The 57671-nt window shown below is 62.6% G+C and carries 40 protein-coding genes and 4 tRNA genes (1 of these 44 running past the window's edge); 6 read left to right on the top strand and 38 right to left on the bottom strand.

Features of this window, described 5'->3' with window-relative positions; translation table 11 throughout:
- Positions 1-1468, bottom strand: partial view of an aminotransferase-like domain-containing protein gene (locus OU26_RS01305; protein ID WP_026646554.1) — the 5' portion only. Its footprint begins 53 nt before the window's first position; 1468 of the gene's 1521 nt are visible here — the first part of the coding sequence; it begins with the start codon at positions 1466-1468; its stop codon lies off the left edge, out of view.
- A gap of 216 nt (positions 1469-1684) precedes the next feature.
- Between OU26_RS01305 and OU26_RS01300 the strand changes: the two genes are divergently transcribed.
- A complete protein-coding gene (locus OU26_RS01300; RefSeq protein WP_026646555.1) occupies positions 1685-2362 on the top strand; it encodes a LysE/ArgO family amino acid transporter in 678 nt (225 codons plus the stop codon).
- Positions 2363-2391: 29 nt separating this feature from the next.
- On the opposite strand, the gene OU26_RS01295 is transcribed toward OU26_RS01300, so the two are convergent.
- The 13 genes from OU26_RS01295 to OU26_RS01235 all read right to left on the bottom strand — a co-directional run bounded on the left by OU26_RS01295 (position 2392) and on the right by OU26_RS01235 (position 29016).
- Positions 2392-3255 (bottom strand): aldo/keto reductase, encoded by an 864-nt coding sequence (locus tag OU26_RS01295; RefSeq protein ID WP_026646556.1) that lies wholly within the window; start codon positions 3253-3255, stop codon positions 2392-2394.
- Positions 3256-3474: 219 nt separating this feature from the next.
- The gene (locus OU26_RS01290) at positions 3475-5673 is read right to left on the bottom strand and encodes a DUF2207 domain-containing protein (RefSeq protein WP_026646557.1); all 2199 of its coding nucleotides are present in this window, start codon (positions 5671-5673) and stop codon (positions 3475-3477) included.
- Positions 5674-5733: 60 nt separating this feature from the next.
- Positions 5734-7920, bottom strand: a complete 2187-nt coding sequence (locus tag OU26_RS01285; protein ID WP_051592929.1) for a DUF2207 domain-containing protein — start codon at positions 7918-7920, stop codon at positions 5734-5736.
- Positions 7917-10139 (bottom strand): DUF2207 domain-containing protein, encoded by a 2223-nt coding sequence (locus tag OU26_RS01280; RefSeq protein ID WP_026646559.1) that lies wholly within the window; start codon positions 10137-10139, stop codon positions 7917-7919. Before OU26_RS01280 ends, OU26_RS01285 begins: the two co-directional genes overlap by 4 nt.
- Before the next feature lie 138 nt (positions 10140-10277).
- Complete coding sequence (locus tag OU26_RS01275; RefSeq protein WP_011742776.1) at positions 10278-10838, bottom strand: LemA family protein; 561 nt, start codon at positions 10836-10838, stop codon at positions 10278-10280.
- A 200-nt stretch (positions 10839-11038) separates the two neighbouring features.
- Positions 11039-13729 carry a polyribonucleotide nucleotidyltransferase gene (locus OU26_RS01270; protein ID WP_033498804.1) on the bottom strand — a complete coding sequence of 897 codons (2691 nt, stop codon included), beginning with the start codon at positions 13727-13729 and terminating at the stop codon, positions 11039-11041.
- A 232-nt stretch (positions 13730-13961) separates the two neighbouring features.
- On the bottom strand, positions 13962-14231 hold the full coding sequence (rpsO, locus tag OU26_RS01265; RefSeq protein ID WP_003807806.1) for a 30S ribosomal protein S15: 270 nt from the start codon (positions 14229-14231) through the stop codon (positions 13962-13964).
- A gap of 168 nt (positions 14232-14399) precedes the next feature.
- Positions 14400-15077, bottom strand: coding sequence for a hypothetical protein (locus tag OU26_RS01260; protein WP_026647091.1), 678 nt, complete (start codon positions 15075-15077; stop codon positions 14400-14402).
- Between the two features lie 157 nt (positions 15078-15234).
- Positions 15235-15308 (bottom strand) — tRNA-Gly (locus tag OU26_RS01255).
- A 90-nt stretch (positions 15309-15398) separates the two neighbouring features.
- On the bottom strand, positions 15399-15857 hold the full coding sequence (locus OU26_RS01250) for a holo-ACP synthase (protein ID WP_026647090.1): 459 nt from the start codon (positions 15855-15857) through the stop codon (positions 15399-15401).
- Between the two features lie 188 nt (positions 15858-16045).
- Entirely contained in the window at positions 16046-25369 is a 9324-nt protein-coding gene (locus OU26_RS01245; protein ID WP_026647089.1) for a type I polyketide synthase, read from the bottom strand.
- 72 nt (positions 25370-25441) lie between these two features.
- Entirely contained in the window at positions 25442-27037 is a 1596-nt protein-coding gene (locus tag OU26_RS01240; protein WP_193345891.1) for an acyl-CoA carboxylase subunit beta, read from the bottom strand.
- 47 nt (positions 27038-27084) lie between these two features.
- Entirely contained in the window at positions 27085-29016 is a 1932-nt protein-coding gene (locus OU26_RS01235; RefSeq protein WP_026647087.1) for an ATP-binding protein, read from the bottom strand.
- 175 nt (positions 29017-29191) lie between these two features.
- Here OU26_RS01235 and OU26_RS01230 point away from each other — a divergent pair, with 175 nt between their 5' ends.
- Positions 29192-29785, top strand: a complete 594-nt coding sequence (locus tag OU26_RS01230) for a biotin transporter BioY (RefSeq protein ID WP_026647086.1) — start codon at positions 29192-29194, stop codon at positions 29783-29785.
- Positions 29786-29857: 72 nt separating this feature from the next.
- Here OU26_RS01230 and OU26_RS01225 read toward each other — a convergent pair whose 3' ends face one another.
- Positions 29858-30829 (bottom strand): biotin--[acetyl-CoA-carboxylase] ligase, encoded by a 972-nt coding sequence (locus OU26_RS01225; protein ID WP_026647085.1) that lies wholly within the window; start codon positions 30827-30829, stop codon positions 29858-29860.
- Positions 30830-30853: 24 nt separating this feature from the next.
- Entirely contained in the window at positions 30854-32923 is a 2070-nt protein-coding gene (locus OU26_RS01220) for a DUF6020 family protein (RefSeq protein WP_026647084.1), read from the bottom strand.
- Between the two features lie 94 nt (positions 32924-33017).
- Here OU26_RS01220 and OU26_RS01215 point away from each other — a divergent pair, with 94 nt between their 5' ends.
- Positions 33018-33797 (top strand): helix-turn-helix domain-containing protein, encoded by a 780-nt coding sequence (locus tag OU26_RS01215; RefSeq protein WP_026647083.1) that lies wholly within the window; start codon positions 33018-33020, stop codon positions 33795-33797.
- 107 nt (positions 33798-33904) lie between these two features.
- Here OU26_RS01215 and rplA read toward each other — a convergent pair whose 3' ends face one another.
- The 12 genes from rplA to dapE all read right to left on the bottom strand — a co-directional run bounded on the left by rplA (position 33905) and on the right by dapE (position 46237).
- A complete protein-coding gene (gene rplA, locus OU26_RS01210; protein WP_026647082.1) occupies positions 33905-34597 on the bottom strand; it encodes a 50S ribosomal protein L1 in 693 nt (230 codons plus the stop codon).
- A 14-nt stretch (positions 34598-34611) separates the two neighbouring features.
- Positions 34612-35043: a 50S ribosomal protein L11 gene (gene rplK, locus OU26_RS01205; protein ID WP_003807772.1), complete on the bottom strand. Its 432-nt coding sequence runs from the start codon at positions 35041-35043 to the stop codon at positions 34612-34614.
- A 394-nt stretch (positions 35044-35437) separates the two neighbouring features.
- Entirely contained in the window at positions 35438-36247 is an 810-nt protein-coding gene (gene nusG / locus OU26_RS01200; protein ID WP_026647081.1) for a transcription termination/antitermination protein NusG, read from the bottom strand.
- A gap of 24 nt (positions 36248-36271) precedes the next feature.
- Positions 36272-36499, bottom strand: coding sequence for a preprotein translocase subunit SecE (gene secE / locus OU26_RS01195; protein ID WP_026647080.1), 228 nt, complete (start codon positions 36497-36499; stop codon positions 36272-36274).
- A gap of 33 nt (positions 36500-36532) precedes the next feature.
- A tRNA-Trp gene (locus OU26_RS01190) sits at positions 36533-36608 on the bottom strand.
- A 243-nt stretch (positions 36609-36851) separates the two neighbouring features.
- Entirely contained in the window at positions 36852-38075 is a 1224-nt protein-coding gene (locus tag OU26_RS01185; RefSeq protein ID WP_033498801.1) for a pyridoxal phosphate-dependent aminotransferase, read from the bottom strand.
- Between the two features lie 112 nt (positions 38076-38187).
- Complete coding sequence (proB, locus tag OU26_RS01180) at positions 38188-39321, bottom strand: glutamate 5-kinase (RefSeq protein WP_026647078.1); 1134 nt, start codon at positions 39319-39321, stop codon at positions 38188-38190.
- Between the two features lie 82 nt (positions 39322-39403).
- A complete protein-coding gene (obgE, locus tag OU26_RS01175; protein ID WP_026647077.1) occupies positions 39404-41095 on the bottom strand; it encodes a GTPase ObgE in 1692 nt (563 codons plus the stop codon).
- Between the two features lie 78 nt (positions 41096-41173).
- Positions 41174-41425, bottom strand: coding sequence for a 50S ribosomal protein L27 (gene rpmA / locus OU26_RS01170; protein WP_003807757.1), 252 nt, complete (start codon positions 41423-41425; stop codon positions 41174-41176).
- 39 nt (positions 41426-41464) lie between these two features.
- Positions 41465-41773 carry a 50S ribosomal protein L21 gene (gene rplU / locus OU26_RS01165; protein WP_003807738.1) on the bottom strand — a complete coding sequence of 103 codons (309 nt, stop codon included), beginning with the start codon at positions 41771-41773 and terminating at the stop codon, positions 41465-41467.
- A 144-nt stretch (positions 41774-41917) separates the two neighbouring features.
- Positions 41918-44710: an Rne/Rng family ribonuclease gene (locus OU26_RS01160; RefSeq protein WP_026647076.1), complete on the bottom strand. Its 2793-nt coding sequence runs from the start codon at positions 44708-44710 to the stop codon at positions 41918-41920.
- Between the two features lie 330 nt (positions 44711-45040).
- Complete coding sequence (dapE, locus tag OU26_RS01155; protein ID WP_033498822.1) at positions 45041-46237, bottom strand: succinyl-diaminopimelate desuccinylase; 1197 nt, start codon at positions 46235-46237, stop codon at positions 45041-45043.
- Between the two features lie 139 nt (positions 46238-46376).
- On the opposite strand from dapE, the gene OU26_RS01150 reads away from it, so the two are divergent.
- On the top strand, positions 46377-47321 hold the full coding sequence (locus OU26_RS01150) for an AEC family transporter (protein WP_026647074.1): 945 nt from the start codon (positions 46377-46379) through the stop codon (positions 47319-47321).
- 47 nt (positions 47322-47368) lie between these two features.
- Here OU26_RS01150 and OU26_RS01145 read toward each other — a convergent pair whose 3' ends face one another.
- The 5 genes from OU26_RS01145 to rplS all read right to left on the bottom strand — a co-directional run bounded on the left by OU26_RS01145 (position 47369) and on the right by rplS (position 51589).
- Entirely contained in the window at positions 47369-48874 is a 1506-nt protein-coding gene (locus tag OU26_RS01145) for an ABC transporter permease family protein (protein ID WP_026647073.1), read from the bottom strand.
- Positions 48871-49632, bottom strand: a complete 762-nt coding sequence (locus tag OU26_RS01140) for an ABC transporter ATP-binding protein (RefSeq protein ID WP_051593002.1) — start codon at positions 49630-49632, stop codon at positions 48871-48873. Before OU26_RS01140 ends, OU26_RS01145 begins: the two co-directional genes overlap by 4 nt.
- Positions 49633-49741: 109 nt before the next feature.
- Positions 49742-50458: a ribonuclease HII gene (locus OU26_RS01135; RefSeq protein WP_026647072.1), complete on the bottom strand. Its 717-nt coding sequence runs from the start codon at positions 50456-50458 to the stop codon at positions 49742-49744.
- Complete coding sequence (lepB, locus tag OU26_RS01130; RefSeq protein ID WP_026647071.1) at positions 50458-51105, bottom strand: signal peptidase I; 648 nt, start codon at positions 51103-51105, stop codon at positions 50458-50460. The genes OU26_RS01135 and lepB overlap by 1 nt, the downstream gene beginning before the upstream one ends.
- Before the next feature lie 118 nt (positions 51106-51223).
- Positions 51224-51589 (bottom strand): 50S ribosomal protein L19, encoded by a 366-nt coding sequence (gene rplS / locus OU26_RS01125; RefSeq protein ID WP_026647070.1) that lies wholly within the window; start codon positions 51587-51589, stop codon positions 51224-51226.
- Positions 51590-52013: 424 nt separating this feature from the next.
- On the opposite strand from rplS, the gene OU26_RS01120 reads away from it, so the two are divergent.
- Both OU26_RS01120 and OU26_RS01115 read left to right on the top strand, forming a co-directional pair.
- Entirely contained in the window at positions 52014-52286 is a 273-nt protein-coding gene (locus OU26_RS01120; RefSeq protein ID WP_033498799.1) for an AbrB/MazE/SpoVT family DNA-binding domain-containing protein, read from the top strand.
- Between the two features lie 23 nt (positions 52287-52309).
- Positions 52310-52711, top strand: coding sequence for a putative toxin-antitoxin system toxin component, PIN family (locus OU26_RS01115; RefSeq protein ID WP_051593022.1), 402 nt, complete (start codon positions 52310-52312; stop codon positions 52709-52711).
- 179 nt (positions 52712-52890) lie between these two features.
- Here the strand turns inward: OU26_RS01115 and pgi are convergent, their stop codons facing one another.
- From pgi to OU26_RS01090, 5 genes are all read right to left on the bottom strand, one after another.
- Positions 52891-54588, bottom strand: a complete 1698-nt coding sequence (gene pgi / locus OU26_RS01110; RefSeq protein ID WP_026647255.1) for a glucose-6-phosphate isomerase — start codon at positions 54586-54588, stop codon at positions 52891-52893.
- Between the two features lie 240 nt (positions 54589-54828).
- Entirely contained in the window at positions 54829-56193 is a 1365-nt protein-coding gene (locus OU26_RS01105; RefSeq protein WP_026647256.1) for an acyltransferase family protein, read from the bottom strand.
- Between the two features lie 34 nt (positions 56194-56227).
- Positions 56228-57235, bottom strand: a complete 1008-nt coding sequence (locus OU26_RS01100; protein ID WP_026647257.1) for an AEC family transporter — start codon at positions 57233-57235, stop codon at positions 56228-56230.
- Between the two features lies 1 nt (position 57236).
- Positions 57237-57317: transfer RNA gene (locus OU26_RS01095), tRNA-Leu, on the bottom strand.
- A gap of 104 nt (positions 57318-57421) precedes the next feature.
- Positions 57422-57497, bottom strand: a tRNA-Thr gene (locus OU26_RS01090).
- Positions 57498-57671 lie beyond the last annotated feature (174 nt).

Below are 57671 nucleotides of genomic sequence, written 5' to 3'. Positions count from 1 at the left end.
CCGCAGTGGTGTAGGAGTAGCTCAGGCGCAGGGAGTTGTCGGCGGCGAAATCGTAGATGTCGCCGGGATTGAGCAGCACGCCCCGTTCTGCGGCCAGCTGGAACAGGCGTCCCATGCGCATCGGCTGGTCGAAGGTGAGCCAGATGTAGAAGCCGCCGTCCGGCACATTCCAATGGGCGCGCCCGCCCAGCTTCGCCTGAAGCGTTTCGAGCGCGCGATCGCGTCGACGACGCAGCTCGCGTTTCAGCCCGTCGACGTATTCGTCGTACATGCCGTTCGACAGGAATCGTGCGAACGTCCATTGACTCAGCGCGCTCGCGCCGTAATCCATCTGCATCTTCACGTCGGCGAGCCGTTGCACGATCGGCTCGGCCGCGACCAGCCAGCCGATGCGCAGGCCGGGGGCGAGCGATTTGGACGCGCTGCCGAGCGTGACGACCATGCCGGTTTCGTCAAGCGCCTTCAGCGACGGCAGCGGGCGCGCACCGAAGTACAGGTCGCGGTAGGCTCCGTCCTCGATGATCGGCAGTCGGTTGGCCACGGAAAGCTCGATCAGCTCGCTTCGGCGCTGCTCGCTCATGGTGACGCCGGTCGGATTGTGGTTGGTCGGAATGGTGTACAGGATCGCGTTGCCCCTGCGGCCGCGGACGTCACGCGACGGCAGATGGTCGGCTGACGCGACCGCGGCCATCCCCTGCCGTTCCAGCAGCAGATTCCGCAACGCGCGCACGTCCAGTCCGTCGTCGTCCATCGGCACGCCTTCCAAATGCATGCCCGCCGATTGGAACACCTGCAGCGATTTGATGTAGCTCGGGGATTCCGCGTACACGGTGGTGCCGGCCGGCAGAAGGCTCACAGAGATCATCTGCAAGGCCTGCAGCGCGCCGGACGTGACCAGCACTTGGCTGGCCGTGCAGTCGACGCCTGTGGCGCGCATATGCGCCGCGATGGCCTCGCGCAGCTCGGGCAGGCCTTCGGGCGGCGGATAGCCAAGCGAGTCGATCTCGTCCGCCGCCTCGCCGAGCACCTGGCGCCACATGGCCTTCGGAAACAGCCTCGGATCGAGCTCGCCGGTGCCGATGCGCGTCATGCCCGGCGTGAATTCGTAACGGTTGATGGCCTGGATGGTGTCGTTGTTGGCCTTGAAGAAGCCGGAATCCACATAATCGGCCCAGTCGGGCGCGCCCGGCAGCATCAGCGACCACGTGTTGCTGACGATTCTGGTGCCCGCGCCATGTCGACCCTCCACGATGCCGTAGTCGGACAGTTCGTTGATGGCCGCGATGACGGTGGAACGATTCACACCGAACCAGTCGGCGAGCGCACGCTGCGACGGCAGACGCGAGCCGATCGGCCAATTGCCGCTTTGCACCTGCTCGCACATGTAGTCGACAATCTGCTCGGTGACGGGTTTGTCGGCGTCCCGGTCCGGCTTCCAGCCGATGTTCAGCGGTGCGATGCGTGCCATATCGTTCCTTATATCACTGCTTTCCACGTTTGGTTGAGCCAAACTTCGTTTTTTGGCTGGTTGCCCATTATAGCAGCCACTATACAATATGACACTGGTTACATTGTTTTATATGCGATTGCAGATATGCGTCAATCGCAAAACCATCGATTTGGTTGGTTTTGGTTGGGTTGATAACAACCAGCCAAATATGTTTGGACGGAATACGAGGCGAGCATGGGATTCTTTTTCCAGGGATTGACATTGGGATTGGCGTACGTGGCGCCGATCGGCATGCAGAATCTTTTCGTGATCGATTCGGCGCTCACCAAGCCGCGCCGTCGCGCGCTGCTGACCGCGCTGATCGTGCTGTGTTTCGACGCATCGCTGTCGCTGGCCTGCTTCTTCGGCGTCGGCAGGCTTATGCAGGATCATGCGTGGCTGAAGCTGGGCGTGCTCGCCGTGGGAGGCCTAGTGGTCATCCGGATCGGTGCCGGACTGCTGTTCCCCCGTAAAGGCGGCGACGCGCAAAGCCCGCAATCACAAGAGAATCCTCAAAATCCGAAACCGCAGGGACTCGCGCAACGCATCGGTGCGAAGGTCGGCGGCAACGGGCTGCTGCACACCATCGTCACCGCGGGCGTGGTGACGTGGTGCAATCCGCAGGCCATCATCGACGGCACTCTTATGCTCGGAGCGTTCAGCGCGACGCTCACCGTCGGCCAGTCCACGCCGTTCATCACCGGCGTGGAGACCGCTTCGGCGCTGTGGTTCTTCGGCGTCACCCTGCTGGTCTCGCTGTTCAGCCACAGGTTCAGCCCGAGGATCGTCACCGCGATGAACCGCGTGTGCGGCGTGGTGGTGATGCTCTACGGCGTCAAGCTGCTCGCCGACTTCGCGTTCGCGGTGCTGTAGACGCCGCCCGCATCACATCACAGCCCATTTCAGCCGAGGAAGGCAAGCTCCTCGCGGCTGAGTTCGAGCTCGTCCGCCTTGAGCGAATCGAGGATGGTTTCGGGATGGTGCGCGCCGGGGATCACGAACATGTGGTCGCCCTTGGCCAGCTCCCAGGCCAGCACCACACGCTGATAGCTCATGCCATGCTTGGCGGCCACCTCGCGGAACGGGTCGAACAGGTGCTCGTCGTACGGGTGGCGATAGCCGCCGAGCGGGCTCCAACACACGAAGGCGAGGCCTTCCTTGGCGCAGTATTCCAACGTGTCCTGGGTTTCCAGGTGGATCGGGGAATACTGGTTCTGCACGGCAACGAGCTTGTCACCGAGAATCTCCTGCGCGATCTTGAGCTGTTCGATGCTCACATTGGACACGCCTGCCCACTGCGCGACACCCTGGTCGAGCAGCGCCTTGATGCCTTCGCACGACTCGTTGTACGGCACTTCCGGGTCATGGCGGTGCAGGTAGAGCAGGTCGATCGAATCGACGCCGAGCGCCTGCGCGGACTGCTTGCCGTATTCGATGAGATGCTCCGGCTTGCCATCGCGCGGCCAGATCGGCTTGTCGCCGTCCCATGCGCGGCGCAGACCCACCTTGGTGGCCACGGTGACCTCGTCGCGTGGTCCCTTCCAGGTTTCCAGAGCCTCGCGCACCAGCTTCTCGCCGGTCTGCTCCTCCTCGCCGGGAGTGTAGTAGGCCCACGCGGTGTCGATGTGGCGGCAGCCGGCGTCCAGCGAGGCGTGCAGGGTTTCGATGCCTACGTCGTGTCCACGATTGTTTTCGATGGTCAGCGGCATCTCGCCGTGGCCGATGGCGGTGGTGTGGAACGGTCCGAGATTGCGGAACAGCGTCATATTCTCTCCTTCGCGACAAGGCGCGCCACGGCGGCATGTCCAAGCCGGACGCGTCCGATCCCAAGTTCTTGCCCGGGTTCTTGATCCAATGGAAAAGCCTACCAATCGCCATGGGCGAAAGGCAGGCTTTCCTTACCATCCTGTCGAATGATCGTTCTATCGGACAACCATTCGATGGCTGCGCATGTGGCTTCACGCGCCACGGGACGGTGACGTGGCTCAGCGGCCGCCGAGGCCGCCGCCACCGCCGCCTCCACCGCCTCCGCCGAAGCCGCCGCCGGAGAAGGAGCCGCCGGAGCCACCCAAACCGCCCGACGAAGACGACGGCGCCGCCGCGGCAATCGTGGAGCTGACCGACGCGAAGCCGGAGCTCAGCTGGGAGCCGATATCGCCGATGCCTCCGATGAACCCTGTTCCGCCGAATGGGTTGGACATGCCTCCCATGCCGGTCGGCCCACCCCACGCACGGGAACGGCACGTCCAATATCCGAGGGAATCGTAACCATACGTATCAAGCCATCGCGGATCGTTGACCTCGGGGTACGCCCTGGCGAACTCCCGTGCCACCTTGTCGGAGATGCCGAAGGCGGCCGCGTACACCAGATACCAGTTCCACATCACCAGATCAAGCGCACCGCGATCGGAGAAGTTGGAGAAATCCTCCATATAGCGCTTGAGCCCCAGGCACTCGCCCGCATAGGTCTGCCCGGATTCGGTGATCCCCTCCTTGCGCCCGGTGGCCAAGCAGAACGCGCCGATGCAGACGAACGGGACGCCGAGACACAACGCCGCCGCAATGTTGCCGGTGGCGTTGAGCAGCGCTCCGGCCAGGCCGACGACTATGGAAAGGATGCCCATCGACAGCCACAGTCCGCTGGTGCTCCTGACCGCGTTCAGCTTCAGGAATTCGATGTCGCACGCATTGGTGAAATGCTCCATCTCCTGATAGCCGTTCTCCCAATCGGAGCAGGCGGTCTCCATCTGGTTGAAGTCGAACACCGGGGAGCCCACCCGCGCGGAGATGCGGATCAGCAGCTGCAGGCAGGCGTCCTCGGAACGGCTCAGCCCCAAGGTCTCCCTGTGAGACAACGCATCCGGCAGAATCACCAGCGTGGTGGTGGTCGATGCGGCGCTGGCACGGTTTTGGTCGGAGGAGATCATGCGCGCCATATCCGCCGCGTTCGCCCGGCTCAGATCGATGCCCCGATACAGGCTGGACGGCCCCGGATACACGGTGAGCGCCTTCTTGACCACCAGCGCCAGCACTGTCGCCGTCAAGGCACGCGACGACCGCTCCCCCTTGGCGTCATCCACCACGTCAATCAGATGCGCGGCGGACGCGGGACTGACCTGCGGACGTTCGCGCCAGTATTCGATACCGCCGCGATAGGTGGCCTCACGATTCGAGGAGAGCGTGCCGCGGATCGCCAGCACGGAGCACAGCACGCCCAGCACGAGGCAGACCAGCCAGCCGGCGACGGTCAATCGCGCCTTGTTCCGCTGGCTGTCCCGCCACTGCTTCTCCTTGCCAGCCTCCGTCGATTTGAGCTCATCCAGGTAATCGCCGGATTCGACGCGTTCGACGCCGTCCGCGCCATCGTTGCCGAACGCCGCAACGAGATCGACGTACTGTTCGGTACGCAGGTCGTCGACGGTGAAATGCAATGTGCCGTCGGCGTCGCGCGACGTTTGGGATGTGGCCTCGGTATGCAGCCACGCCCATGAATCGTCGGAGCCGACGCCCTTGGGAAAGCGCACGGTGGCGGTGACCTTGCCGACCGGCACCGGGTTGTCTTCGGGGAACATCTCCCATTGGAGGCCTGTCACGTCGTCATGCTGTGTGGCCATGTCATGGAACGTCATCGACACATCGAATCTGAGGCTGCTCTGCTTGACGGTGGCGGAGATGTTCCAGCCGATTTCGATGTTCCGCTCATCCCCCGAACCATTGGGGTTGAGTCCGTCGGTATCGGAATGGAACGGCTGCGGATAGTTGGAACCGTACGTGGTGTCGGCGATGTACCAGTGCCCCGCATACTCTGTGTTCCATTCGCTGTCGGATATGCCGTTCGGCAGCTTCGGATCGATCTGCGTGTACTCCTCGCCCGTGGAGGCGTTCGTCACGGCGATGTCGGTGATGTTCGTCAGATCCTGGTTGCGCAGTTTGAAGGTGACGTACAGCTGTTTCCACGGCTTGGCATCGCCGTCGTCGTCCTTGCGCTCCTTCAGCTGGTAGTCCAGATGCTCCGTGAATCTGATGTCGCCGTTGCTTTGCAGCTGGGCGTCGAAATCGACGGAACGGCAGCTCAGATCCGCCTCGTCGCCGGATGCGAAGAACGCCACAAGCACCACGGCGACCACCGCCACAAACGCGACAATCGCGGCGACGATGCCTCCTTTGACACGGTCCTTATCCATATATCGCCACCTTTCTTATCTCATATCCCACGTATCCGTTTGCGCCGCGCGCCACGCATCTCATCGGCCTCCCGACGAACCGCCGCCGGAACCGCCGTCGCCGCCATCGAAGCCACCGGAACCGTCCGACCCCGCGGACGAAATCGTGGAGGAAATATCCGAGAATCCGGACGAGATCTGCGACCCGAAATCCGAGAAGCCGGAGAAAGCGCTGAAGCCGGACGACCATCCGCCGGCCGAGACAGAGGACGTATCGGAGAAAGAATTCCCAGAGCCAAGCGCATACGTCCAATACCAGAGCGTGCCGCTGCCATGCTCATCAAGCCACTGCCGGTCCTCCAGCTGCGGATAGGCCTTAGCCATTTCACGCGCCAATCTGTCGGAGATGCCGAACGCCGTCGCGTAGATCAGATACCAATCCCATAGCGCCAGATCGGAAGCGTCCCGGTCCCGGAAATCGGAGAAGTCCAGCATGTAACGTTTGAGTCCCAGGCATTTGCCGGCGTATTCCCGACCCTTGTCCGTCAGCACCTGCCGGGGGCCGGCCATCAGCACGAACAGGCCAACCAGCAGCAAAGGAATCGCGATGCAATAACCGGCGACCGCATAACCCTGCCATGCGTTGAACAGCCAGACGCAGACGCCGAGCACCACCGTCAGCACCGCGGAAACGCCGTACAGCGAGAATCCGTCCTGCGTGACGCCCAGACGTTCGATCCCAGCCTTCCGGGCCGTTTCGCAATCCTGCAGCAGCTCGGTTCCATGCTTCCATTTCGTGCAGGCTTTCCTCATCTGTCTGAGATCGAAGACGCGGCTGCCGACGCGTTCGGATACGGCGATCAGCAGGTCGAGCAGCCTCGCCTCGGGATCATGCAGCCCCGCATCGGCAAGGGTCTTGGCATCGAACGCCTTGGGAAGAATGACCAAGGTGCTTGTGGTTGAGGCCTTCTTCAAGGTTTTCCGGTCGGAACCGATGATGCGGGACAGCTCCGCAGCATCCATGTGAAGCAGGTCGACGCCATCGTAGAATCCGTGCGGACCGGGATAGATGGCGATCATCCCCTTCTTCGCCAGCACCAATGCAAGAGCCGCCAACGTATTCCCCGCGGAATCGCTCTTCTTTGAATCGCGTTCGAGGACCTCATTGAGCCATGCGGCCTCCGACACGTCCACGGGAAGTTTGTCACGCCAATAGATGACGTCGCCGTGGCACCGAGCCCGGTTTTCCGCCCGCAGCAGTCTGCGGATGGTTTCGGCGCACAGCAGCACGCCGCCCGCGATGGCGAGCAGCCAGCTGAGCACCATCAGGATGGCGTGGATCCGTTTGGATCCACGCGCCTTGCGTTCCAGTTTGGTCTCACGATCCTTCAGCGTGCCCAGATATGCGCCGGAGGATTTGCGCTGCACAGACGGCGTCAGAGAAACGTCAGACGCGGCCACCACATTGACGTATTCGTTGGATTTGAGGTTGTCGAGGGTGAACCGCAGGCTGCCGTCCGAGGCATGGCTGACGGCGGATGCGCCGTTGTCGGTGTGCAGCCATGTCCAGGTCGTGTTGCCGTCGGCTCCTTCGGGAAAGGACACCGTTCCCGTCACCTTGCGCGCGGGCACCTCGTTCTTCGTCGATATCGGCTCCCATTGGAAGGTGGAGACGTCATCGTACGCGGCGCTCACGCCGTGCAGGGTCATCTCCACGTCGAACACGAGACTGTCCCGTTCCACGGTGGTGGGGATGTTCCATCCGAGCTCCACGGTTTTGGAGGCTCCGGAATCCGATCCGCCCATGCCGTCATTGTCGTAACGGTACGTTGTGGCGTACGAGTTTTCGGCGGTGCCGTCGGCGATGTACCACGTATTGGCGTACTCGTCGTCCCAGATGGCCTGTCGCTCCGAATCGGATGCGTCCACGGGATTCGTCTGCCGATACGTGACGCCGTCCGTCACATCGGTCACGGAGACATCGGAAATGCCGGTCAGCTTCGCGGAATCAAGCGTGCACTGCCAATACAGCTGACGCCAAGGCTTGGTGTCACCGTCATCGTCCGTGCGCGAACGCAACCGATAATCGAGCCGCTCCCGTACCTTCAGATCGCCATTGGACAGAACTTGGGTCTGATAGTCGATGCTGTTGTAGCTCAGATACGGCGAATCCGAACCGAACACCCACAGCCAAGAGAACAGGCACAGCACCACGGTGATCGCCACCACGCCCACAGCCGCGCGCGCATATCCCTTCCACATCGTCATCGCCCTCCAAACGAACCGCCGCCGGAGCCGCCGGACGATCCTCCGAAACCGCCGCCGGAGAAGGAACCACCGGAACCGCCGAAGCTTCCGGAACCTCCGGATGAGGAGGATGAGGCCGCCGCGGAGATCGTGCTGCGCACATCGGCGAAACTGGAACTCAGCTGCGCACCGAGATCGCCGAAATTCGCACTGAATGCGGCCGGATCAATCGTGGAGGCGCCAAGCGACGTGCCGACGGATGCGCCAAGCAGGCTGCTGGAGCGCAGGGGCATGTACATGTACGAGGTACCGGCATGCTCATCCAGCCACTGCGGATCGGCCACTTCGGGATATGCTTTGGCTAGCTGGGCCATCGCCTTCTTGGAAATGCCGAACGCGGTGGCATACACCATGTACCGGCCCCACAACGTCATGTCGAGCACGCCTCGGTCGGTGAAATCGCTGAAATCCGTAAGATAGCGTTTCAGTCCGGCGACCTGCCCGCCATAGCGTTGCCCCTCATCGGTCAGCACATAGCGTTTCCCGTATGCTGCGGCGAAAGCGCAAAGCGCGGCCACCGGAACACAGACGACCAATGTCACGGCGAGCTCGCCGTCCTGCACGTATTTCAACGCCATGAAGAAGGCGAACGCAATACCCAGCCCACTGAACAGATAGCTGAGCAATCCCATAGGCTTGACGGCATGCAAGTCATCGAATTCCGTGGAACACGCGTTGTCGAAGGCTTCCAGCAGCTTGTAACCGCTCGAATAGTGTTTGAAGGCCTTGCTCATCTGTTTCATATCGAACACCTGCGCATCATGCAGACGCGATGACGCTTTAAGCAGGATGTCAAGCACCGCTCTTTCGGAGGAACTGAGCAGCAACGAACCGATGTCGTTATGCACCACCGGCATGATGGCGATGGTGCTGGTCTTCTTCAGTTTGCGCGCGGACGCCGCATTGGAACCGAGCATGCCGGCCACCGAAGCCGCGCTTGCCGTGGTCAAATCAATGCCGTTATACAGGTCCACCGGCCCCGGATAGATGGCGATCGCGCCTTTCGAGGCAAGCGACATCACCGTGGCGGACATCTGCCTGTTGGCCAGTTTGTCGGCGTTCTTGATCTTGCCGGAACCGAATATCGAGGAGGATGCGCTCATGATGTCCTCCATCTTCGCGGCGGCTGCCGGACTCAGGTCGGGCAGGTCCCGCCAGTATTCGATATCGCCCTTGTATTGCGATTTGCGGAAGCTGACGATGGCGAAATACAGCGCCGCCACGGCAAGCGCGATGCCGATCAACGCCGCGAATATCCAGCCGGCCACCCGTTTGACGGCCTTCGTATGCTGACTGGACCTCCATTCCCGTTCCTGTTTGGTTTCATCGTCGATCAGCCGTTGCTTGTATGCGCCGGACTTGGTGCGTGCCACGCCTTGCGCTTGCGAGGCATCGAACATGGCCACGACATCCAAATAGTCGCCGGCGCGCACATCATTGGCGGAGAACATCAGGGAACCATTATCGCCGCGGTTCGTGGTGGAGGTATTTTTGGTGTGCAGCCATGCCCACGAATTCTTGCCGTTAATGCCGTTGGGGAATGTGACTTTGCCCGTCACCGTACCGATGGGGATCTGGTTTTCCTCGCCGAACGGCTCCCATTGGAAGGAGACGACGTCGTCATAGGCGGTGCTCACGCCATGCAGCGTCATGGATACATCGAATTTGAGACTGTCCTCGGATACGGTTTGTGGAATATTCCAACCGATTTCAAGTGTTTTGTCGGCCTGACCGTCATCACTTAACCCATCGGTCTGCGGATTGAACGGCTGAGGATCGTTCTCATCCTCAGTGACGTCCACGATGTACCACTGACCTGCGTATCTGGCATTCCAATCGGTGACATTATCGGGAAACGCAAAATTGCCGTGGATGTACGTTTCGTTGTTGGTGACGTCCTTCACGCTGATATCGTCGATATTCGTCAGATCGCTGGATTTCAGCGTATACCGCTGGTACATCTGTTTCCAATCGCGCCCACGGTCCTTCAGCCTCATGTCGATATGCTGCGTGACTTTGAGATCGCCGTTCCTCTGCACCGCCACGTCGTAGTCAAGCGTGCGGTAGCTTAAATCGGGTTCCTCATCGGAGGTCTGCGCATTGATGAGCACGATGCCCAACATCGTCAACGTGACCACAATCGTGGACAGCAGACTGACCAACGTACGTCTGATATTCATCGGCGGTATCTCTGTTTTCTCTCAAGGGTCCTCAAGCACCAACGCATGGTCTCGGCGTCAACGGACCGTAATACAGGAAAGGGAGTGCTGGCAAGACATCACACCTCGTCAGCGCTCCCCTTTCTTGTATGGAAACGTTCAGAACTTGACTTGCGGAGCCTGACGGTCCGCTTCGTCAACCTGGAAGTACGCCGCCTGCTCGAAGTGGAACAGTCCGGCGATGATGTTGGTCGGCACGACCTCGATCTTGGTGTTGTACTTCTGCACCACATCGTTATAGAACTGGCGGGCGTAGGCGATTTTCTCCTCGAGCCCCTTGAGCTGCCCCTGCAGATCCATGAAGTTCTGGTTGGCCTGCAGCTGCGGATATGCCTCGGCGGTGGCCTGGAGGTTCACCAGCGCACGGCTCAGCTGGTTCTCGGCCTGGATGCGCTGCTGCACATCACCGCTTTGCGCAGCCTGGATGACGCCGGCACGAGCCTGCGTCACCTGCGTGAACACGTTGGATTCATGGGCAGCATAGCCTTTGACAGTTTCCACCAGATTCGGAATGAGGTCGGCACGCTGCTTGAGCTGCACGTCAATCTGCGCCCAGCCGTTCTTCACCCGGTTACGCAGCGTGACCAGCCCGTTGTAGGCGGACATTGCCCACAACAGCACAAGAACGATGATGACGACGATAATAATGGCTACGATCATCGTATTTCCTCTCTGCTTCGTTGTTTCTATTGCCATCATGTTCTCATGAGGACTGCACCATTCCACGGCGCGCATACACCCGTAAAACGATTGACATCATGTTTTGCCAAGTGTGTCGGAATGCAGAAAGGCCCGCCCCACGGGGGGCGGGCCTTTCAGATAATCATCTTATGCTGCGGGAAATCCGCGCGAAGGTGTCATCAGTCTTCGAACGGATCAAAGTCGCGGCGCACGCGGCGACGCGGACGCTCGGAGCGCTCCTCGCGATCGGCGCGGTACTCGTCATAGTTCTCGTCGGCGGCGTAACGCGGGTTGCGGTCGTCGCGACGGCCACCACGACGACGGTCGGAACGACGGTCATCGCGATCATAGTCACGATCACGATCATCACGATCGGAACGACGACGACGCGGACGATCATCATAATCGCGGTCATCACGATCGGAACGACGACGATCATCACGGTCATAATCGCGGTCACGATCATCACGATCGGAACGACGACGACGCGGACGATCATCACGATCGTAGTCGCGGTCATCGTCGCGATCGGAACGACGACGACGCGGACGATCATCATAATCGCGGTCATCACGGTCATCGGAACGACGACGGTCGTCACGACGTCCACGGCCGCCACGACGGTCATCGCGATCGCCACGGTCGCGGCGCGGAGCTGAGGATTCCTGATCCTCGAAGCCCGGAATAGCCAGCGAGATCTTGCCACGATCGTCGACGCCCTGCACGACCACCTCGACGGTGTCGCCTTCCTTGAGCACGTCCTCGACGGCGTCGATACGCTCGCCGTTGGCCAGGTTGCGAATCTGGGAGATGTGCAGCAGGCCGTCAGTGCCCGGGGTCAGGTTCACGAACGCGCCAAACGACGTGGTCTTCACGACCTTGCCGTTGTAGGTTTCGCCGGCTTCCGGCACATGCGGGTTGGCGATCTGGTCGATGATCTGCTTGGCCTTCTCAGCGCCTTCGCCGCCTTCGGAGGAGATGAACACGGTGCCGTCATCCTCGATGGCGATCTCGGCGCCGGTCTCCTCCTGGATCTGGTTGATCATCTTGCCCTTCGGGCCGATGACCTCGCCGATCTTCTCCACCGGAACGCTGGTGGTGATGATGCGCTGCGCATACGGGCTCATCTCGGCCGGACCGTCGATGCACTCGTTGATGACCTCGAGGATGGTGGAGCGGGCTTCCTTGGCCTGCTGCAGAGCGGACGCCAAGATGTCGGCCGGAATGCCGTCGAGCTTGGTGTCGAGCTGCAGGGCGGTGATGAATTCGGAGGTGCCAGCCACCTTGAAGTCCATGTCGCCGAAGGCGTCTTCGGCGCCAAGGATATCGGTCAGCGTCTTGTAGATGTGCTGTCCATCGACGTCACCGGACACAAGGCCCATGGCGATGCCGGCGACCGGAGCCTTCAGCGGTACGCCTGCGGCGAGCAGGGACAGCGTGGAGGCGCACACGGAACCCATGGAGGTGGAACCATTGGAGCCAATGGCCTCGGACACCTGACGGATGGCGTACGGGAACTCCTCGCGGCTCGGCAGCACCGGCACGAGGGCCTTCTCGGCGAGGGCGCCGTGGCCGATCTCGCGGCGCTTCGGGGAACCGACGCGGCCGGTCTCACCGGTGGAGTACGGCGGCATCTCATAGTTGTGCATGTAGCGCTTGGACTGCGGACCGGACAGCGCGTCGATCTGCTGCTCCATCTTGAGCATATTCAGCGTGGTGACGCCCAGAATCTGGGTCTCGCCGCGCTGGAACAGCGCGGAACCATGCACGCGCGGCACGATGTCCACTTCGGCGGACAGCGTACGGATATCGCGCAGGCCACGGCCGTCGATGCGGTAATCCTGGGTCAGGATGCGGCGGCGGACGATCTGACGCTGCAGTTCCTTGAAGGCGTTGCCGATTTCCTTGTCCTTCTCGGCATCGTCCATGTCGGTGAACTCTTCCGCGAGAGTGGCCTTCACGCCTTCCTTGATTTCGTGGATGCGATCCTGACGCGGCAGCTTCTCGGCGATGGACAGCGCTTCGTCGAGGTCGGCGTGCGCGATCTCGTCGATGCGGTTGTACAGATCCTCGGTGTACTCCGGGAAGAGTTGGAATTCCTTGGTTTCCTTCGCGGCGATCTTCTTCAGCTCGGCTTGGGCTTCGCAAATCACCTTGATGAACGGTTTGGCGGCTTCAAGACCACCGGCAACGACTTCCTCGTCCGGCTTGGTCTGGCCTTCGTCGTAGATGAGGTGCCATGCGTTCTTGCCGGCACCGGCTTCAATCATGGCGATGGCGACGTCGCCGTTCTCCACGACGCGGCCGGCGACCACGATTTCGAACACAGCGCGCTCACGCTCGCTCCAGCGCGGGAAGGCGACCCACTGGCCATCGATCAAAGCCAGACGAACACCGGAGACTGGGCCTTCGAACGGCAGACCGGAGATCATGGTGGAAGCGGAGGCCGCGTTCAGCGCGACGACGTCGTAAGCATCATCCGGATTAACGGCGAGCACGGTTTCGACAACCTGCACTTCGTTGCGCAGAGTGTGCGGGAACAGCGGACGCAGCGGACGATCGATGATGCGGCAGGCCAGGATGGCTTCGGAGCTCGGGCGGCCTTCACGACGGAAGAACGAGCCCGGGATCTTGCCGGCGGCGTACATCTTCTCTTCGACGTCCACGGTCAGCGGGAAGAAGTCGTAGTTCTCCTTCGGGCTGGAGCCGGCGGTGGTGGTCGACAGAATCATCGAATCATCGTCAAGATAGGCGGCGACGGCACCATCCGCCTGCTGGGCGAGACGACCGGTCTCGAAGCGCAGCGTGCGCTTGCCAAACGAACCATTATCGATTACGGCTTCAACAGCCTTGATTTCGGGACCCTCCATAGGGTTCCTCCTTTGTTTTTCTTTTTCTTGATACCTACTATCGGCAGTCCTCTTCAGCGGACTCCAACCGATTCCTACATGCGTGACGCGGCGTTACCTCCGCCGCTTCCTCATCTCTAGATTCTAGACCTCGTACGCCCCAAACCTTCGGGCTTTCAAACTGTCTGTTCCTCGAACTCGGCTGTCATGCAAAAACGCCCGGGCGCCATAGTGACGCTCGGGCGGAAGAATGTTATCGGCGCAGACCCAGACGCTCGATCAGGGAGCGGTAACGGTTGATGTCGACGCGCTTGAGGTAATCAAGCATACGACGACGGTCGCCGACCATCAGCAGCAGACCACGACGGGAGTGGTGATCGTGCTTGTGCTCCTTGAGGTGCTCGGTCAGATCAGCGATGCGCTTGGTGAGCAGTGCGACCTGGACCTCCGGGGAGCCGGTGTCACCCTCGTGGGTTGCGTAGGTCTTGATGATTTCCTGCTTTTCCTCAGCCGTAAGTGCCACGGCATCCTCCTTGTATTGCTGCGCGGTGCTGCCGGCCCAATGCCAACGCGCTCTCTTTCCGCGGGCGAAACACGCCAAGGGAACATCTTACACGACGGGCGGACCAAAACCGCAGGGCGGACGCATGCGGACGCGCATCGGCCAAACGCCGGTCGGCAACGCGACGCGTCACGACATGGACGCCAGTATGCCGCCTGACATCGCAACGGCGAGCGCGACCACTTCGATAACGAAGAACAGCAGGAACGACGCCCAGCTGCGCGTGAGCACGTTGAGTTTGGATTCCTTCTTGATGCACACCAGCATGCCCACCCACAGCACCGCGTAGACGGCGACGCCGAAGCCAGCCGCAAGGATGCCGAGGTTGGCCGCGTTCGCCAACCCCGCCGCTCCGCCGTACATCACGTAGGTGGCGTTCCAGAAGTTGAAGCTCAACAGGCACACGCCGGCGATGAACTGCTCAGCGGCGAGCCCGATCACGAAAACGCAGCCCCACAGCCATTTCTTCGTGTCGGCGACCATCAGCCCAAGTCCGGTAAGCGCCGCGACGGTGACCGTCCAGGAAATCAGCGCCACACCCTTCGGATCAAGGAAGCCGAGATGCTCCACCATCCACGTGGCGTCCTTGACCGCGACGACGCGTCCCAGCCAATACGGCGCAATCATCGCAATCAAAACCAACACGATGAACAGCATCCAACGAACCGGATGCGATTTGCGGCGTTCGATGTCGGCCAAGGACAGGTCGGACTGTTCGATGGATGCCGTCGGATGTTTGGAGACGTCGACGGTTTCGACCACGCCGCCCACGACTTCCGTTGCCTTGTTGTCTGCCTTCTGCCCCATATTCGCTCCGTATATCGCTTTCCCGCCACAATCGTCGTGCCACGGCCGCCACGCCGCTCGTCACGGCGCATACGGCATATCCAGCGCCCGGCAATCGCATGCCCATATGCGAAAGGCGTGCCTTGCAGCACGCCTTGCTTCTTCTCTGACGATGTTCTGGAGCGGATGACGGGAATCGAACCCGCGTAATCAGTTTGGAAGACTGAGGCTCTACCATTGAGCTACATCCGCGTACCGTTCTGCGTCGATCTGCACCGACACGAAACGACTCGAGTTATTATACACACTCCCTCAACTTTTGCAAGTGGCCGACGCGCGCTTTCAGAATTCGAGCGTCACCACCGCGGACGCGATGGACCCATCATGGCTCAGGGAGATGCAGATGTCGCATGCCGGGTGACGTTCGTCCGAATGCAGTCCAAGCGATTGCAGCATCCTGCGTTGCACTTCGGGCGACAGCACGACATGGGGCACGCCGTGGGAATCGTCGAGGATCTCGATGCGCACCCACGGGAAATCGTCCAGCGTGTACGGATATTCAACCGTGCCGTTGTTCCCGGCATGCCGAGAAATCGCGGCGCACCACGCCTTCAGAAACGCCTCCTTGCCCGCCCAACGGGCCGCCAGATGCACGGCCTCCTCATCATGTTTGATCTGCGCGCGCTGTGCGGTCTGCCATATCTCGCGCATGGAGAACAGGCCACGCATACGTGACCCAGGCTCGTTCAACTGTTCGGCGAACGATGGCACATCCACCACGTCATGCCCCAAACCCAGCATTTCCCCGCCTTTCCAAAAAGCCACATGGGATCGTCCCCAACGCCCTACCCGCCCATACGGCAGTCCATATGAAGGAGAGGGGCAGCACCCCGCGCAATAAGGTACCGTCCCTCTCTGAAAGATTCATTGGAATCCGTCCACATCACGGTACGAACGGATGATGCGGGCAGATTCCAATGCGATGTCGATCAGGCCTCGAAATAGCCGGAAGCGCCGAGTCGCGCGTTCGGATCGAGCAGCATGGCCTTCTCCACCTCGTGCGAGTCGTAGCCGCGCTTGTCCTCATGGAAACGACGGTTGTCGATCGGCTCGTACAAAGCGGCACGGCCCATCATGCCCTCTTCAAGACGACGCTGACCGGCGGCTAGGCGAGCATTGGCGCGTTCACGCCATTCGTTCAGCGCCTCGGTGCCTGCGCTGTTGGCCACGGAAGCCTCAAACGCACCCGGGTTCACGATCGCGGCGAAGCCGGAGACATGGCCGAAGCCGAGCGACGTGGCCAGACCCGCCTTGACGGAGCCGACATGCAGCGGCTTGCGCAGCCAGACCATATGGTCGTCGCGCGCAAGCTTCGGATCCACGCAGTCGAGGGCCGCGTTCGCCGGAATCACACCGGACTTGAACAGCTGGGTCAGGCCGTTGACCTGGAAGATGCAGGCACCGCCCTTGGCATGGCCGGTGAGCGTCTTCTGGGAGATCACGAACAGCGGGTTGCCGTCGGTGCGGCCGATGGCGTGGGCCAGCGTGTTGTGCAGTTCGGATTCGTTCGGATCGTTGGCGTTGGTGGACGTGTCGTGCTTGGAGACCACGGCGATGTCGTCCGGCGTGACACCGAGCTTGGCGAGGTCGTGCACGAGCTTGGAGTCCTTGCCGCCCATGCCCGCTGCAAGCGCACCCAGTCCCGGAGCCGGGATGGAGGTGTGCGCGCCGTCCGCATAGGAGTGGACGAATCCGACCACGCCGGCGACCGGCAGGCCGAGCTTCAGCGCGATGTCACCACGCGTCAGCAGGATGGTGCCACCACCCTGGGATTCCACGAAGCCGCCGCGGCGACGATCGTTGGCACGGGAGAAGAAGCGCGCGTCGATGCCCTTGGCATACATCTCCTCGGAGTTGGCGGTGGCGTTCATGTTGCCGAAGCCGATCACGGATTCCACGCCAATGTCGTCGATTGCGCCGGTGACCACGAAGTCGGCCTTGCCCAGTGCGATCTTGTCGGCGCCCTCTTCAAGGGAGACGGCCGCGGTGGCGCAGGCGGAGACCGGCTGGATCATGTTGCCGTAACCGCCGATGTAGGACTGCATCACGTGCGCCGCGACGACGTTCGGCAGGGCCTCCTGCAGGATGTCGGTCGGGATCTCGTGGTTGAGGAAGCGGTCAAGGTACAGCTTGCGCATGGAGGACATGCCGCCGAAACCGGTGCCCTGGGTGGAAGCGACCATGGACGGGTGCACCGCCTGCAGGATCTCCACCGGAGTGAAGCCCGCGGACAGATAGGCGTCCACCGTGGTCACGATGTTCCACAGTGCGATCTTGTCGACGTCGCCGACCATGGAGGCCGGAATGCCCCACTTGACCGGATCGAAGCCCTTCGGGAACTGGCCGCCGACGGTACGGGTCATGGCGGCACGGCGCGGCACGCGGATCATGGAGCCGGCGTGACGGGTCACGTTCCATTCGCCGGACTCGCTGTCCGCGGCGATGGTGGTGTGGGCCTCGTCAAGCTTGACGTACTCCTCGGCGATCTCGCGGGTCGGCACGGAGAAGGTCACGTCGTGATCCAGGAAGACTTCCGCCTCCTCCTCGTCGGCACCGTCCTTGTAGTCGTTGCCCATGCCCTCGTCGAACGGACGTACGCCGGAACGTGCCACGACCTCGTCGTGGTAGCGTTCCGCGATGTCCTCTTCGGGTACCAGGTTGCCATCGGTGTCGTACCAGCCCGGCTTCGGGCTGTCGTTCCACGTGAGCAGACCCATGTTCCAAGCCAGTTCGAGCACGGCGCCGGCGGACAGGTCGACCTCGCCGTCGGAATGGATGCCGAGCTCGGCCTCGAAACGGGTACGACCGGAGCCCCACGGGCCCAGCTCGCCGACGGAGACGATCACGATCTCGTCCTCCGGGCGTGCGGTGACGTTCTTCCAATCGGACAGGTCGACCGGAGCCTGCTGCGGGACATGCGGGCTCGGCAGCGCCTTGATGAGCGCACCGGTCTGCTTCGCATCGGCTTCCTCGGTCTGGTCGGCGGCCGCCGCGGCGGCCTTCTCGGCGTCGGCCATGGCTTCGGCACGCAGCGCCTTGATGTCGATCGGTTCGGAACCCAGTCCGCCGGTCAGATCCACGTCGAGTGGAGCCTTCACGGCGGCCTCGCGGGATTCGCGGGTGGCCAGATCCAGCAGCTTCACCGCGATTTCAGCGGTGGAGTAGGTCTTCAGACCGTGACGCTCCACGACCTCGACCAGCGGGTCGTTGCCGCCCATCAGGCCGGTGCCACGCACCCAGCCGATCTTCGGATGGGCAAAGGTCACGCGGCTGGACCACACCTTTTCGACGCGGGCGCGGTTGACGATCGCGTCGAAGGAGCTCTTCACCTCGCCGTAGGCACCGTCGCCGCCGAAGATGCCGCGGTTCGGGGAGCCCGGCAGGATTACGTGCAGCTTGTGCTGGACGTCCGTGTCGGCACCGATCTTCGCCAGACCGGTGATCGCACGTTCGACGCCCCACAGCATGAGTCGCGCCTGGGATTCGAACAGTTCGCCCGAATCGGCCAAGGTGCCGTGCACCGGCGGGGCCGCGAACGGGAAGAACAGGCTCGGCTCGTAGGCGGGCTTCAGGATCGTGGTGGTCGCGCCGGAGGTCTTCTTCTGCACGTTGCCAACCCAGTCCACCAATGCGTCCACATCGCGGTAGCTGGAGAGGTTCGCCGGCACAAGCCACAGCTTGGCGTCGCCCGCCGCGTGCTCGCGGTAGGTCTGCTTGGCCCATGCCTTCACGCTCGGCTTGAAGCTGTGCGAGGTGGCGACCACGGTCGCGCCGCCGGCAAGCAGGCCATTGACCACCTGCGCGGCGATGGAGTTCGGGGCCACGCCCGTCACCACGGCCACATCGCCTGCGAAACGGCTGCTCGCGGCGTCTTCGGAAGCGGGTTCCAGAGCTTCGGCGGCCACACGCTGGTAGGCGGCCTTCAGTTCGGCATCATCGGTCTTGTCGGCGTACCACTTGGCTTCGCCGGCGACCGCCTTGCCCAGTCCGACGAAGCTGCCGGAGAGCACGGACGCGTTGCCATCGTAGTAGGCGCGGGCAAGATCCTCGCGGGCGGAGGCCCAGCGATCGTCGAACAGGATGGCCTTGCGGGCGTCGAAGCGCGGCTCGACCTGCTTCGGCCAGTCGGAGCCAAGCTCGGCTTCGACGGCGGCGACCACGGCGGCATTCTCATCGGCGCCGTCCTCGGGCGCCGGAGCGGCGACGCCGAGCTGGTTCAGCACGAACTTCGCGGTGGAGGCGAGCACACCATCGGCACCGGTGACCTTGGCCGCGAAGGCGTCGAGCGCGGCGGAATCGACCACTGCGCCGCCGGCGGCACCACCGGCGCTCGGCATGGCCACGGCCACGCCCTTATCGGAGGCGACCTTCTGCACGGCCGCATCGATCAGCGCATTCGCTGCAGCGGCGTTGGAAGCGGCGTCGGTGGGCAGCGACGCAAGGTCACCGCCACGGGAGCTGGAGCCGTCACGGGTTTCAAGCACCAGGGCCGCGACCACGTGGGAGGCCCAGCCTTCGCCGAGCTGCCAGATGTCGGTCACACGCTTGGTGATCTGTCCCAGCTTCACACCGGCGGCACCGAACAGGCCACGCACGCGATCGCGCACGATGTCGGAAAGCACCGGACCGAAGGCCTTGTAGTTCGGGGCGACCTTGTTCACCAGGGCGCTCAGCGCGCTCACGGTCGCTTCGGCGGCACCGTCGACGGAGGCCACACCCAGCTCGGAGCTGATGTCCATGAGCAGCTGGTTACGGCGAGAGGAGACGCCGTTGGTGAGGGTGTCGGTGGTGTCGGAATCGCCGATCTGGTCGGGGCGCACCTTGGCGGAGTAGGCCAGCAGCATGGCGATGGCGTCGGACGCCTTGAACGGGATGTCCGCGACGGCAGCACCGGACGGCGCGCCTGCCGGAGCCTCGGGAACGGCCAAGGCAGCCGGAGCCTGGGCGGTCGTGGCCGGAGCTGCGGCCTGTGCCACCGGAGCGGCAGCGGCGGTCGGGGCACTCTGCTCGACTGGCTCATCGTCGGCTTCCGGAACCAGCGAATCGGAATCGGTCATGTACACGCGGCCCTCGTCGCGGCCGACGTTGTACACGGTCACATCGCGGCCGGCGAACTGCGGCAGGCGCAGGGTCTTAGCACCGAGGTTGGCCAGCGTCGGCGCATTGCCGAGACCGACCTCCACGTATTCCTCAACGCCGAGGCCGCCCTGTTCGGCGGAACCGAACAGCAGCGCCTGGGTTTCGATCCAACGCACTGGGGAGGCGAACTGCCAGCTCAGCAGTTCGGTGAGCAGCAGTCGGCCGAGCTTCTGGTCGTCCTCGGCGTAGGAGTCCCACACCTTCGGATCGTCCAACGCGGCCTTGATGCGCTCGGAAGGCACCACTTCAAGAATCTTGGCTGCGAATTCCTTGGTCATTTCGAACGGCACGGCGACCAGGTTCGGAATGTAGCGTCCGACCAGACGGCCACGGTAGTCGATGTACTGCGGCAGCAGCGCGTCAAGCTTGTCGCGGAACTCCGGCACGCCCTTCCTGAGCAGCGTGGAATGGAACGGCACATCGATGCCCGGCACCAGCATGAACGCCGGCTTGCCGCCGTATTCCGCCACACGACGGGCGGAATCGGCCTTCAGCGCCTTCAGACCGGCGATGGTGCCGGCCACGGCGTACTGCTGTCCGGCAAGGTTGTAATTGACGATCTCCAGGAACTCGCCGGAAGCCTTCGAAACGGATTCGACGTATTCGCGCACGCCGTCGTCGCCCACACCGAACTGGTTCGGACGCAGCGCGCCCATACGGTAGTTGGAACGGCCCTTCTCGTCACGCGGAATGAGGTGGTGCATGGTGGAGCCACGGTGGAACACGAGCTCCAGCACGGTTTCCAGCGGAATCACGCCTGCGAAGGAGCTCAGCGCATTGTATTCGCCCAGCGAGTGGCCCGCGAAGTAGGCGGGCCAGATGTCGGCGCCGGCTTCGCGCAGACGAGCGGTCTGGGCGAACGCCACGGTGGCGAGCGCCACCTGCGTGAACTGGGTCAGGTTGAGCAGGCCTTCCGGATGACGGTAGGTCACGCCGTTGGCGGTCAGTTCCTTCGGATTATCACGCACGACGGCGAGGATGGAGAAGCCGAGCTTCTCGCGGGTCACCTTGTCGGCGCGCTCCCACACCTCGCGTGAGGCCGGGGATTTGGCACGCTCGTCGAGCACCATGCCCTGCTTCTGGATGCCCTGGCCCGGGTAGACGAAGGCGGACTTCGGCGCACGCACGATGGCGGTGCCACGGGACACGATATTGCCGTCGATGCGGCTGGTCACTTCCAGCACCATGCCGGCGTGGGCCACACGGCCGACGCGTTCGATGGAGATCTCCACCTCGTCGTCGAGCTGCACCATGCCGTACATGTTGTACGTCCAGCCTGCGATCTCGTAATGCGCGCCCTTCTCGTCGAGCGCCTGCACCGCGTACTGGGCGGTGGCGGACAGCCACATGCCGTGCACGAGCGGCGCGGCGAGACCGGAGACGGCGGCACCGCGATGGGAGGTGTGAATCGGGTTGAAATCGCCGGAAGTACGGGCGAAGGCAGTCATCTCGTGCGGAGCGACGACCTTCACACGACGCAGCAGACGGCGCGGAGTACTTTCGATTTCGGCTTCGATTCCACCATAGTCGGGCGCTTCCGGCGGCAGCGCGTCGGAGTACGCGCGGCCGCGGATGGCGAAACGCTCGGTTTCGTTGGCAAGCAGCGTACCGTCCTGAGCGGTGTGCGTGACGTGGATGGTCACCACACGGCCGGAAGCGGATTCGAAGTAGTCGTCGGCCCAGCTGGTGAGCTCGATGCGCTCGCCGGTGTGCCTCAGCAGCTCGTCCTCGCTCACCTCGAGTTCGATGAGGTGGTCGAGATGCACGGCGTTGAGCAGGCCTTCGATGACCGGGAAGCCGTTGACGTACACGGAGCCGAGGGCCGCGTAGATGGCGGGCCAAGCCGGTCCGACGAGCGCGTCCGGGGCGATGCGGGACGGCACGAGGTCGCTCGGCAGCGCGCCGCCGGTGGCGGCCTCATGGTCGAAACCGAGGTTGGCGGACAGCGTGTAGCCGGTGTGCGCCTGGCCGAACGGGAAGGCGGTCTTGTCGGACACTTCCTCGATCTGCGGCATGGCGGTGAGCTTGTCGCCGGTGATGGCGGTGTTGCCGATGCCCGCGGTGTCGGCGAGCATGCGGTAGACGTGCTCCGGCAGACGGTCGCGGTCCACGACCGGGAACAGGCCGGATTCGTTGCCGTCGACGTTCAGCGGAATGACGATGTCGCGTACGGCGTGCTTGGAGGCGCCGCCGTCCGGATCGTTGTCCCAGTAAGTGTCCAGATGGATATCGAGATCGTACTGCTCGACGCTGCCCTTGGTGCCGACCTTGCGGATCTCGTAGTGTTCGTCGCCGGTGGCGGTGCCGTACGCCGGGTTGGCCATGAGGTGGCCGACCCAAGAGATGTTCGGGGACTTGCGGATGAATTCCTCGGCGGAGACGGCCGCGCCCAACTGGGCGAAGGCGGTCTTGTCGGCGCTTGCCGATTCGTCGGCCACGCGCTTGACCATGGCGGATTCGAAGCGGCCGAGGATGTCGGCCACCGGCTCATCCACGGTGGTGATGCCGGCCACGGAGATCGGGCCGGGGATGATGCGCACGGAATCGGCGGAATAGCGGGAGTCCTCGGACTGCCACAGCTGGTCCTGGCCCCACCAACGCAGCAGGTCGTTGTCGATGACCGGCACGAACGGCATCGGCTTTGGATACTCGCGCACGAGCACCGGGAACCACGCCTCGTCCATCGGGGTGACGGTCAGCTCTCCGGCCTGCGGATAGGCTTCGGCCAGCTTGGCGATCGCGGCGTTCGGATCGGCCTCCACGTCGGCGCGGGAAGCGAACAGCGATGCGAATTCGCCGCTTTCCTGCGTGGTGACGCGAGCTTCGATACGCTGCAGCAGATGCAGGAAGCGATCGGCGTAGGTTTCGTCCACCCACGGGAAGGAGAGGTCGGCGAAACGCTGGGCCCACTCAAGGTAGGTCATGGTCTTCAGATCGCCGAAGTACGGCTTGGCAGTGGCGTTCAACGCCTCGATGATCTCGTTGCGACGGCTTTCCAGCTCTTCCGGGTGCTTCATGACGCGCACCAACAGACGACCGCAGCGGGCGGACGAGTTCTCCAGCTCGTAGATGTCGGCATGCAGGTGGCTCAGACCGGAGGTGACGCCGCCCTTGGCCTGTCCGGACGGAACCCACTGCTCGCCCAGCGGGGCGAACGGATCATTGTCGTCGCCCTTGGCCGGAATGCCAGGAGTGCTGACGAGCATCTGCTTGACTTCAGGGTTGGTGTGCGCTTCCTTGGCGGTCATGACGGCGGTGCCGACGAGCACGCCGTCCACCGGCATGAGCGGACGGCCGTATTCGGCGGCCCATTCGCCGGTGATGTAATCGGCGCCACGTTCCGGCGTGCCGATGCCGCCGCCGACCACGAGCACGAGGTTGGCCTGTTCACGCACTTCGGCGTAGGTGCTCAGCAGCAGATCGTCAAGCGATTCCCAGGAGTGGTGGCCGCCTGCGGAACCGCCTTCGACCTCGATCAGCACCTTGGTTGGCGCGACGGCCTTGGCGATGCGCACCACCTGGCGGATCTGGTCGACGGTGCCCGGCTTGAAGCTCACGTACGGGAAGCCGTCGGCGTTGAGGTTGTGGATGAGTTCCACGGCCTCGTCGAATTCCGGAATGCCGGCGGAGACGACGACGCCGTCGATCGGCGTGCCGCTGGCGCGCTTCTTCGGCACGATGCGCTGGGAGCCGAACTGCAGGTTCCACAGGTAGCGGTCCATGAACATGGCGTTGAATTCGACGGTGCGGCCTTCCTCGAGCTCTTCCTCGAGCTTGGCCACGTGACGGTCGAACACGCTGGCGGTGACCTGGCCGCCGCCTGCGAGCTCGGCCCAGTAGCCGGCGTTGGCGGCAGCCGCCACGATCTCCGGCTCCACGGTGGTCGGGGTCATGCCGGCCAGCAGCACCGGAGCCTTGCCGGTAAGTTCGGTGAACGCGGTGCGCACCTTGTCTCCGGCGGACGTGTGGATGATGCTCGGCGCGAAACGCGTCCAGTTCTGGGTGCGTTCCGGCAGGGTCTCAAGCGTGGAGAGCGCGCCGCGATCGGCCACGGTGGAGGCTTCCACCACGCCGACGCCGGTGCCCTGCGCCACGGTGGAGAACAGTTTGCCGACGGTGTTGCCCGGACCGAAGTCCAGCACCCACAGGGCGCTCGGATCGGTGGACTTCATCAGGGCGCGCACGCGGGCGGCCCAATCCACATGGTTGAGCAGCACTTCGGCGGCGAGCTCACGGGCATGGTCGGCGTTGATGCCGCAGGCCTCGGCCCATGCGACGGCCTGGGAGACGGCATCGGCCATCAGCGGGCTGTGGAACGGCAGGGTCACGTCAAGGTATTCGAGCACCGGGTCGAACACACGGCCGCCACGCACCTTCTCCTCACGCAGCTTGGCCTGATGCTTGTGTTCCTTGGCCACTTCCACACCAAATGCGGCCAGATCCTCCGGGTAGCCGGACAGCACGTAGTGGGTGGCGGAATTGGTGACGGCCACGGCGATCGGGCCACGGGCACCGTCCACGCGTTCGATCAGCGCATCCACCTGCGCACGCGTGATGTCCTTGACGGACAGCATCGGGGTCGCGTCCCCATGACGGGCGGCCAGGCCGAGCTGGCGGGCCTGACGGGTGCCGGCCACGCCGATCAGCGTCGCGATGGCAAGGATCTCATCGATGGGCGCGGCGGCCGCTTCGATGGAGCCAGCCTCACGAATGGCCTGCACCATGTGCACCGCGAGCACGCCTTGGGAATGGCCGAGCACCGCGACCGGCTTGGCCTTGGCGGGATTGTAGCCGAGGGACGCGGCGTCGATCAGCGCGCCCAGCTGGGTGAGCGCGATGCCGGGAACACTGGCGGAAGCGGCGGCGGCCGCGCCGAGACGGGCCGGATTCGGCTCGAAGCCGAACAGATCGACCGGACGTCCGGTTGTGGCGAGCAGTTCGGCGGACACCGGATACAGCAGCGCCTGCGCGGCGGCCGCATGCTTGTGCAGCGCCTCGTCGAGCGTCGGATTGGCGCTCTGGTCGGCGAGCGCGACCGGCCACGGGGTGGACTGGCCGGCGAAGGCGAGCGCATGGGGCTCGCTGTTCAGTCGATCAAGAAAAAAGGTGTTCATAATCTTCCTTACTTTTTCAAAAAATTTCATGCGACCGCATGGCCGCTTGCGTTGCCCGGTAACGTCGCGCCGTCACAGCGGCTGGTTGCCGTGGTGTTTGGTGGTTCTGCGGACGCGTTTCTTGCTGGCGAGCAGCCTGAGCGATTCGATGATGGTCTCGCGTGTCTGTTCGGGGTCGATCATGGCGTCGATCTCGCCCATTTCCAGCGAAAGGTTCGCATTGACGGTGGTGCGTTCATAGTCGGCGATGTACTTGGCCCGCAGCGCTTCGACGTCCTTGCCGGCGTCCTTGGCTTTCTGCAGGTCCTTGCGGTGGATGATGTTGACCGCGCCGGCCGCGCCGAGCACCGCGATCTGGCTGGACGGCCAGGCGTAGTTGAGGTCCGCGCCGATGGCCTTGGATCCCATCACGATGTATGCGCCGCCGAAGGCCTTGCGCAGGATGATGGTGACGAGCGGCACCTGCGCGTTGGCGTAGGCGTAGATCACCTTCGCGCCACGGCGGATGATGCCCGCATGCTCCTGTTCGGCGCCCGGCTTGTAGCCCGGGGTGTCCACCAAGGTGACGACCGGCAGGTTGAACGCGTCGCACAGCCGCACGAAGCGGGCCACCTTCTCGGAAGAGTCCACGTCGAGAATTCCCGCGTTGACGTTCGGCTGGTTGGCCACGATACCGACCGGATGTCCATCGATGCAGGCGAATCCGACCACCGCGGAGGCGGCGAACAGCTCATGCACCTGCACGAATTCGCCGTAGTCCACGATGCAGCGGATCACGTCGAGCACGTCGTACGGCTGACGGTCGTTGTCCGGGACGATGGTGGCGAGGCGCTTGGCCACATCACGGTCGGCGCGGGTCGCGGCGTACGCGTAGACGGGCGGCTGCTGATCGGCGTTGGACGGCAGGTAGGCGAGCACGGTGCGCGCGTAGTCGATCGCGTCGGCCTCGTCCTCGCCGAGGTAGTGCGCCACGCCTGAGGTGGCGTTATGCACGTAGCCGCCGCCGAGATCGTCCATGCTGATCACTTCGCCGGTGGCCGCCTTGACCACATCGGGGCCGGTGACGAACATGTTGGAGTTCTCGCGGGTCATGATAATCAGGTCGGTCAGGGCCGGGCAGTAAACGGCGCCGCCGGCGCACGGGCCGAGGATCAGCGACAGCTGCGGCACGAAACCACTGGCATCGCAGGTCTTGCGGAACAGGTGCCCGTATTCGGTCAGCGCGGCCACACCTTCCTGGATGCGTGCGCCGCCGGAGTCGATAAGCGCGACGATCGGCACCTTGAGGTCGAGCGCCTTGTCCATCAGATGACAGATCTTGCGTCCTTCGGCCACGCCGAGTGTGCCGCCTTTGACGGAAAAGTCCTGCGCGTAGACGGCCACCTTGCGGCCGAACACTTCGCCGAAGCCGGTGATGACCGCGGATCCCGCGCGACCGCCGTTGATGTCTCCGCCGCGGAATCGGCCGATCTCCTCAAAGGAGCCGGTGTCGAGCAACAGGTCGAGGCGCTCGCGAGCGGTCAGCTTGCCCTTCACATGCTGACGATCGCGGGCATGGTCCTCGGCCTCGTGCGCGAGCTGGTCGGCGCGCAGCACGGATGCGCGGATCGGCTGCGATGCGCGCGCTTCGGCGGCCGCGTCCTCGCCGTGATGCTCCTGCTGCTCCATGACGACCTTCACGGCCTCCTTGACGGCCGGACTTGCGATGATGTCGGTCACTTCGCACCGCCTTCCGTCTTGGATTCCGCGTCGCCTTCGGCAGCATTGGCATGGGCGGCGCCATTTTCGACGGCGTCGGCATCGGCCGGCTTGGCAGAGCCGCCGACGTCGATGGTCATCAGCGTCTCCCCCGCCTCGACGCCTGCCGCCGGACCGACGAAGATCTTGGTGACGGCACCCTTGACCGGCGCGTACACGTAGTTCTCCATCTTCATGGATTCGAGCACCACAAGCAGATCACCCTTGGCCACTTCCTGGCCTTCGGCGACGTTGACGCGCGTGACAACGGCCTGCATCGGGCTGGCGATCACACCGGACTGTCCATCATCGGTCTGCCGCTTCTTCTCGACATGGTGCAGCCCCTGGCCGCGCAGCGGCTGGATGGCGCGCTTGGCGTCACGCGCCTTGGCTCCGCCCGTCAGATTGGCCACGATGTCGTTCGGCACGGTCAGCGACACGCGATGGTTGTTGACTTCGATGACGAAGGTCTCGCTGGATTCCTTCGTCTCGGCCTCCTTCGCGCCGGCGGCGCCGGCCATGGACGCCGGCTGTCCGCCTTTGGTGGAGGAGGCTTCCTTGTTGAGGTACTTTCGTTCCAGCCACTTCGTGCTCACGTCGTAGGCCACGCCATGCTCGGCGGCGAATTCGTCGTCGTTGAAGATCTGCTCGAACAGGCTCGCCGGGGTCGGCACACCCTCCACCTTGAGCTCCTCGAGCGCGCGGCGCACGCGTGCCACGGCAGCGGCGCGATCGGAGGCGGTGACCACGAGCTTGCCCATCATGGAATCGAACTTCGGGGAGATGGTGTCGCCTTCCACCACGCCGGAATCGACGCGGATGCCCGGGCCGGACGGCCATGCGAGCTTGGTCAGCGTGCCGGAGCTCGGCGCCAGGTTCTTGGCCGGATCCTCGCAGGTCAGACGCAGCTCGAAGCTGTGTCCGCGCAGCGGATGTTCCATGGTCAGCTCGCCGCCGTTGGCGATGGTGATCTGCTCGCGGACCAAGTCGAGGCCGCAGACCTCCTCGCTGACGGTGTGCTCCACCTGCAGTCGGGGGTTGACTTCCAGGAAGTAGACCTTGCCCTGTTCGGTCACCATGAACTCGCAGGTGCCGAGACCCACGTAATCGACCGCGTCGAACAGACGACACGAGTAGGTTTCCAGCTGTTCGAGCACGCCATCGGGCAGGAACGGAGCCGGCGCCTCCTCGACGAGCTTCTGGTTGCGGCGCTGCACGGAGCAGTCGCGGGTGGAGTACACAGTGAAGTTGCCGTGCGAATCGCGGCCGCACTGCGTTTCGACATGACGGCCCTTGTCGATGAATCGTTCGACGAAATACTCGTCCAGATCGCCGCCCTGCAGCGCGTCATGGTTCATGTAGAAGCCGCGCAGCTCGTCATCGTCGTGCACGAGCGTGATGCCGCGGCCGCCACCGCCATCGGTGCGCTTGAGCATCAGCGGATAGCCGTGCGTGTGCGCGAAATCGAGCAGCAGACGCATATCGGAAATCGAATGGGAGATGCCGGGAACCGGAGGAACCTTGGCAAAGGTGGCCACGCGACGGGCCGTGATCTTGTCGCCCAGGTCGACGAGCGCCTTCGGATTCGGCCCGATCCATGTGGCGCCGGCATCGATAACCTTCTGCGCGAAGGAGGAGACTTCGGAGAGGAAACCATATCCGGGATGCACGGCGTCGGCGCCGCTGCGACGCAGGATGTCGATAAGCAGATCCTCGTTGAGGTACGTGTCCTTGTAGGTGTCGCCGGACAGCAGATACGCGTCGTCGGCCATCCGCACATACTGCGCGTGACGGTCCTGTTCGGCGTAGACCGCGACCGTGGGAATCCCCATCTCACGGGCGGTGCGCACGACGCGAAGCGCGATTTCGCCGCGGTTCGCCACCAGTAGTTTGTTGACATTTCTAGGCATAGTGTCAAATTATGGCCGTCGAGGCACGACACGACGAACTCGTTTCCCACAAAAGATCCAAGTTCTTTTTGTAAGGCTCCACAAACGTTACCGAAAGTTAGCAAACCTACGATGGGGAACGTTGTTTGACGGAACCAGCTTTTTCGTCACCTGTCGAGAGGGGGAGCATCCCATTATGCGCAACGCAATTCTGACCATCGCATCCACAGCAAAGAACGCCACCGGAGGCAAGTTCGGCGCCGTTCTGAAGCCGGCGCTTTTCGCCGTGCTGCTCGCGGCCGCCTCCATGGCCGGCGAGGTGCCGATCCCCGGCACTCCGGTTCCGATCACCCTGCAAACGTTCGTGGTCATGCTGGCCGCGCTGATGCTGCCGTGGAAGCAGGCGGGAGCTTCGGTGCTCATGTATCTGGCGGCGGGCGCGGCGGGTCTGCCGGTGTTCGCCGGCGGCGCCTCCACCATGGCTTTGGTCGGCCCGAGCGCCGGCTTCCTCATCGGATTCCTGCCGGCCGCCGTCGTCACCTCGCTGCTGAAGGGCCAGGCGCACGTCGATTCCCCGAAGCACGCCGCGCTGACTGCCGCGCGCTACCTGCTCGCCTGCGCGGCCGGCTGCATCGTGCTCGACTATCTGCTCGGCTTCATCGTGCAGTCCGCCATCACTGGCGTGGCTCTGCCGATCGTGGCCGTCGCTTCCATGGGCTTCGTCATCGGCGATTGCATCAAGGCCGTCGCCGTCTCGCTCGTCGCGTCCGGACTTGCCAAGCTTCGGTGACTTGCGATGATATGCGATGGCAGCCGGTGGACACGTGACGTCCATCGGCTGCCATTGAAGGCTATGTGAAGGCTATTTTGCCAAGACACCCACATCGGCGGTATGCACCACGTGCATATCGCCGTTTTCGTCCTTGATGGTGATGGAAGCATCCCTGTTGATCCACAACGCCGTGCCATGCAGGGAGCCACCGTCCACGAAATGCGCCTCGCACGGCTTACCGATCGTCCAGCATGCCGCGGTCATCTCCTTCAGCGCGCTCTCCGCCTCGCCGTGAGGATCCTCCTCGAAGGCCGTCAGACGTTTGCGCAATCCTTCGACCAATCGCGCCGCGATCGCATCGCGCAGGATGCTGGTATCCGGCATTCCGGTCGCGACCAGTTGCATCGACGTGGCCTGGGCGGACGGCAGACGGCTTTCAGGCACATCCAGATTCAATCCGATACCGAATACGATGCCAACGCGCTCCTTGGACGCGCCTTCCTCGGAGCCTGCGGAACCGGCGGAACCACCGTCCATATCGGGCTCTTCAGCCGCGGAGGTTCCGGCGAGCGGCACCATCTCCGCGAGCACGCCGCCCAGCTTCTTTCCACCGACGAAGATGTCGTTCGGCCATTTCAATTCGATCTTTCCGTCGAGCGTGCCATCGAAGTCGATCACCACGCCGGCGACGGCGTCGCGCACGGCGAGCCCCGCGATCATCTGCAGCCATCCGTTGACGGACGTATCCCGCACAATTGAGGCGGGAACGGTCGCCACCAGGGAGACGATGAACGATTCGCCCTTCACGCTGACCCACTGATGGTCAAGCCTGCCGCGCCCCGCGGTCTGCTCGTCCGCGCATATCGCCACGATCTCGCGGCCCGTCCAATCGCACATGCTGAAGCCATCAGCGCTGATGTACTTCTCGGAGCCGAATAAATGGCCTTCACGCAATTGCTCCGCGGCGTAGGTGTTGGTGGAGTCGACCGAATCGAGCGCCACCACCATATCGGCGGCAACGCAGGTACGGGGCATGGTCAATGCGGAATCCTTAATCATCATTCTCGCTCCTTACTTCCCCCTATTCTACGCATTGCACGTACCAAACCGCCTCACGTTGTCCGCGGCAATCCTCGCGGCACACGATTCGCGCCAGAATTGCAGGCACAGGAAGCCGAACACGAACGCAACCGGAAGCATGTGCCGTTCGAAATTGTTGGCCGGCGCGGTGATCATCACACCCATGAGCAGCAGCAGCGGCAGATGCCACGAGAGCGAGCGCCACCGGCGCAGCACCACTTCCGCGGCACCGATGATCAGCGTCAGCGTGACGTACAGGTTGCCGTGCGTCACCCATCCGATCACGGGAATGTTCCCCCATTGCTTGGCGAAGCCGGCCACCTGGTCGCGCCACTTGTGGTTGTACAGGTGGATCCATTCGTTGTCGGACTGCACGTAGTCGTTGTTCACGTAATAGTCCATGGACACGTACGGCAGGTCGACCACGTCGAAATAGCCGAAGCATTCGGCGAAGAAGGCGTCGAGCGCGATCTGCGGGTTCGCCTTAACGATCTGCCACCATGCGTCGTTGAAGTTATCCATGTCCTTTTCGGTGACGGTGCGCCATTTATAGCTCACCTTTTTGGATTGGATGCCCGACGATTTCACCGGATCGGCGTCCTGCTGGAAGTACGATTCCGCCATCTGGTCGAGGTTGAAGATCGGGGCGAGCTTTTTGGCGGCGTCCTCGGGGATGCCTTGCGGATTGTATTTCGCGACGCGTGCGATCTGCTGCAGCTGGATGCCGCGGCTTTCGATCGGGTCGCCGCCGATGATGGCTCCGCTGTTCACCAGATACACGAGACCGCCGTGGATGAGCACGGTCGGCAGCAGCAGCGCGACCGCGTACGTCTTCCAGCGTTTGCGGTCGTTGACCAGCGCCAGCACCGCCGCGAACAGGATGATGTACCACGCGTACTTCGCGCTGATCAGCATGACGCAGCTTGATGCGAACAGCGCGCACAGCGAGCGCTTGCGCAGCTTCATGGGCTTGCCGTTGATGGTGGGCAGCGCCTTGATATGCGTCATGTGCAGCTCGTACCACACGCCGAACCACCAGACGAACGCGAAGGCGAACAACGGCGATTTGGTCAGCGAGATCGTGGCGAACACCGACAACGGGCACACCATGAAGAACAGCAGAATCACGAAACGCGTCTTCGCTCCGGCGCGCAATCTGGACGGGCGTGCCACCACTCCCGCCTCGGGATGGGTGAAATCGCGCATGTTCCAGCAGTCGTGGCGTTCCGGATGCGAGAAGTCGAACGTGCCCACGCCCAGTCGGCGCCACGGCAGGTTGAAGAAGCGGTTCGCGGTGGCGGCGCAGCAGAACGCGGCGAATAGCCATTGCAGCGCAGCCAAGACGACGATGCCGGCGTCGTTGGAATCGGTGAGATAGCGGGAGACCGCGGCGAAGGCGCCGTAGACGACGGTCAGCACGACATTGTGCTGGTCGGTCAGATACGTGGGATTGGCCGGCCACATGTAATGCGCGGTCGGATAGATGTCCATTGGCACGAACGAGAAGAATCCGATGTACGGCTGCTTCAGTCCCGTCCACTGGTTCAGAACCCAGCTGAATTCGCGGATCTGCGAGCGAATATCGGCGCCGAACGCGGCAAGCAATGTGGTCGGAACCCACAGCCAGCCAATCACGAACACCAGCATGAGCTTCCACCAGCAGTCGGTGCAGCTCGTCAATTTGCGGCCGCCCCAGACGATCACCGCGTGGATGGCGCGCCCCGGACGGCTGTGCGCGGCATCGTGCAGGTGGCGCAACATGATGCCCAGCACCGTCGTGGGCGTGCCCGCGATCTCATGGCGGAGCTTCTCGTGACGGCGGGCGAAATACCTCGGCAGCACGCGTTCGCCGCGACCGTATCGGACCAGGGCGCGCAGCATCGCAAACGAAATGACGAAGGCGATCGCCATGTACGCCGCGTTGCTCCATCCGAAACCGGACAATCCCGTGCCAAACCAGTACAGCGGGCCGATGGCGCAACACCACGCCACCCACAGGCATGCCAGCACGCCCAACGTCCAGCTGAAGACCGTCGCCACCTTTCCGGCTTTCTTCTTTTCGCTCATAAGCGGCATATTACCGTCACTGCCCGAATGCGACCGGATTGGCCAGCTCAGCCGACGGAAACGTTCGGCGATTCAAGGGGTATGACGGCTAGAATGGTCGATTATGATTTCCGAGCAGGCAGATATTCTCGACCTTTTGTCAGGGCATACCGATGATGCGACCATCGAACGGCTGGCCTTCGAATGCCTGTTGACGAATATGACGGACGATCGCGTGGTTTCGCTGATGAACGTCCTCGGATGGCAGGGCGATTTCGATTGCTTTGCGATTGGCGGGGTTCCGGCCGCCAGCATCGCCTCCGCTTCTCTTGACATCCGCAAGGCGGTTCGCGATTTGGGCGGCGAGCATGTGGTCATCGGCACCTACGGGCATTTTCTGCTGGCGCTGATCCGCCAAATGAACGCTGTCACGCCGGAGGTGACCTGCACTTCGGTCATGCCGGCTTTCAGCGAGGACGAACCGCTGTATCTGAGCCCCGTCCGTTCGGGTGTGGGTGGGGCATCGCATGCGATTCGCGAGACGATGTTCTCGCTGCAGGCCGCTCCCGCGCTGCCCGAGCCCTCACGTCCGCTGCGCGACGACGAGCTACTGCCGGAACGCGCGCTGCTGGGCGATGACTACGCGCGCGAGGAACTGTACTGGAACGTGTACCAGGTGCTGCGCGGCGACAATCCCGATGATCCCACCTATCTGACGGTGTCCACGTTCCTGAGGCACGGCAGTTCGTTGGAGAACACGGCGAAGGAGCTGAACGTACATCCGAACACCGTGCGGTACCGTCTGAAGCGCGCCGCCGAAACGACCGGCTGGGATGCCACCGATCCGCGCGACGCGTATGTGCTGACCACGGCTCTGGCGATCGGACGTATGCGCGACCATTAATCGCGACGGACGCGACGGATATGACGCAAGCAAAGGACCCGCACCTGCGTTGGCAGATGCGGGTCCTTTGCTTGCGTCACGCGTCAGTTCGCGTTATGACGTCGTTCTCAGGCGATGACCGACGGATCGACCGGGACGCCCGGATTCATCGTGGAGGTGATGGTCGCCTTGGTGACGTAGCGACCCTTCACGGTGGCCGGCTTCAGACGCTTGACTTCGTCGGCGACGGCCTTGAAGTTCTCGTCCAGAGCCTGCTCGGTGAAGGACATCTTGCCGATGAGGAAGCTCAGGTTGCCGTTCTTGTCGACACGGAAGTCAACCTTGCCACCCTTGATGTCCTTGATGGCCTTGGTGACGTCCATGGTCACGGTGCCGGTCTTCGGGTTCGGCATGAGGCCACGCGGACCGAGCACGCGGCCGAGGCGGCCGACCTTGCCCATCATGTCCGGGGTGGCGACGACGGAATCGAAGTCGAGGAAGCCGTCGGCGACCTTCTTCACGAGGTCGTCGTCACCGACGATGTCGGCGCCGGCCTCGAGGGCTTCGGTGGCCTTCGGGCCACGAGCGAAGACGAGAACCTTGGCGGTCTTACCGGTGCCGTTCGGCAGGTTCACGGAACCGCGGACCAGCTGGTCGGCCTTGCGCGGATCCACGTTCAGGCGCAGCACGGCCTCAACGGTCTGATCGAACTTGTACTCCGGCATGCTCTTGAGGAGAGCGATGGCTTCGTTGGCGGTGTAAAGGTTGTTGAAATCGACCTTCTCAGCCGCTTCGCGATACTTCTTGGAACGCTGTACCATTTGTCCTTCTCCTCTCAGTCGGTAACCGTGATACCCATCGAACGGGCGGTGCCCGCGATGATCTTCATGCCGGCTTCGACGTCGCGTGCGGACAGATCGGCCATCTTGATTTCGGCGATCTCACGGACCTGAGCCTTGGTGACGGAGCCGACCTTGTGAGTCAGCGGGTTCTCGGTACCCTTCTGGATGCCCGCAGCCTTCTTCAGCAGAGCTGCTGCCGGCGGGGTCTTCAGGATGAAGGTGAAGGAACGATCTTCGTAGACGGTGATCTCAACAGGGATGACCTGGCCCATCTTGTCCTGCGTGGCAGCGTTGTACTGCTTGCAGAAGTCCATGATGTTCACGCCATGGGAACCCAGAGCCGGGCCCAGCGGCGGAGCCGGGTTGGCCTTGCCGGCCTGAATCTGGAGCTTGAGAAGCGCCGAGACTTTCTTCTTAGGAGCCATTGTATGGTTCTTCTTTCTGTGAAGCGGTGGTTAGCGGCACCGGAGTAGGTCTCCCGCGTCCGGTTCCTTCCGCAACGTATATTGCTGTGCTGTGCTAGCGGATTTCATGCGATTCGGGCAGAAAACCCTCCAGACACAACTTTTCCATTATGCACGTCCATAGCGACATCGCATACAAGAAAACCCCGCCGAAGCGGGGTTCGAAAAAGAGTTCGTATAAACCAGCAGCGCGACCAGGCGAAGCCGTACGAAAGCACGGCAAGCCTGAAGCTGGCGCTCAATCCTCAAACGGTCTGAAATTTCATGATGCGCGCGGTAGCAAGGCGCACCGAAGGAAGCGGTACAAAGGTACCGCGACTGAGGAGCAACGCAGCTAACGCGCCACCATGGAATTTCAGGAAAGCTTTTCGACTTGGTTGAAGCCAAGCTCCACTGGCGTGTCGCGGCCGAAAATGGACACGAGCACGGTGAGCTTCTGCGTGGCCGGATCGACTTCGGAGACGACGGCGGCCATGGTGGTGAACGGTCCGTCGGTGACGGTGACCTGATCGCCGGGAGCGTAGGAGACTTCGAGGGTGCGCTTCTTGGCTGCGGCCGGCTTGTCGCCAGCGGCCTTGAGCGCTTCGGAAGCGATCATCGGAGCCATCATGGAGACGACTTCCTTGCGGGACAGCGGTGCCGGATCCTTGGTCGGACCGACGAAGCCGGTAACGCCTTCGGTTTCGCGCACGATGCGACGAGCGTTCTCGTCCGGAATCATGCGAATCAGCACATAGCCGGGCACACGCACGCGGGTGATGACCTTCTTGCCCTTTTCGGTGTGCTTTTCGACTTCTTCCATCGGCACTTCGACCTGGAAGATCTTGTCTTCCATACCGAAGCTGGCCACGCGGGATTCGACGTTGGTCTTCACGCGCTTCTCATAACCGGAATAGGTGTGCAGCACGTACCATTTGCCTTCGAGGTCGCGCAGGCTCTTGGAGAATTCCTCGACTGCCTTGGCGCCGGCATCCTGCTCGGGTTCCTCGGCATCCTCAGTGGTTTCCGTGTTCTGCTCGGCCGGAGCGTCCTGCTCGGGCTGTGCGGCTTCGCCTTCGGCGGTCTGCTCGGCTTCGCCTTCCGCCGGGAGCGCCGCCACTGCAGCAGCCTCACGCTCGGCTTCGGAGGCCTCGTCGAGGTTGTCGGAAAACACTTCGTCAGTCATGCACTTTCACCTTCACGTTGGTTATCAGCCGAAGATCCACAGGGTCAACTTGCCCAGACCGAAGTCCATGCCGGTGACCAGTGCCATGAGCAGCAGCACGAAGATGAACACGGCGAGGGCCCAGAAGAACAGTTCCTTGCTGGTCGGGGTCACTACCTTGCGGAGTTCGTCGATGATTTGTTTGATGAACAAGCCAATGCGCATGAAGATGTTCGGCTTAACGGCCTTTTCGCTGCTCTTTGCCTTCGCCATGATGATCCTCCGCTGAGCTTGTTGTAAAAAGCTTGGCAGGGAAGGCGGGACTCGAACCCACAACCTACGGTTTTGGAGACCGTTGCGCTACCAATTGCGCCACTTCCCTAGGTGAACTCTGCAGCCTTCTCTTGGCGGCGAGAATTCACACAACCACGCAAGAGATAAGCGGCAAAACCGCCAAGTCGAAATAATAGCGGGTTTTTGCGACTTCGTCCAACCGGTTTCACACAAACTGCCGCAAAACCGCTATTTTCCAACGAAAAAAAGATTCGCACACCGGCATGTCACCAGAGCGCGAATCATCGGAATTCAATGGACGAAGAAAAAGACCGGACGGATGCCTATGAAATCAGCCTTCGACCCAGTTCTTCATGCGGCGCATGCCTTCGACCAGGTCGTCGTCGGCAAGCGCGTAGGAGAAGCGCAGGTAGCCGGGCGCGCCGAACGCCTCGCCCGGAACGGCGGCGACGTGGCCTTCGTCCAGCAGCACGGCGGCCAGTTCGGAGGTGTTGGCGAACGTGGTCTTGTTGGCGCCGAGCGGCTTGCCCAGCAGCGCGGTCACGTCGGCGAATGCGTAGAACGCGCCGGTCGGGGTGGGGCAGTTCACGCCTTCGATGTCGTTCAGCGCGGCGACGATCGTCTGGCGGCGCTTGTCGAAGGCGGCGCGCATCTCGTAGACGGCGTCCAGGGATCCGGACACGGCTTCGATGGCGGCGCGCTGGGAGATGTTGTTTACATTGGAGGTCATGTGGCCCTGCAGCTTGGACGCGGCCTTGGCCACGTCGGCCGGGGCGATCATCCAGCCGACGCGCCAGCCCGGCATGGCGTAGGTTTTGGCCACGCCGTTGAGCACGAGCAGCTGGGAGCGCACTTCGGGCACCGCGGCGCCGATGTACGTGGTTTTGGCGCCGTCATAGTTCAAGTGTTCGTAGATTTCGTCGGAAATGACCCACACGTGGTGTTCGATGGCCCACTCGGCGATGGCCTTGACGGTTTCCGGCTTCCACACCGCGCCCGTCGGGTTGTTCGGCGTGTTCACGATGATGGCCTTCGTGTGTTCGGTGCGCGCGGCCTCGATGTCCTCGATGCTCGGCTCGAAGTTGCGGTCGGCGCCGGCGAACACGGTCACGGGCACGCCGCCGGCGAGCTTCACGGCTTCCGGATAGCTGGTCCAGTACGGGGTGGGGATGATGACCTCGTCGCCCTCGTTGAGCAGAATCTGGAACGATTCGTAGACGGCCTGCTTGCCGCCGTTGGTCACGATGACCTGGCTTGGATCGACTTCGTAGCCCGAGTCGCGCAGCGTCTTGTCCGCGATGGCCTTGCGCAGTTCGGGAAGGCCGGCCGTGGGCGTGTAACGATAGTTCTTGGGATCCTGCACGGCGGCCGCGGCGGCCGCGACAATCGGCGCCGGGGTCGGGAAGTTCGGTTCGCCCGCGCCGAAGCCGATGACGTCGATTCCGGCGGCCTTCATCGCCTTCGCCTTGGAATCGACCGCCAGGGTGGCGCTCGGGGCCACGTGATTGATACGGTCGGATAGAGTCTGCCAGTCAGCCATAGTCATGGTTGCCATGCTAGACCCGGCACGCGAAAAACAACAGCCCCACGACACACGTCCGCTCCGTTCCGGCATCAACACATGTCGGCTCCGCGTCGGGCACGCGCCGAACGTCGGACGGACGCGTTCAGACCAGTACGAGATTGTCCCGATGTACCAATGGATGCGCGTATTCCTCGCCGAGGAAACGCTTGAGCTGCGTGGTGTTGCGGCCGAGCATCTGCGGGATCTCCTCGGAATCGAAGCCGACCAACCCCTTCGCCAGATGGTTGCCCTGCTCGTCGTCGACCCATACCGCGTCTCCCGCGGCGAAATCGCCCTTCACTTCCACCACGCCGGCCGCGAGCAGGCTCGCCGCTCCCCCGCGCACCGCCTTGGCAGCGCCGGAATCGGCCACCAGCGTGCCCTGCGGATGGGATGCGAAGCCAATCCACAGACGCCGTGACGAACCTCGGTCGTTGATCGGAGCGAAAGCCGTGCCGACCGGATCGCCCATCATCGCGGGACCCGCGTTCGAAGCGCAGGTCAGGACCGCCGGAATGCCGGACACCGCAGCGACGCGCGCCGCCTCCATTTTGGTGACCATGCCGCCGGTGCCGACGTTCGATCCGGTGCCACCGACCTGCACCTTGGCCAACGCGTCCTCGACGTTCGGCACGTAGGAGATGCGCTTCGACCCCGGCTCGCTCGGCGGCGCGGTGTACAGCGCGTCCACATCGGTGAGCAGCACGAGCGCGTCGGCGACGACGATATTGGCGATCAGCGCGGACAGGCGGTCGTTGTCGCCGAAGCGGATCTCGTTGGAGGCCAGGGAGTCGTTCTCGTTGATAATCGGCACCGCGCCCAGGTCGAGCAGACGGTCGAGCGTGCGGCGCACGTTGCGGTACTGCTGCGGTGCGATGGTGTCGGATACGGTGATGAGGATCTGTCCGACGCGCAGCCCATAGCGGGCGAACGCCGTCTCGTACTGCGCCATAAGCAGTCCCTGGCCGACGGCCGCGCACGCCTGCTGGTCGGCCACGTCGGTCGGGCGTCTGTCGAAGCCGAGCGTGCCGAAGCCGGCTGCGATAGCACCGGAGGAGACCAGCACCACGCGTCCTCCCATCAATCGCACGCGGGCGATGGCCGCGACCAGCGCGTTCAGACGTTGCGGATCCAAGTGTCCGCTCGGCTCGGTCAGCGAGCTTGAGCCCACTTTCACCACGATGGTCTGTGCTTCGGCTATAGCCCTGCGCACCTGCGCTTGCGATGGCGTGTTCATAGTTCCTCCCGGTACCGTTACCGGCCATTGGAAAAGCCCGCCGACATGCCATCGGCACATCGGCGGGCTTCTTTGGATGTTCCTATTGTTCCACATCCTCGTCGTCGACGGACTCGCCACGTCCAAAAAGACTGGTCTCGTCGTGACGGTCGTCATCCACGGACGGATCGGCCCAGTGTCCGGCCTTGCGTTCGGCCATCATGGCCTCGCGCACGGCCTGGCGAGCGTCCATCATCTCGTGGTACTGGCGACGGCGTTCCGTGTTGGTGCGGCGCTGCGCGCGGCCGTCCGATTCCTGCAGACGCAGGTCGACGCCGCGTGCACCCAACTGGGTGCCGTCAAGCATCTCCGCGCCGGCCGCGATGGTCGGATCCCAATCGAATTCCACGGCGCGATCGCCACGACCGATGCGCACTTCGTCGCCCGGCTTGGCGCCCTTGTTGCGCAGTTCGTCCTCGACGCCCAGCTTGGCCAGACGATCGGCCAAATATCCGACCGCCTCGTCGTTGTCGAAGTTGGTCTGCATGACCCAACGTTCCGGCTTGGTGCCGAGCACCTCGTACCAGACCTCGCCGTTGCCGTTCTCCTTGCGTTCCACGGTGAAGTCGAGCGCGTTGCCGCCCTCATCGTTGCGACGGCGGCGGTTGCGCGGCTCCTCGAGCGGCTTGATGACCACGCGGGCCTCTTCCTCAGCCTGCTCGCGCTTGGCGACTTCCGCGCGCATGTTGGTCACGAGATCGGCCAACGCCCAGTTGAGCTCCTTCAGGCCCTCATGGGAGACGGTGGAGATGATGTACACCTTGAGGCCGAGCTTTTCGAATTCGGGCTTGACGAATTCGGCGAGCTCCTGGGCTTCCGGCACATCCACTTTGTTGAGGATGATGATGCGCGGACGTTCCGGAATGGGGATCGCGCCAAGCGGCAGCTCCAGCTTGTCGGCGTATTCGGCCAGCTCGCGCTCGAGCGCCTGGTAGTCGCTCATCGGATCGCGGCCGGGTTCGAGGGTGGCGCAATCGATGACGTGGGCGATGATCTCCGTACGCTCGATGTGGCGCAGGAACTCCAGTCCAAGTCCCTTGCCTTGGGACGCACCCGGAATCAAACCAGGCACGTCGGCGATGGTGTAGCGCATGTCGCCGGCCACCACGACGCCGAGATTCGGCACGAGCGTGGTGAACGGATAGTCGGCGATCTTCGGTTTGGCGGAGCTCATCGCCGCGATCAGCGACGATTTGCCCGCGGACGGGAAGCCGACCAACGCCACGTCGGCGATGGACTTGAGCTCGAGGATGACGTCACGTTCCTCGCCCGGCTCGCCCAGCAGGGCGAATCCCGGCGCACGACGGGTGCGATTGGCCAGCGCCGCGTTACCGAGGCCGCCGTTGCCGCCCGCGGCCACGACGAACCGGTCTCCGGCATGACGCAGATCAGCAAGCTGCTTGCCCGGATGCTTCGGCTTGCCCTGCGGGCCCTTGGCCTCGAACACGACCGTGCCCACCGGAACGGGCAGAATCAGGTCAGCGCCCTTCGAACCGTCCTTCGTATCGCCCAGGCCCATGGTGCCGCTTTCCGCCTCGCGGTGGGGCATGAAGCGGTAGTCGAGCAGGCTGTTGGCGTTCGAATCGGCCATGAAGATCACGGAACCGCCGTCGCCGCCATTGCCGCCGTTCGGACCGGCCAACGGCTTGTACTTCTCCCTACGGATGCCGGCGGAGCCGTTGCCGCCGTCGCCGCCCTTCACATGGACGGTCACTCGATCCACAAAATCACTCATGTATCTACCTTACATAGCAGAAAGACCGCGTCCATAACGGGCGCGGTCTTTCATCAAAAAGCGTTATTTGCGCGTGTCTCAGGCGGCAATCACGTCGACGACCTTGCGGTCACGACGCACGCCGAACTTCACGCTGCCGTCCTTGAGGGCGAACAGGGTGTGGTCCTTGCCCATGCCGACGTTCTCGCCCGGGTGGAACTTGGTGCCACGCTGACGAACGATGATGTTGCCGGCCACGACGGCTTCGCCGCCGAACTTCTTCACACCGAGGTATTGCGCGTTTGAATCGCGACCGTTGCGCGAGCTGGACGCGCCCTTCTTATGTGCCATGTCTGTTCCTTTCGGTCCTTGACTCTAACCCTGCGAGAATCAGGCGATTGCCGTGATCTTGACGAGAGTCAGCTGCTGGCGATGGCCCTTGCGACGAGCAACGCCGGTCTTGTTCTTGTACTTCATGATGCTGATCTTCGGGCCCTTGGCCTCGTCGTTGACAACCTCAGCCTTGACGCTGATGTTGGCGAGATCCTTGGCGTTGACGGTGACCTTGTCACCATCCACAACGAGAGCGACCGGGAATTCCACGGTGTCGCCCTTCTTGGCATCGAGACGGTTGACGAGGATGACGTCACCAACCTCGACCTTTTCCTGATGGCCGCCGGCCTTCACAATAGCGTACATATCCGTTCCTTTATTAACTTGGAAAGCTTACTGCCCGGCACGTTCGAGCCTCGCGGCCAGACACCAGCAATCTAATTTACACATACCCGCGTACAACCGCAAGTCTGCTCCCGGCGTGTCAGGTTGACATACCGGGATTTTCCTTTATTGTTCTTGTTCCTCCCCGCCCAGGTCCGCATTGTTGGCGGCCACGGCTGCCGCCGCGATCTGCGCGAGTTTGGCCTTCACGTCCGGTGAGGAGCCCTTCGGCACCTGCACGTCCGTGCCATGGCCATGCTTGTTGGTCTTGACGAACGGGTCGCCGCCCTTCAAGGCGTACGGATCATCGTAATCCGCGGACACCGTCGGCTCGTCATGGAGGATGAAGCCGCGTCCCTTGCAGGTCGGGCACTCCTCGGAGAACGCCTCCACCAGACCCTGGCCGATGCGCTTGCGCGTCATCTGCACCAGACCCAGAGAGGTGACCTCGGCCACCTGATGCTTGGTGCGGTCGCGCGCCAGGCACTCCACCAGACGGCGGAGCACCAAATCCCTGTTGGCAGGCATGACCATGTCGACGAAATCGATCATCACCATGCCGCCGATGTCGCGCAGCCTCAGCTGGCGCGCGATCTCTTCGGCCGCTTCGAGGTTGCAACGGGTCACCGTCTCCTCAAGGCTCTTGCCGCGGCCGATGAAACGGCCCGTGTTCACGTCGATGGTGGTCATGGCCTCGGTGCGGTCGATCACGATGGAGCCACCGGACGGCAGGTAGACCTGACGTTCCATGCCCTTCCTGAGCTGGGAGTCGATCTGCCACTTGTCGAACACGTCCTTGCCGTCATGCTCGGCCGGATCCCACTTCTCAAGCTTGTCCTTGAGATCGGGAGCCATGGTGTCGAGGTATTCCTCGATGCGCTCGTACACGCGATCGCCCTCGACGATCATCTTGGAGAAGTCGTCGTTGAAGATGTCGCGCACCACGCGGATGGCCACATCCGGCTCGCCCTGCAGTAGCTTCGGACGCTTGCCGTGCAGGAACTCGTCGCGCTTGGCGATGATGCGTTCCCACTGGCGCACCAGATTCTCGAGGTCCTTGGTGATGGCCTCCTCGGAAGCGCCCTCAGCAGCGGTGCGGATGATCACGCCCATGTCCTTCGGCGCGATCTTCGACACGATGCCCTTCAGACGGCTGCGCTCACGCTCGCTCAGCTTGCGGCTCACGCCCGTCATACCGCCAGACGGCACCAGCACAAGGAAACGACCCGCCAGCGTGACCTGCGAGGTCAGACGGGCGCCCTTGTGACCGATCGGATCCTTGGTGACCTGCACCAGCACCGGATCGCCCGACTTGAACGCGAGCTCGATGCGGCGCGGCTGGCCTTCCAGACGCGCGGAATCCCAGTTCACCTCGCCGGCGTACAGCACGCCGTTGCGGGCCTGGCCGATGTCCACGAACGCGGCCTCCATGCTCGGCAGCACGTTCTGCACGCGGCCGAGGTAGATGTTGCCGACGGTGGCCACCTCCTGGATGTCCGACACGTAATGCTCAACGAGGATGTTGTCCTCGATCACGGAGATCTGGGTGTGGCGCTCACGTTCGCGCACCACCATCAGACGCTCGACGTGTTCGCGACGGGCCAGGAAGTCCTGCTCCATGAGCTGGTTCTGACGGCTGCGTTCACGACGGTTGTCGCGGCGGCGCTGCTTCTTGGCTTCCAGACGGGTGGATCCTTCGACGTCGGTGATTTCGTCGATGTACTGCTGCTTGCGGGAGCGACGGGACATCGTCTCGTCCGATTCCTCGGCCTTCGACCCTCCACGGCGGCGGCGACGGCGACGGGTCACCGTGCCCTCTTCCTCATCGTCATCCTCATGACGGCGACGGGATTCGCGTTCGGAGGTCTGCTGCTCGTCGGCTTCCTCATGGTTGCCGCGTCCGCGACGGCGGCGACGAGTACGCGTCGGCTGCTCGTCATCATCATCGTTTCCATTGCGGGACTCGTCATCGATCGGCGCATACGTGATGCCATCGAGGACCAGGTCCTCCTCGATCTGCTCCACCTCGGCCGCGGCGCGACGCTCCTGCGCGTTCAGACGACGGGAACGACGCGAATGGCGGGAACCTTCCTCCTCACCGTCGGCATCGTCATCGCGACGGCTACGCTCGCTGCGATCGTCGCGCAGGGAATCCTCACGATCCGTCACGTCCGTATCGCGGCTGCGACGACGGCGACGGCGCGACGGACGATTGCCATCGCGGGTTTCGTCGGCATCGTCCATATCGCGGGAACGGACGTCGGAATCGACGTCATCGGACGAATCACGAGAAGACGGAGCGGCCGGCAGAATCGGCTCCTGGAACAGTAGCGACGTCATCGGACGCGGGTTATGACGGGTCTCATGGCCTTCCGGCAGCGCGTTGACGGCGTCGAGCGCGCGATCCTCGGTCGATTCCTCGTCACGGTTGGAGCGCACATCACGGTCGTTGCGATCGTCATGCGACGCATCGCTGATACGACGACGTCCACGGCGCACCGGACGATCGTCCTCATCCTGCGCATCCACGGAGGAACGACGACGGCGACGCACGGGACGATCGTCCTGCCTCTCGTCGTCGGCATCGTCCTGCGTCACGCGACGGCGACGGCGCACCGGACGAGACGGTTCGGCGTTATCAGCGTCATCGGCGTCCGAATCGGTCTGACCCGGACGGACAGGCTCCAGCTTCGGTTCCTCGAACAACGGCGCCTTGGCATGCTCCTCGACCTTCAGCTCCAGGGACGCGCCCGCCGCGCCCACGCCACGCACCACGCGGCGACCGCCACGACGGCGGCGCGGAGCCGGGTCGGACGAGACCGAACCGGCGGAATTTCCGGCATTATCGGCATTATTGGTGGAATTATCGGATGACACAGCAGCCTCGACCTTATCGAGGCCCTCATTGGTAGTAGGCACAACGCTCCTCGGCAACGCGCTGCAATCGCATCGCCTTCACTCAAGCCCCAACGGTTCTCACACCACGCTCTCACCGTGGCCGCGCGTCATGGCGCCCGTAGGAAGCAACTTCCGTCAAAAGTCTTCATCATGCGACGGCGGACACCTGCGCCCGCGACTCAAGAAACATTCACGCGAGGGGATCAACGCCATCGGATGCGTCGGCGGCTTGCAGAACCACCATCTATAAGTATGACACAAAAACGAACGGAGCGTGACAGGTTGGGGAATTTCCCCTTCCGCACGCTCCGTTTTCCGGTCATTCGCGTTGACACGCCGAAAATATACGGTTCAGCGCAGCCAGTCCTCCAGCAGGTCGGCCATGAGTAGCAGATCGCTTTCCGGCAGCTGCTCGTCATGCTTATGGGCCAGCAGCGGGCTTCCTGCGCCAAGATTCACCGCGGGGATACCCAATATGGCGAAACGCGCCACATCCGTCCAACCGAGCTTGGCGAGCGGATCGCGGCCGGTACGCTCCTTGACCAGCGACACCAGCGACTGGGCGAGCGGCGAATTGAGCCCCGGACGCGCACTCGGCGACTCATCCTTCATCTCAATGCCGAAACCTTCGAACACACCGCCTGTGGCACGATGCTCGCCATTACCGAGCTCCGCCCCCGCATTCGCGCCGATCATCAGCGCCTTCGCCTCGGCCAGCGATTTGTCAGGCGCGAAGCGGTAATTGACATGCACACGGCACTCGTCGGGAATCACATTGGTGCCTTTGCCGCCCGAAATCATCGTGGCGTTCAGCCCCTCCTGATAGGTGAGGCCATCCACTTCGATAGCGCGGTTCTCATAAACATTCAGACGGTTCAGAATCTCGGCGGCGGCGTGAATCGCGTTGCTGCCCATCCAAGCGCGGGCCGAATGCGCGGCGACGCCATGCGTGATCACATCGAAGCGCATCGTGCCGTTGCAACCGCCTTCGATGCCGCAGTCGGTCGGCTCGCCGATGATCGCGAAATCGCCGGTGATCCAATCCGGATGCGCCTCAACCACCTTGCGCAGTCCGTTCTTCTCGGCGGCGACCTCCTCGTGGTCGTAGAACACGTATGTGAGGTCGTACTTCGCGTCGGTCAACGTGGCCGCCAGGTACAGCATCACCGCATCGGAACCCTTCATATCGGTGGCGCCGCGACCCCAGATCACACGCTCGCGCTCATGGCCGGCGGCCACGTCCTCGCGAATCAGCGGATCGCCGGGTTCCAGCCATTTCGGCGGGAAATTGTCGATCACCGGCACCGTGTCGAGATGCCCGGCGAGGATCACCCGCTGGGCGCGACCGAAATCGGTGGACGCAACCAAAGTGTCACCATGCCTGCGCACCGTCAGATGCGGCTGCTTCCGCAGAAAAGCCTCGACGGCGTCCGTCAGCGGGCCTTCGTCGTCGCTGACGGAATAGGAGCCCATGATCTGGTCCATCAGCTCGTTCAACTGCTCCTGCCTGCTGGCGGAAGCGGAAAATCCAATCGTAAGTTCGCTCATGCCGTCCATTATCCGGCAAGGCCGTGCCGTCAGCCGCGTAGCGGGCGTGCTTTTGAGACGAATCACACCGCTTCCGCGCGCATGGTGCCACACTAGGTAGCGGCCGGAAGGCGACGGCCGCTACGAAAAGGAGAGTGCAATGCCGGGTCTGTTAAGCGCGATGGAAGGTTTCTGCGTCATCGGCATCGTCATCGCCACGGGCTATGTGGCCGCGCGCATGCGCATCGGCGGACCGACCGCGCAGATGGTGCTCAACAGGTTCAGCTTCTTCATCTCCAGCCCGTGCCTGATGTTCGCCATCCTCTCCAAAGAGAAGATCTTCGAAATCTTCCACTCCTCCATCATCGTCGCGTTCTTCTCGGCGGTGCTCGTGGGCGTAGTCTTCCTGATCCTCAACAAGCTGTTCTTCCACCTGAAGGCGGCCGACGCCACCATCGGCGCGCTGAACTCGCTGTACTTGAACTCCAACAACATCGGCCTGCCTATCGCCACGTACATCTTGGGCAATCCAGCGTTGGTGGCGCCGATCCTGGTCATGCAGCAGGCGGTGTTCACGCCCATCGGCCTGACCGTGCTCGACGTGACCACCAAGGGCAAGGTGTCCGCCAAGGAAATCCTCAAGCAGCCGCTGCATCAACCGCTGCTCATCGGCTCGCTGCTGGGCATCGCCGTCTCCGCCATCTCCGCGAAGGTCGGGCATTTCGTCGTGCCGAGCTTCATCTACGACCCGATCGACATGATTGGCGACTCCGCAGTGCCGATGATCCTGATGGCGTTCGGCATGTCGCTGCACGGCACGAAGCCGCTGCAGGACAAGGCGAACATCCCCGCGGTGTTCACCGTGGCCGCGCTGAAGAACATCGTGATGCCGATCATCGCGTTCCTGCTGAGCTACTTCGTGATGGGCTTCCGCGGCGCAACGCTGTACGCGTGCGTGGTGCTCGCCGCCCTGCCGACCGGGCAGAACGTGTACAACTACGCGGCGCGATACAACGTGGGCCTATCCTTCGCACGCGACGGCATTCTGTTCTCGACGTTGTCGTCGCCGATTTTCATCGCAATCATCGCGGTGCTGCTCGGCTGACCTCGCCAGTCCTCGCCGCGGTATCCACGACCGCCGCGGCGAGGCCATCAATCGTCCATACGGTAGCCGGCATAACCGAGCCCGTGCGCCGCATGATTCGCGGCACACCCTCCGAGCACCATCAGCGCATAACACAAGCCGATTCCCGCGGCCAACGTAAGCAACGAAGCCGGATTGAGCAACGACGTTGCCAGAATCGGAAACAGCAACAACACCGAGCACCCCAACGAAACGGTCATCACCGTGTTGAGCGGGGTGATCACTTCCATCATGCGTGCCTTGTCGAGCGTCGCCTCATCCGTGCCTTCCAACGCAAGCATGCGGTACTCGTCGGCCTGGTCGTAGACGTTGCCCGTCTGCATCACGCCGGAACTGACGGCGGCGAGCACCGCGGCAAAGGCGAGCGTCAAGAAACCACCCATCGCTATATCGCGCATGTACAGCATAGATGGGTCGAACGGGTCGTGGTTGCCTCCGATTCCGGTGGCAAGCAATCCGCACACCGACGTCATCCCCGCAATGAACACAGCGAGCGCCACACCGGACACGTTACGCCAAGCACGCTTGGGATTGTCGAGGATACGGCGCATGGCAATCATAGTGGCCGCGTCCTTCGGGTGTTTCGCACGCGATCTGGCGCGCATCGCCACCACCCAGGTACCGACGACGTTCACCATGGCGAAACCGAGGAAGAAGACGCCGAAGATGATGGCGTAGACCACCATCTGACCCAAGTGCGCGAATGCGGAGATGCTGTTGAGCAGCAGGTAGCCTACGGCCAACACGGCAAGGAAAATCAGTGCGCGCCATGCGGACGGCATGGGTTGTCCGGTACGTTGCATCACGCCAAGCGGGGTGATGGCCACGCGGCGTAGGGCGACCAGCGCGGAGACCAAGGCAAGCAGCGTGACTCCGACGGTCACGGTCGCCAGAGCAGGCAGTCCCACCCACAACTGTTCGAAGGTGAAATGCTGGTTTTGGAAGTTGAGCAGCATGATCGCCGGTATCAGCGCGAAGTAGCCGGCCATGCCGACCAGCGCGCCAAGCAGAGCCTGGCCACCCGCATCGAGCGCGGTGAGTTTCGTGACCTGCGCGGTGGTGGCGCCCGCAAGTCGCAGTGCGGCGAGACGTGCGTCCCTGCGGGAGGCCGCGAGACGGGCCGCCGAGCCGGCGAGCGCCACGAACGGCACGATGAGTAGCAGACTGGCGAATGCGGCGAGCAGCACATAGCCGTCGGAATAGGTGTTCATGACGGCTGTGGCCTGGTCGGCCGTCCAATGGCCGTCGCCGACCGTGGCGACGAGCTTGTCGGCGTGCGCCAGGGTTTTGGACCATGTTTCGTATGTACCGGGCGCGCACCTGTTGGAATTGATCATGCAACCGAACGTGTGGTCGGCGGAGGCCCGCCAGATGAAGCCATGCACGCCACCGAGCACGGTGAGGAAGATGGCGGTTGTGGAGGCGAAGGCCGTGATTGCCAGCACGGAAGTGTGGCTGGTTGAACCGCGTGTGCCGGGGCGGTGGAACAATCGCCATAATTGGAAGGTGTTCATCGCGCGCCTCCGTTGGTTGACGGCGTACGTGCGGGCTGTGCGGATTGTGTGGATGGCCCGGGTTGCGCTGGCTTCGGTAAATAGAGTCTGCCATCGCGCATGGTAACCGTGTGGTTGCAGAACGCGGCGACGTTCGGATCATGTGTGACGACGATGACGGCAGCACCGGTCGAACGCGCGGCCTGCATAAGGATACCCATGATCTCGTGGCCGGTCTGTTGGTCGAGCGCTCCTGTCGGTTCATCGGCGAAGATGACGGCAGGGCGTACGGCAAGTGCGCGGGCGATGGCGACGCGTTGCATCTGTCCGCCGCTCATTTCGCCGGGGCGCTGCTGGGCGAGCTGCCGCAATCCCAATCGTTCCAACCACAACATGGCGGCGTCGGTGGCCTGTCGGTAATCCGCGCCACCCAGCATCATGGGCAGGGCGATGTTTTCGACGGCTGGCAGTTCCGGCAGCAATTGGCCGGATTGGAAGACGAAGCCGAAAGCGTTGCGGCGCAGCTTGGTGCGGTCCGCATCGCTCATCCGTGCCAAATCAACGCCTTTAAACACCACAGTACCTGCGGTCGGGGCGATGATACCGGCAAGCGCGTGCAGTAAGGTCGATTTGCCGGAGCCTGACGGTCCCATGACGGCGATGCTCTCGCCGGCCTGAATGGCGAAGCTCACGTGGTCAAGCGCCAACGTGTGGACTGTATGGTTTTGCTGGGCCGAGTAATCCATGACCAAATCGGTCGCCTGAAGTATGTGTTCCATACTTCGTACGCTACGAGAATCGTCACGGCCCGGCCATCGGGCGGTGGGATGAAACCCATGCTGGGCCGGCCACGCGTATCATTCGGAAGGATTAGGGACAAGCCCGGATTCAGACGAGATGCCAGGATAGGCGATGCAGGTCGCTTGGCCCGTGTTCGGCTATGGCGGCGCGATGGGCCGCGGAACCGTAGCCTTTGTTGTGGTCCCATTCGTAGGGCGCGTATTGCGGACGCTCCCCCAGCTCGATCATGAGCCGGTCTCGCGTGACTTTGGCGATGACGGCGGCGGTGGCCACGGTGGCGCAGTACCGGTCGCCCTTCACTTTGGTGGCGACTTCCGCAGGCACCGGCACCTCCGGAGCGTCGAAGGTGTTCAGCGCCTTGGTGATGTAGTCGTTCGGCCCGTCGAGAATCGCGCCGACCTTCACCGGTTCGCCGCCAAGCAGCCCATCGCCGTCGATGCCGAGTTTCGTCTCCGCCTCAGCAAGCGCGCGCAACGCAGCCACGCCGAGCGCATGCGAAATGCCCCACTCGTCGATCTCCTTGTTGGTGGCAGCGCCGACGGCCCAGGACGCGCACCAGTTTTCGAGCTCGTCGAAAATGGCTTCGCGCTTATGCTCCGTCAGCATTTTGGAATCGGCCACGCCCTCCGGCACGGCAAGCGGCGATGCGCCGATGAGGTCGCGCGCGCGTATCGCGGCGGCGCCGACCATGACGGGACCCGCAAGCGAGCCACGTCCGACCTCATCGAAGCCGACGATCACGTCGAAGCCGCGCTCCGCGATCGCCCTTTCCATATCCAATGTGGGCGTCACCGAAACGGACATCAGTCGTCCGCTCCTTCCGGCACGTCCTTGAACACGTCGTGGTGTGCATCCAGCGTGCTGATATGATTTAGTGGCCAATACTTGACCAGGCCGACGCCGACCACGTCGGAAACCGGTACGAGACCATGTGAGGAATCGTCCTGATGGTACCGGGAATCGGCGGAATTGGAACGATTGTCACCCATGACGAACACGTGTCCGGCGGTCACCTTCACACTGAACGGGAAGGCGCTGGGATCCACGCCCGGGCGGATGTACGAGGATTCGTCGATGGCTGTGCCGTTGACGGTGACCGGCTTGCCCGGTCCCTCGCAGGCCACGGTGTCGCCAGGCAGTCCGATGAGCCGCTTGATGAGGAAGTCACCGCCGAGTTTGCCGCTGTTCTCCTGCTGCAACCAATGGTCGGGGTCTTTGAACACCACCACGTCGCCGCGCTGGAGCTTGAAGACTTTGGGGGTGAGCTTGCTGGTGATGACCCGGTCCCCCGGTTCGATGGTGTCCATCATGGAGCCGGACGGAATCACATAGAAACCGAACAGGAACAGACGCACCAGCAGCACGATGACGACAGGTATGCCACACCAGATCAGAGTGTCTCGCCAGCCGAAGCTTTCCTCGCTTTTGGCTTTCATTTTGGCATGCTTCATGGGGTTCCTTTGCCGTCCGATTTCACGCACTGGCCCCTATCATAGCGGCCAAGTATAGGAAACGGCCCTCCAGCGGAATGCCGAAGAGCCGATTTCACGCTTTATCCGCGATTCGAACTCACTTCTCGGAGTTGTCGCGACGCTCGACGATACGAGCGGCCTTACCGCGCAGGTTGCGCAGATAGTACAGCTTGGCGCGACGCACGCGACCCTTGCGGATCACCTTGATGGAGTCGATGGCCGGGGAGTGCAGCGGGAAGCGGCGCTCAACACCGGTGCCGAAGCTGATCTTGCGAACAACGAAGGTCTCACGGACTCCGCCACCCTGACGGGCGATCACCACGCCGGTGAAGGCCTGGATACGGGAGTTGTTGCCTTCCTTGATCTTCACGTTGACTTCAACGGTGTCGCCAGGACGGAAAGCCGGGATTTCCTCGGCCGCCTTCATGTGCTTGGCGTCAAATGCCTCAATAGCGTTAACCATTGTGTTTCCTCGAGTCGCCGCCGCATATCAGCGCACAGGTAAGGGCTTTGAACGGTTTTCTTGCGATTGCCGTCTCGGCCTGTTCGTCACCTCGCAGGTCTGCCTGCGAAGGGTTGCCGATCCGCCGGAAATACTGCGTTTGCCGCACAATCGGAGTTGCCTGCGATTGTTCCGGCTGGACCTAGAGAAAAGCGGGATTATGCGGCGTCCCGCCTTTCGGCACAGCAATAATCAAAAATACCCCATCCGCAAGACCTATTCGATTGCGCGCTGATCGAAATGTCCATTGTGGATAAGTCCGTTCCTATCCACCCACAATCGAAACCAGCATTCGAAAATACAAAAAGACAGCAAAGGTTTCGCATGCAATTGCTACAAGAGCTATACTGAAAGTAATGAATTTCTTACAAGTAAGGAGATAGCCATGACCTCGGTATTAGACATGGCCAAAGTGACTTCGAAAGGCCAGATCACCATTCCCGCCAGTATCCGCAAGGCAGTTGGCCTGCGCGAAGGCGACAAAGTGCTGTTCGTGCGTGAGGACAATGGCACCATCTCGCTTCGAAGCTCGAACCTAGAAGCGCTGCATGCCGCACAGGAAGCATTCGACGGAGCCGCGCAGGAAGCCGGGCTCAAGAATATGGACGATATGGTCGAACTGGTCAAAAGCGTACGAACCGAACGCACCGCACGGTAAGGGGAAAAGGCATCATGCGTGTAATGCTTGACACCAATGTGCTCCTCTCGGCGTTCATATTCCGTTCACCAACTCTGGAACGAACCATCGAGCTCGCCTCAACGGGCGACAACCAACTGCTGCTGTCCACATATGTGATCGATGAGGCCCGAGAGGTCGTAGCCCGCAAATGGCCAGATCGAGCCCACGCGCTGGAAGACCTGCTGCTGCACTTGAGTTTCGAAACCATCGTCACACCATTGACTATGGACAAGGAACGCTTCAAGATCCGAGACCCCATGGATTACCCCGTGCTTTATTCCGCCATCATTGGAGCAGCCGATCTGTTCATCACCGGCGACAAGGATTTCGATGGCATCCATGTCGATGGCATCGAAATCCTCACCCCATCAGAATACGTAAACATCTTCGGTAACAATATCTGAACGAGACGGACGGCCTCTACTCGAACGGTAATTTGTATCTGGCACAGTGCGTGAAGGAGAAGAAGCGTCTGCCCTTCACGTGAATTCCTACGATGACTTACTTGCACGCAAAAGACCCGCCTGCGATATGCAGACGGGTCTTTTGATGTTCAGCTACGCGTTACAGCGCTCTGATGAAATCAGAACTCGCGGTTCGCGCGGTAGAACTTGATCAGGGACTGGGTGGACGGATCCTGGGCGGCCAGGGCGTCATCATCCTTGGAGATGGCCGGGGTGATCTGCTTGGCGAGCTGCTTGCCGAGCTCGACGCCCCACTGATCGTAGGAATCCAGGCCCCACACGGTGCCCTCGACGAAGGTGATGTGCTCGTACAGGGCGATGAGCTCGCCGAGTGCGAACGGGGTCAGGGCCACGCCGAAGATGGAGGTGGTCGGACGGTTGCCGGTGAACACGCGGGCCGGAACGATCTCTTCCGGAGTGCCCTCAGCGCGCACTTCGTCGGCGGTCTTGCCGAAGGCCAGAGCCTTGGTCTGGGCGAAGTAGTTGCCCAGGAACAACTCGTGCACGTCCTGGTCGCCGTCCTTGGTCGGGTTCGGGGTGTTCACGAACGCGATGAAGTCGGCCGGGATGAGCTGGGTGCCCTGGTGGATCAGCTGGTAGAAGGCGTGCTGGCCGTTGGTGCCCGGCTCGCCCCAGAAGATCTCGCCGGTCTCGGAGGTGACCGGGGTGCCGTCCCAACGCACGGACTTGCCGTTGGACTCCATGGTCAGCTGCTGCAGGTAGGCCGGGAAGCGGTGCAGGTACTGGTCGTACGGCAGCACGGCGTGGGAGGCGACCTTGAAGAAGTTGCGGTACCACACGTTCAGCATGCCGAGCAGCACGACGACGTTCTTCTCGAACGGGGTGTTGGCGAAGTATTCGTCGATCTCGTGGAAGCCGTGCAGGAACTCCTCGAAGCGGGCCGGGCCGAAGACCACGGCGAGGGAGGTGCCGACGGCGGAGTCGACGGAGTAACGGCCGCCGACCCAGTTCCAGAAGCCGAAAGCGTTGTTCGGGTCGATGCCGAACTCGGCGACCTTCTCCAGGTTGGTGGAGACGGCGACGAAGTGCTTCTTGATGGCTTCGGCGTTCTTGGCGTCGGAACCGTCGATGGCGCCCTTGGCCTTGAGCTCTTCGAGCAGCCAGGTGCGGGCCTCACGGGCGTTGGTCAGGGTCTCCAGGGTGGTGAAGGTCTTGGAAACGATGATGAACAGGGTGGTCTCCGGATCGAGGCCCTTGGTCTTCTCGGCCAAGTCGTTCGGGTCGATGTTGGAGATGTAACGGGCGGAGATGCCGGCGTCCGCGTACGGCTTCAGAGCCTCGTACACCATGACGGGACCCAAGTCGGAACCACCGATGCCGATGTTGACCACGGTCTCGATCTTCTTGCCGGTCACGCCGGTCCACTCGCCGGAGCGGACCTTGTCGGCGAATGCGTAGATGCGGTCGAGCACCTCGCGCACGTCCTTGACGGTGTCCTGGCCGTCGACGATGTACTTGCCCTCGTCCTCAACCGGACGACGCAGCGCGGTGTGCAGCACGGCGCGGTCCTCGGTGTTGTTGATGTGCACGCCGGTGTACATGGCCTTGGTACGCTCGTCGAGCTTGACGGCCTTGGCCAGATCAGCGAACAGCTGCAGGGTCTCCGGCTTGATCAGGTTCTTGGACAGATCGAAGTGCAGGTCGCCAGCGTCGAAGCTCAGCTTCTCGACGCGCTCGGCGTCATCGGCGAACCACTGCTTGAGGCTGATGCCCTCGGACTGCAGCTCGTCGTAGTGCTTCTGCAGCGCGGCCCACTCCGGGGTCTTGGTGGCGTCAACGGGAGGATTGATGGCCATGTTGGTTAGGTCCTTTCATCATCACTATGAAGCGGGACGCGGCGGCGGAATCACATTCGATTTCCAACGTCGCGAACCGTTCTCTTCACCTCACAAGATACTCACAAAAGCCGACAGAACAACACAAAAACGTTTCCCGAGTTAACGCATTCATTCCAAAGCGCGATATACCGCGGTTCCGACTACTTTTCGACGACGACATACCCAAGAAAGGGCGATTACTGAAATCGTATGCAGCGTTCAGCGGGAAAGCTTCAGTACGCGTAATAACGGCTGCCGTATGCAACGATCGCATACGCAGACCACAGCCACGAACGCAACGGAAAACGCGATGCCGAGCGCAAACCAGACGATCAGCCAGCCGAAGCGCGCGGCCTGCCCGCCGACCAAGGCCGCGTTGGCGAGCGCCGGCGCCATCGCCCGTTCGCACAATGGCTTCCACAGCCCGCCGGCAAGCGACTGCACCACGTAGAAGCCGAGAATGCCGGAAGCGAGCGCCTGCACCGCGTTATGGAAGTGCGATGGAGCGGCCGCCGGCAGCGCGGTCGTCGCGTCACGCACGCCGTCGTCACGCACGTCGTCGCTCCGTCCGCGCGTGACGGCGATCATCAGCGAGCAGACGGCCAGCACGAAGGAAAAAGCGGACGTCGACTTGAACGAGAGGCGGTACATCAGCGGATAATCGCCCTTGGCCACGGCCCATGCGACGACCGCGGACAGCACTGCGAGCACCGCGGCGAGCGTCCACGCCCAGACGCCTGCGCGCATCCATAACGGCCTGCCGGATTTTTCACGACCGGCTTCGCGACCATAGCCGACGCCTTCACGGCCATCGCCGGCGACGACTCCACGCGCGCGTCGAATCGCATGACCGACCAATCCGGCCAGCATGAACGAAACCGCGTAGCTCAACGCGCCCATCCATTTGCGCCAGTCGAGCAGGGCGAACGAGCCGGTGGAGGTGAACGCCACGTAAGCGTTGAGCGCGTAGACCAGCATCATCGCAACGGCGGCCAACGCAACCAGCACGGTGGCGTTCCATCGCGCGATGCGGGCCAGCAGCCAGGCGGCGGCTGGGGCGAGCGCCACCACGAGCGTGTAGATCCAGATGAATTCGAGGCCGAGCAGGAACCATTCCTTCCATCCGGCGGAGGCGACGGGCGCCACGAAACGGTCGACCGCCAGCATGATCAGCGTGTAGAACGCCACCGTGGCCAGCACCTGCGCCACGCGGCGCACGGTGGCACCGGCCTGCCGTCGCCAATAGCCCGTCTCAAACGAATCGCGCATCATGCGGGGGATCAGAAAATAGCCGGAGATCATGAAGAAAATGTGGTTGCCCCACGCGCCCACGAATTTGATCATCATCACCAGCCAGACGGCCCACAATGTGCCCGTCACCGCGCTGATCGGCACATTCGGGACGGTCGGCCACGGCCCGTAGCCCAGCACGCTTTCGAAGGCGGGCAGGAACGTGTGGAAGATGGCGATGCCGACGATCGTCAGCAATCGCAGCATTTCGACGGCGAAGATACGGGGCGATTTCGAACGGATCCGCGCTGACGTCCGTTCTTTCCGCGGCATCCGTTCCTCAGGTTGGGTCATACGTTCTTCCATTGGCTTCATTGGCATACCGTTTTCAGGCTATCGCCGCGATAAGGAAATGCACGGCGGTCATCATGATCAGGCCGATGATCGCGGAAACGGACAGCGAGAAGCCGGCAAGCTTCGCGTTGCCGAGCACTTCGTCGGTGAACAGCGTGGAGAACACGGCGATCGGCGCGAGGCAGCACATCACCACCGCCTCGCGCACGTCGGCGCCAAACGGCAGCACAAGCCAGGCGCACAGCGCGAATATCAAGCCGAACGGCAATCGCAGGCCGATGATCTTCAGCAGCTTCATCACATCGTCGCGACCCGCAGGCAGATCCATGAGCATGCCGACCATCAGCATGGCGATGAACGAGTTGGCGTTGGCAAGCGGGGCGACGAACGTGGCCACTGCGCCGGGGATTTTCACGTCGGCGAGCATCAGCACGATCATGACCAGATAGGTGTCGAACGGAACCGATCCGAAGAAGCCTTTCGCCACGTTGCGCAGCAGCGCATGACGCATGAGACGGCGGGCGTCCTTGTCTTTCGGCTTCGTATACGGCAGCACCGGCGCATGCCCCTGATACTGCTCGTCCAGCGTCTTGCCTGGCTGGATGTGCAGTAGGGTCTGCGTCATGACGTTCGTACCGGCTGCCACCATCACGCAATTGCCGATGTCGAACATGGCCGCCGGAACGATGGCGGCGGTGCCGAGGAACGCCTGCACCACGGGAAAGCAGAAGCATCCGATGTTGAAGCCGGAACCGTTGAGCATGGTGAACGCGCGGTCCTGCACCGGCTTGTGCCGCGTGATGAGGAAGATGAGCACGGGAGGGATGAATGCCACCACAAAGCCGAAGACGGAGATCCACAACATGCTGGAATCGTGGGGATTCGTGGCGAACGAGTAGATGATCGCGCAGGGAAGGACCAGGTCGAACAGCGCTACCTGCAGAATCCGATAGTCGCGGTTTTTGAATTTGCCGGCACGTTTGAACAGATAACCGGTGAGGATGATGGCCAACAGCGCAATCGGCTGAATAAGCGTGGACATGTGCGCGAGATGGGACTTGAACCCACACGTCAAAGACACAGGAACCTAAATCCTGCGCGTCTACCAATTCCGCCACTCGCGCGCTATTCGTCATCGTGCACACCGCATGGCGGAGCCATAGCCCCGACCGGAACCACAATCCCAGCCGATATGCAAAACCCTAGATGCCTGACGCATCTAGGGCGATGGAGCCACTTGACAGAATCGAACTGTCGACCTGCTCATTACGAGTGAGCCGCTCTACCGACTGAGCTAAAGTGGCGTGCTGCCCGGCAAGCATATGCCGCCTGCGCACAAGACAACAAGCATAGCGGAAAAACCGGACGAGCACAAATCGAGCCACGTCAACCGCCGTGCGACGGCCGCATCAGCGCCTCAGGAAGTGTGCGAAAGAACTCAGTGCCGGAGCAGATGGCGCAGGGCCGTCTTGACGCGG

This window comes from Bifidobacterium ruminantium DSM 6489 (assembly GCF_000770925.1).
Taxonomy (GTDB): Bacteria; Actinomycetota; Actinomycetes; order Actinomycetales; family Bifidobacteriaceae; genus Bifidobacterium; species Bifidobacterium ruminantium.
The sequence above is the reverse complement of the archived record's forward strand: the minus strand, read 5'-3'. Positions and strand labels throughout refer to the sequence as shown.

Excerpts from the sequence above, each read along its gene's own strand:
- OU26_RS01300 (WP_026646555.1), top strand. The coding sequence starts at position 1,685 with ATGGGATTCTTTTTCCAGGGATTGACATTGGGATTGGCGTACGTGGCG.
- OU26_RS01295 (WP_026646556.1), bottom strand. The coding sequence starts at position 3,255 with ATGACGCTGTTCCGCAATCTCGGACCGTTCCACACCACCGCCATCGGC.
- OU26_RS01290 (WP_026646557.1), bottom strand. The coding sequence starts at position 5,673 with ATGGATAAGGACCGTGTCAAAGGAGGCATCGTCGCCGCGATTGTCGCG.
- OU26_RS01285 (WP_051592929.1), bottom strand. The coding sequence starts at position 7,920 with ATGACGATGTGGAAGGGATATGCGCGCGCGGCTGTGGGCGTGGTGGCG.
- OU26_RS01280 (WP_026646559.1), bottom strand. The coding sequence starts at position 10,139 with ATGAATATCAGACGTACGTTGGTCAGTCTGCTGTCCACGATTGTGGTC.
- OU26_RS01275 (WP_011742776.1), bottom strand. The coding sequence starts at position 10,838 with ATGATCGTAGCCATTATTATCGTCGTCATCATCGTTCTTGTGCTGTTG.
- OU26_RS01270 (WP_033498804.1), bottom strand. The coding sequence starts at position 13,729 with ATGGAGGGTCCCGAAATCAAGGCTGTTGAAGCCGTAATCGATAATGGT.
- OU26_RS01260 (WP_026647091.1), bottom strand. The coding sequence starts at position 15,077 with ATGGGGCAGAAGGCAGACAACAAGGCAACGGAAGTCGTGGGCGGCGTG.
- OU26_RS01250 (WP_026647090.1), bottom strand. The coding sequence starts at position 15,857 with ATGCTGGGTTTGGGGCATGACGTGGTGGATGTGCCATCGTTCGCCGAA.
- OU26_RS01245 (WP_026647089.1), bottom strand. The coding sequence starts at position 25,369 with ATGAACACCTTTTTTCTTGATCGACTGAACAGCGAGCCCCATGCGCTC.
- OU26_RS01240 (WP_193345891.1), bottom strand. The coding sequence starts at position 27,037 with ATGGAGCAGCAGGAGCATCACGGCGAGGACGCGGCCGCCGAAGCGCGC.
- OU26_RS01235 (WP_026647087.1), bottom strand. The coding sequence starts at position 29,016 with ATGCCTAGAAATGTCAACAAACTACTGGTGGCGAACCGCGGCGAAATC.
- OU26_RS01230 (WP_026647086.1), top strand. The coding sequence starts at position 29,192 with ATGCGCAACGCAATTCTGACCATCGCATCCACAGCAAAGAACGCCACC.
- OU26_RS01225 (WP_026647085.1), bottom strand. The coding sequence starts at position 30,829 with ATGATGATTAAGGATTCCGCATTGACCATGCCCCGTACCTGCGTTGCC.
- OU26_RS01220 (WP_026647084.1), bottom strand. The coding sequence starts at position 32,923 with ATGCCGCTTATGAGCGAAAAGAAGAAAGCCGGAAAGGTGGCGACGGTC.
- OU26_RS01215 (WP_026647083.1), top strand. The coding sequence starts at position 33,018 with ATGATTTCCGAGCAGGCAGATATTCTCGACCTTTTGTCAGGGCATACC.
- rplA (WP_026647082.1), bottom strand. The coding sequence starts at position 34,597 with ATGGTACAGCGTTCCAAGAAGTATCGCGAAGCGGCTGAGAAGGTCGAT.
- rplK (WP_003807772.1), bottom strand. The coding sequence starts at position 35,043 with ATGGCTCCTAAGAAGAAAGTCTCGGCGCTTCTCAAGCTCCAGATTCAG.
- nusG (WP_026647081.1), bottom strand. The coding sequence starts at position 36,247 with ATGACTGACGAAGTGTTTTCCGACAACCTCGACGAGGCCTCCGAAGCC.
- secE (WP_026647080.1), bottom strand. The coding sequence starts at position 36,499 with ATGGCGAAGGCAAAGAGCAGCGAAAAGGCCGTTAAGCCGAACATCTTC.
- OU26_RS01185 (WP_033498801.1), bottom strand. The coding sequence starts at position 38,075 with ATGGCAACCATGACTATGGCTGACTGGCAGACTCTATCCGACCGTATC.
- proB (WP_026647078.1), bottom strand. The coding sequence starts at position 39,321 with ATGAACACGCCATCGCAAGCGCAGGTGCGCAGGGCTATAGCCGAAGCA.
- obgE (WP_026647077.1), bottom strand. The coding sequence starts at position 41,095 with ATGAGTGATTTTGTGGATCGAGTGACCGTCCATGTGAAGGGCGGCGAC.
- rpmA (WP_003807757.1), bottom strand. The coding sequence starts at position 41,425 with ATGGCACATAAGAAGGGCGCGTCCAGCTCGCGCAACGGTCGCGATTCA.
- rplU (WP_003807738.1), bottom strand. The coding sequence starts at position 41,773 with ATGTACGCTATTGTGAAGGCCGGCGGCCATCAGGAAAAGGTCGAGGTT.
- dapE (WP_033498822.1), bottom strand. The coding sequence starts at position 46,237 with ATGAGCGAACTTACGATTGGATTTTCCGCTTCCGCCAGCAGGCAGGAG.
- OU26_RS01150 (WP_026647074.1), top strand. The coding sequence starts at position 46,377 with ATGCCGGGTCTGTTAAGCGCGATGGAAGGTTTCTGCGTCATCGGCATC.
- OU26_RS01145 (WP_026647073.1), bottom strand. The coding sequence starts at position 48,874 with ATGAACACCTTCCAATTATGGCGATTGTTCCACCGCCCCGGCACACGC.
- OU26_RS01140 (WP_051593002.1), bottom strand. The coding sequence starts at position 49,632 with ATGGAACACATACTTCAGGCGACCGATTTGGTCATGGATTACTCGGCC.
- OU26_RS01135 (WP_026647072.1), bottom strand. The coding sequence starts at position 50,458 with ATGTCCGTTTCGGTGACGCCCACATTGGATATGGAAAGGGCGATCGCG.
- lepB (WP_026647071.1), bottom strand. The coding sequence starts at position 51,105 with ATGAAGCATGCCAAAATGAAAGCCAAAAGCGAGGAAAGCTTCGGCTGG.
- rplS (WP_026647070.1), bottom strand. The coding sequence starts at position 51,589 with ATGGTTAACGCTATTGAGGCATTTGACGCCAAGCACATGAAGGCGGCC.
- OU26_RS01120 (WP_033498799.1), top strand. The coding sequence starts at position 52,014 with ATGACCTCGGTATTAGACATGGCCAAAGTGACTTCGAAAGGCCAGATC.
- OU26_RS01115 (WP_051593022.1), top strand. The coding sequence starts at position 52,310 with ATGCTTGACACCAATGTGCTCCTCTCGGCGTTCATATTCCGTTCACCA.
- pgi (WP_026647255.1), bottom strand. The coding sequence starts at position 54,588 with ATGGCCATCAATCCTCCCGTTGACGCCACCAAGACCCCGGAGTGGGCC.
- OU26_RS01105 (WP_026647256.1), bottom strand. The coding sequence starts at position 56,193 with ATGACCCAACCTGAGGAACGGATGCCGCGGAAAGAACGGACGTCAGCG.
- OU26_RS01100 (WP_026647257.1), bottom strand. The coding sequence starts at position 57,235 with ATGTCCACGCTTATTCAGCCGATTGCGCTGTTGGCCATCATCCTCACC.